Source organism: Geodermatophilus poikilotrophus (assembly GCF_900111455.1).
In the GTDB taxonomy this organism is placed as follows: Bacteria; Actinomycetota; Actinomycetes; order Mycobacteriales; family Geodermatophilaceae; genus Geodermatophilus; species Geodermatophilus poikilotrophus.
Genome location: NZ_FOIE01000001.1, coordinates 230,686 through 287,714, shown reverse-complemented (window position 1 = coordinate 287,714; position 57,029 = coordinate 230,686). Strand labels below are relative to the sequence as shown.

54 protein-coding genes (2 of these 54 only partly in view) are annotated in these 57,029 nt (G+C 75.2%); 24 read left to right on the top strand and 30 right to left on the bottom strand.

Features of this window, described 5'->3' with window-relative positions; all coding sequences use genetic code 11:
* Together BMW27_RS01285 and BMW27_RS01280 are read left to right on the top strand one after the other, a co-directional pair.
* Positions 1-2,784, top strand: partial view of a DEAD/DEAH box helicase gene (locus tag BMW27_RS01285; RefSeq protein WP_091437925.1) — the 3' portion only. It extends 63 nt beyond the left edge of the window; the window shows 2,784 of its 2,847 coding nt (coding positions 64-2,847); its start codon lies beyond the left edge, outside the window; it ends in the stop codon at positions 2,782-2,784.
* A 27-nt stretch (positions 2,785-2,811) separates the two neighbouring features.
* A complete protein-coding gene (locus BMW27_RS01280; protein WP_091437923.1) occupies positions 2,812-3,378 on the top strand; it encodes a DUF4333 domain-containing protein in 567 nt (188 codons plus the stop codon).
* 3 nt (positions 3,379-3,381) lie between these two features.
* Here the strand turns inward: BMW27_RS01280 and BMW27_RS01275 are convergent, their stop codons facing one another.
* Positions 3,382-4,299 (bottom strand): 5'-3' exonuclease, encoded by a 918-nt coding sequence (locus BMW27_RS01275; RefSeq protein ID WP_091437919.1) that lies wholly within the window; start codon positions 4,297-4,299, stop codon positions 3,382-3,384.
* Between the two features lie 67 nt (positions 4,300-4,366).
* Between BMW27_RS01275 and BMW27_RS01270 the strand changes: the two genes are divergently transcribed.
* The 3 genes from BMW27_RS01270 to BMW27_RS01260 are packed head-to-tail and all read left to right on the top strand — an operon-like array spanning position 4,367 to position 7,131.
* Positions 4,367-5,509, top strand: a complete 1,143-nt coding sequence (locus tag BMW27_RS01270) for a M24 family metallopeptidase (RefSeq protein WP_245743243.1) — start codon at positions 4,367-4,369, stop codon at positions 5,507-5,509.
* Positions 5,484-5,969 carry an Lrp/AsnC family transcriptional regulator gene (locus tag BMW27_RS01265; RefSeq protein ID WP_091437912.1) on the top strand — a complete coding sequence of 162 codons (486 nt, stop codon included), beginning with the start codon at positions 5,484-5,486 and terminating at the stop codon, positions 5,967-5,969. Before BMW27_RS01270 ends, BMW27_RS01265 begins: the two co-directional genes overlap by 26 nt.
* Before the next feature lie 40 nt (positions 5,970-6,009).
* Positions 6,010-7,131 (top strand): Rv2578c family radical SAM protein, encoded by a 1,122-nt coding sequence (locus tag BMW27_RS01260; RefSeq protein WP_245743242.1) that lies wholly within the window; start codon positions 6,010-6,012, stop codon positions 7,129-7,131.
* Between the two features lie 609 nt (positions 7,132-7,740).
* Here the strand turns inward: BMW27_RS01260 and BMW27_RS01255 are convergent.
* Positions 7,741-8,601, bottom strand: coding sequence for a hypothetical protein (locus BMW27_RS01255; protein ID WP_091437909.1), 861 nt, complete (start codon positions 8,599-8,601; stop codon positions 7,741-7,743).
* 148 nt (positions 8,602-8,749) lie between these two features.
* Here BMW27_RS01255 and BMW27_RS01250 point away from each other — a divergent pair, with 148 nt between their 5' ends.
* Both BMW27_RS01250 and BMW27_RS01245 read left to right on the top strand, forming a co-directional pair.
* The gene (locus tag BMW27_RS01250; protein WP_245743241.1) at positions 8,750-9,898 is read left to right on the top strand and encodes a carboxylate-amine ligase; all 1,149 of its coding nucleotides are present in this window, start codon (positions 8,750-8,752) and stop codon (positions 9,896-9,898) included.
* A gap of 33 nt (positions 9,899-9,931) precedes the next feature.
* On the top strand, positions 9,932-10,792 hold the full coding sequence (locus tag BMW27_RS01245; RefSeq protein ID WP_091437905.1) for a lysophospholipid acyltransferase family protein: 861 nt from the start codon (positions 9,932-9,934) through the stop codon (positions 10,790-10,792).
* A gap of 80 nt (positions 10,793-10,872) precedes the next feature.
* On the opposite strand, the gene BMW27_RS01240 is transcribed toward BMW27_RS01245, so the two are convergent.
* The gene (locus BMW27_RS01240; RefSeq protein WP_091437902.1) at positions 10,873-11,403 is read right to left on the bottom strand and encodes a GNAT family N-acetyltransferase; all 531 of its coding nucleotides are present in this window, start codon (positions 11,401-11,403) and stop codon (positions 10,873-10,875) included.
* Between the two features lie 124 nt (positions 11,404-11,527).
* On the opposite strand from BMW27_RS01240, the gene BMW27_RS01235 reads away from it, so the two are divergent.
* The 4 genes from BMW27_RS01235 to BMW27_RS01220 all read left to right on the top strand — a co-directional run bounded on the left by BMW27_RS01235 (position 11,528) and on the right by BMW27_RS01220 (position 16,282).
* The gene (locus BMW27_RS01235; RefSeq protein WP_091437900.1) at positions 11,528-13,069 is read left to right on the top strand and encodes an amidohydrolase; all 1,542 of its coding nucleotides are present in this window, start codon (positions 11,528-11,530) and stop codon (positions 13,067-13,069) included.
* 249 nt (positions 13,070-13,318) lie between these two features.
* On the top strand, positions 13,319-14,929 hold the full coding sequence (gene lnt, locus BMW27_RS01230) for an apolipoprotein N-acyltransferase (protein WP_091439691.1): 1,611 nt from the start codon (positions 13,319-13,321) through the stop codon (positions 14,927-14,929).
* Positions 14,926-15,717, top strand: coding sequence for a polyprenol monophosphomannose synthase (locus tag BMW27_RS01225; protein ID WP_091437898.1), 792 nt, complete (start codon positions 14,926-14,928; stop codon positions 15,715-15,717). Before lnt ends, BMW27_RS01225 begins: the two co-directional genes overlap by 4 nt.
* Before the next feature lie 43 nt (positions 15,718-15,760).
* On the top strand, positions 15,761-16,282 hold the full coding sequence (locus tag BMW27_RS01220) for an FxsA family protein (RefSeq protein ID WP_091437896.1): 522 nt from the start codon (positions 15,761-15,763) through the stop codon (positions 16,280-16,282).
* A 183-nt stretch (positions 16,283-16,465) separates the two neighbouring features.
* Here BMW27_RS01220 and BMW27_RS01215 read toward each other — a convergent pair whose 3' ends face one another.
* The 4 genes from BMW27_RS01215 to BMW27_RS01200 form a co-directional block, all read right to left on the bottom strand.
* On the bottom strand, positions 16,466-16,810 hold the full coding sequence (locus BMW27_RS01215; protein ID WP_091437893.1) for an RNA polymerase-binding protein RbpA: 345 nt from the start codon (positions 16,808-16,810) through the stop codon (positions 16,466-16,468).
* 249 nt (positions 16,811-17,059) lie between these two features.
* Positions 17,060-17,782 carry a thymidine kinase gene (locus BMW27_RS01210; protein ID WP_091437891.1) on the bottom strand — a complete coding sequence of 241 codons (723 nt, stop codon included), beginning with the start codon at positions 17,780-17,782 and terminating at the stop codon, positions 17,060-17,062.
* Complete coding sequence (locus BMW27_RS01205; protein WP_091437888.1) at positions 17,779-19,131, bottom strand: MFS transporter; 1,353 nt, start codon at positions 19,129-19,131, stop codon at positions 17,779-17,781. Before BMW27_RS01205 ends, BMW27_RS01210 begins: the two co-directional genes overlap by 4 nt.
* A gap of 139 nt (positions 19,132-19,270) precedes the next feature.
* Complete coding sequence (locus BMW27_RS01200; RefSeq protein ID WP_091437885.1) at positions 19,271-20,047, bottom strand: glycerophosphodiester phosphodiesterase family protein; 777 nt, start codon at positions 20,045-20,047, stop codon at positions 19,271-19,273.
* A 153-nt stretch (positions 20,048-20,200) separates the two neighbouring features.
* Here BMW27_RS01200 and BMW27_RS01195 point away from each other — a divergent pair, with 153 nt between their 5' ends.
* Positions 20,201-20,623: a hypothetical protein gene (locus BMW27_RS01195; RefSeq protein ID WP_245743240.1), complete on the top strand. Its 423-nt coding sequence runs from the start codon at positions 20,201-20,203 to the stop codon at positions 20,621-20,623.
* Positions 20,624-20,641: 18 nt separating this feature from the next.
* Here the strand turns inward: BMW27_RS01195 and BMW27_RS01190 are convergent, their stop codons facing one another.
* Entirely contained in the window at positions 20,642-20,887 is a 246-nt protein-coding gene (locus tag BMW27_RS01190) for a hypothetical protein (RefSeq protein WP_012948777.1), read from the bottom strand.
* Positions 20,888-21,393: 506 nt separating this feature from the next.
* Positions 21,394-21,636 (bottom strand): PIN domain-containing protein, encoded by a 243-nt coding sequence (locus BMW27_RS01185; protein ID WP_175486265.1) that lies wholly within the window; start codon positions 21,634-21,636, stop codon positions 21,394-21,396.
* A gap of 132 nt (positions 21,637-21,768) precedes the next feature.
* Between BMW27_RS01185 and BMW27_RS01180 the strand changes: the two genes are divergently transcribed.
* Positions 21,769-22,134 carry a VOC family protein gene (locus BMW27_RS01180; RefSeq protein ID WP_245743239.1) on the top strand — a complete coding sequence of 122 codons (366 nt, stop codon included), beginning with the start codon at positions 21,769-21,771 and terminating at the stop codon, positions 22,132-22,134.
* 346 nt (positions 22,135-22,480) lie between these two features.
* Positions 22,481-23,185 (top strand): M50 family metallopeptidase, encoded by a 705-nt coding sequence (locus BMW27_RS01175; protein WP_091437874.1) that lies wholly within the window; start codon positions 22,481-22,483, stop codon positions 23,183-23,185.
* A 66-nt stretch (positions 23,186-23,251) separates the two neighbouring features.
* Here the strand turns inward: BMW27_RS01175 and BMW27_RS01170 are convergent, their stop codons facing one another.
* Entirely contained in the window at positions 23,252-25,615 is a 2,364-nt protein-coding gene (locus BMW27_RS01170; RefSeq protein WP_091437872.1) for a glycoside hydrolase family 65 protein, read from the bottom strand.
* Positions 25,616-25,688: 73 nt separating this feature from the next.
* A complete protein-coding gene (locus BMW27_RS01165; RefSeq protein WP_091437869.1) occupies positions 25,689-26,420 on the bottom strand; it encodes a beta-phosphoglucomutase family hydrolase in 732 nt (243 codons plus the stop codon).
* A gap of 182 nt (positions 26,421-26,602) precedes the next feature.
* Here BMW27_RS01165 and BMW27_RS01160 point away from each other — a divergent pair, with 182 nt between their 5' ends.
* The gene (locus BMW27_RS01160) at positions 26,603-27,148 is read left to right on the top strand and encodes a YbhB/YbcL family Raf kinase inhibitor-like protein (protein ID WP_091437867.1); all 546 of its coding nucleotides are present in this window, start codon (positions 26,603-26,605) and stop codon (positions 27,146-27,148) included.
* A gap of 111 nt (positions 27,149-27,259) precedes the next feature.
* Positions 27,260-28,165: a class A beta-lactamase-related serine hydrolase gene (locus BMW27_RS01155; RefSeq protein WP_245743238.1), complete on the top strand. Its 906-nt coding sequence runs from the start codon at positions 27,260-27,262 to the stop codon at positions 28,163-28,165.
* Between the two features lie 2 nt (positions 28,166-28,167).
* Here BMW27_RS01155 and BMW27_RS01150 read toward each other — a convergent pair whose 3' ends face one another.
* Entirely contained in the window at positions 28,168-28,974 is an 807-nt protein-coding gene (locus BMW27_RS01150) for a GNAT family N-acetyltransferase (RefSeq protein ID WP_091437861.1), read from the bottom strand.
* A 122-nt stretch (positions 28,975-29,096) separates the two neighbouring features.
* Between BMW27_RS01150 and coaA the strand changes: the two genes are divergently transcribed.
* A complete protein-coding gene (gene coaA, locus BMW27_RS01145; protein ID WP_091437858.1) occupies positions 29,097-30,059 on the top strand; it encodes a type I pantothenate kinase in 963 nt (320 codons plus the stop codon).
* A gap of 539 nt (positions 30,060-30,598) precedes the next feature.
* Here coaA and gcvP read toward each other — a convergent pair.
* From gcvP to BMW27_RS01085, 12 genes are all read right to left on the bottom strand, one after another.
* On the bottom strand, positions 30,599-33,595 hold the full coding sequence (gene gcvP / locus BMW27_RS01140) for an aminomethyl-transferring glycine dehydrogenase (RefSeq protein ID WP_091437854.1): 2,997 nt from the start codon (positions 33,593-33,595) through the stop codon (positions 30,599-30,601).
* A gap of 158 nt (positions 33,596-33,753) precedes the next feature.
* Positions 33,754-34,326, bottom strand: a complete 573-nt coding sequence (locus BMW27_RS01135; protein ID WP_091437851.1) for a MerR family transcriptional regulator — start codon at positions 34,324-34,326, stop codon at positions 33,754-33,756.
* A gap of 399 nt (positions 34,327-34,725) precedes the next feature.
* Positions 34,726-35,217, bottom strand: a complete 492-nt coding sequence (locus BMW27_RS01130; protein ID WP_012948790.1) for a bifunctional nuclease family protein — start codon at positions 35,215-35,217, stop codon at positions 34,726-34,728.
* Between the two features lie 122 nt (positions 35,218-35,339).
* Positions 35,340-36,065: a transcriptional regulator FtsR gene (gene ftsR / locus BMW27_RS01125; RefSeq protein WP_245743237.1), complete on the bottom strand. Its 726-nt coding sequence runs from the start codon at positions 36,063-36,065 to the stop codon at positions 35,340-35,342.
* A 52-nt stretch (positions 36,066-36,117) separates the two neighbouring features.
* On the bottom strand, positions 36,118-36,630 hold the full coding sequence (gene odhI, locus BMW27_RS01120; protein ID WP_012948792.1) for an oxoglutarate dehydrogenase inhibitor Odhl: 513 nt from the start codon (positions 36,628-36,630) through the stop codon (positions 36,118-36,120).
* Positions 36,631-36,884: 254 nt separating this feature from the next.
* A complete protein-coding gene (gcvH, locus tag BMW27_RS01115) occupies positions 36,885-37,289 on the bottom strand; it encodes a glycine cleavage system protein GcvH (RefSeq protein ID WP_091437848.1) in 405 nt (134 codons plus the stop codon).
* A 40-nt stretch (positions 37,290-37,329) separates the two neighbouring features.
* Positions 37,330-38,274 carry a DUF881 domain-containing protein gene (locus tag BMW27_RS01110; protein WP_091437845.1) on the bottom strand — a complete coding sequence of 315 codons (945 nt, stop codon included), beginning with the start codon at positions 38,272-38,274 and terminating at the stop codon, positions 37,330-37,332.
* Positions 38,271-38,603: a small basic family protein gene (locus tag BMW27_RS01105; protein ID WP_072913992.1), complete on the bottom strand. Its 333-nt coding sequence runs from the start codon at positions 38,601-38,603 to the stop codon at positions 38,271-38,273. Before BMW27_RS01105 ends, BMW27_RS01110 begins: the two co-directional genes overlap by 4 nt.
* Positions 38,604-38,605: 2 nt before the next feature.
* A complete protein-coding gene (locus BMW27_RS01100; RefSeq protein ID WP_091437842.1) occupies positions 38,606-39,526 on the bottom strand; it encodes a DUF881 domain-containing protein in 921 nt (306 codons plus the stop codon).
* Complete coding sequence (clsA, locus tag BMW27_RS24230) at positions 39,523-40,194, bottom strand: cardiolipin synthase ClsA (RefSeq protein WP_091437838.1); 672 nt, start codon at positions 40,192-40,194, stop codon at positions 39,523-39,525. The genes BMW27_RS01100 and clsA overlap by 4 nt, the downstream gene beginning before the upstream one ends.
* A gap of 281 nt (positions 40,195-40,475) precedes the next feature.
* Positions 40,476-42,566, bottom strand: a complete 2,091-nt coding sequence (locus tag BMW27_RS01090; protein ID WP_091437832.1) for an elongation factor G-like protein EF-G2 — start codon at positions 42,564-42,566, stop codon at positions 40,476-40,478.
* 5 nt (positions 42,567-42,571) lie between these two features.
* Positions 42,572-42,772 (bottom strand): DUF1918 domain-containing protein, encoded by a 201-nt coding sequence (locus tag BMW27_RS01085; RefSeq protein WP_091437828.1) that lies wholly within the window; start codon positions 42,770-42,772, stop codon positions 42,572-42,574.
* A gap of 124 nt (positions 42,773-42,896) precedes the next feature.
* On the opposite strand from BMW27_RS01085, the gene BMW27_RS01080 reads away from it, so the two are divergent.
* Positions 42,897-43,100: a hypothetical protein gene (locus BMW27_RS01080; RefSeq protein ID WP_091437825.1), complete on the top strand. Its 204-nt coding sequence runs from the start codon at positions 42,897-42,899 to the stop codon at positions 43,098-43,100.
* A 104-nt stretch (positions 43,101-43,204) separates the two neighbouring features.
* Here the strand turns inward: BMW27_RS01080 and cydC are convergent, their stop codons facing one another.
* Genes cydC through BMW27_RS01060 form a run of 4 tightly spaced genes read right to left on the bottom strand, consistent with a single transcriptional unit; the run spans position 43,205 to position 49,042 of the window.
* Positions 43,205-44,896: a thiol reductant ABC exporter subunit CydC gene (gene cydC, locus BMW27_RS01075; RefSeq protein ID WP_091437822.1), complete on the bottom strand. Its 1,692-nt coding sequence runs from the start codon at positions 44,894-44,896 to the stop codon at positions 43,205-43,207.
* Complete coding sequence (gene cydD, locus BMW27_RS01070) at positions 44,893-46,581, bottom strand: thiol reductant ABC exporter subunit CydD (protein WP_091437819.1); 1,689 nt, start codon at positions 46,579-46,581, stop codon at positions 44,893-44,895. Before cydD ends, cydC begins: the two co-directional genes overlap by 4 nt.
* Positions 46,581-47,615 carry a cytochrome d ubiquinol oxidase subunit II gene (cydB, locus tag BMW27_RS01065; protein ID WP_091437815.1) on the bottom strand — a complete coding sequence of 345 codons (1,035 nt, stop codon included), beginning with the start codon at positions 47,613-47,615 and terminating at the stop codon, positions 46,581-46,583. Before cydB ends, cydD begins: the two co-directional genes overlap by 1 nt.
* 2 nt (positions 47,616-47,617) lie before the next feature.
* Complete coding sequence (locus BMW27_RS01060) at positions 47,618-49,042, bottom strand: cytochrome ubiquinol oxidase subunit I (protein WP_091437812.1); 1,425 nt, start codon at positions 49,040-49,042, stop codon at positions 47,618-47,620.
* Positions 49,043-49,764: 722 nt separating this feature from the next.
* Here BMW27_RS01060 and BMW27_RS01055 point away from each other — a divergent pair.
* Positions 49,765-50,025, top strand: a complete 261-nt coding sequence (locus BMW27_RS01055) for a hypothetical protein (protein ID WP_091437807.1) — start codon at positions 49,765-49,767, stop codon at positions 50,023-50,025.
* A gap of 65 nt (positions 50,026-50,090) precedes the next feature.
* Here the strand turns inward: BMW27_RS01055 and BMW27_RS01050 are convergent, their stop codons facing one another.
* Positions 50,091-50,330: a hypothetical protein gene (locus tag BMW27_RS01050; protein ID WP_091437803.1), complete on the bottom strand. Its 240-nt coding sequence runs from the start codon at positions 50,328-50,330 to the stop codon at positions 50,091-50,093.
* A 185-nt stretch (positions 50,331-50,515) separates the two neighbouring features.
* Entirely contained in the window at positions 50,516-51,244 is a 729-nt protein-coding gene (locus BMW27_RS01045; RefSeq protein WP_091437798.1) for a GntR family transcriptional regulator, read from the bottom strand.
* A 223-nt stretch (positions 51,245-51,467) separates the two neighbouring features.
* Between BMW27_RS01045 and iolC the strand changes: the two genes are divergently transcribed.
* The 5 genes in view from iolC to BMW27_RS01020 are tightly spaced (at most 31 nt apart) and all read left to right on the top strand, a layout consistent with a single transcriptional unit that may run on beyond the window.
* Complete coding sequence (iolC, locus tag BMW27_RS01040) at positions 51,468-52,430, top strand: 5-dehydro-2-deoxygluconokinase (protein ID WP_217638002.1); 963 nt, start codon at positions 51,468-51,470, stop codon at positions 52,428-52,430.
* The gene (locus BMW27_RS01035; RefSeq protein ID WP_217638001.1) at positions 52,423-53,361 is read left to right on the top strand and encodes a class I fructose-bisphosphate aldolase; all 939 of its coding nucleotides are present in this window, start codon (positions 52,423-52,425) and stop codon (positions 53,359-53,361) included. The genes iolC and BMW27_RS01035 overlap by 8 nt, the downstream gene beginning before the upstream one ends.
* 14 nt (positions 53,362-53,375) lie before the next feature.
* Positions 53,376-54,287: a 5-deoxy-glucuronate isomerase gene (iolB, locus tag BMW27_RS01030; protein WP_091437794.1), complete on the top strand. Its 912-nt coding sequence runs from the start codon at positions 53,376-53,378 to the stop codon at positions 54,285-54,287.
* Positions 54,284-56,233: a 3D-(3,5/4)-trihydroxycyclohexane-1,2-dione acylhydrolase (decyclizing) gene (iolD, locus tag BMW27_RS01025; protein ID WP_091437791.1), complete on the top strand. Its 1,950-nt coding sequence runs from the start codon at positions 54,284-54,286 to the stop codon at positions 56,231-56,233. Before iolB ends, iolD begins: the two co-directional genes overlap by 4 nt.
* 31 nt (positions 56,234-56,264) lie before the next feature.
* Positions 56,265-57,029 carry the 5' portion of a TIM barrel protein gene (locus BMW27_RS01020; protein WP_091437789.1) on the top strand. It continues 228 nt past the right edge of the window, so only the first 765 of its 993 coding nucleotides appear in the window; its start codon is at positions 56,265-56,267; its stop codon lies beyond the right edge, outside the window.

Genomic DNA, 57,029 nt, shown 5'->3' with positions numbered 1-57,029 from the left:
GACTTCACCGCGGAGCTCGGCTTCTCCCTCGACCCCTTCCAGGTCCAGGCCTGCGAGGCGCTCGACGAGGGGTCCGGCGTCCTGGTCTGCGCGCCGACCGGCGCAGGCAAGACGGTGGTCGGGGAGTTCGCCGTCCACAAGGCGCTGACCGAGGGGCGCAAGGCCTTCTACACGACGCCGATCAAGGCGCTGTCGAACCAGAAGTACAACGACCTCGCCGAGCGCTACGGCGAGGGGAAGGTCGGCCTGCTCACCGGGGACAACGCCATCAACGGCGACGCCCCCGTGGTGGTGATGACCACCGAGGTGCTGCGCAACATGCTCTACGCCGAGTCCCCGGCGATCGACGGGCTCGGCTACGTCGTCATGGACGAGGTGCACTACCTCGCCGACCGCTTCCGCGGCGCGGTGTGGGAGGAGGTGATCATCCACCTCCCGCAGTCGGTGACCCTGGTGTCACTGTCGGCGACGGTGAGCAACGCCGAGGAGTTCGCCGACTGGCTGGTCACCGTCCGCGGCCACACCGAGGTCGTCGTCAGCGAGGTCCGGCCGATCCCGCTGTGGCAGCACATGCTGGTCGGCAACCGGGTGTTCGACCTGTTCAGCCTGCGCCCGGCCGCGCACGCCGCCGAGCAGGGCGACGACCCGCGCGGGCAGTCCACCCGAGAGCGCGGCGCCAGCGTCGTCGACCCCGAGCTGGTCCGCTACGTGCGGGAGCACGAGCGGCGGATGGACACCTGGGGGGGTGGCAACGGCGGCTCGCGCCGGGAGCGGGACTGGCACAAGCCGCGCTACCGGCCGCCGGCTCGTCCCGACGTCATCGAGCGGCTGGACCGCTCGGGCCTGCTGCCGGCGATCACCTTCGTGTTCAGCCGCAACGGCTGCGACGCGGCGGTCGACCAGTGCCTGCGGGCCGGGCTGCGGCTCACCGACGAGCACGAGCGCTCGGAGATCGCCGCCATCGTCGACGAGAGGACCGGCTCGCTGCCGGAGGAGGACCTGCACGTACTCGGCTTCTGGGAGTGGCGCGAGGGGCTGCTGGCCGGGCTGGCCGCACACCACGCCGGCCTGGTCCCGGCGTTCAAGGAGACCGTGGAGGAGTGCTTCGTCCGCGGTCTGGTCAAGGCCGTGTTCGCCACCGAGACCCTCGCCCTGGGCATCAACATGCCGGCGCGCACGGTCGTCCTCGAGCGGCTGGTCAAGTGGAACGGCGAGGCGCACGTCGACGTGTCGCCGGGCGAGTACACCCAGCTCACCGGACGGGCCGGGCGGCGCGGCATCGACGTCGAGGGGCACGCCGTCGTCGTGTGGGCGCCGGGCATGGACCCCTCGGTCGTCGCCGGGCTGGCCAGCACCCGCACCTACCCGCTGAAGTCCTCCTTCCGGCCCAGCTACAACATGGCCGTGAACCTGGTCAGCTCCTTCGGGCGCGCCAACGCCCGCGAGCTGCTGGCCTCCTCCTTCGCCCAGTTCCAGGCCGACCGCTCGGTGGTCGGGCTGGCCCGCGCCGCCGCCCGCCACGAGCGGGACGCCGAGCGCTGGGCCGCGGAGATGCACTCCGAGAGCGGCGACGTCGCCGGGTACGCGCGGCTGCGCCAGGACATCGCCGAGCGGGAGAAGGAGCTCTCCCGCGACTCGGCGGCCAAGCGCCGGATCGAGGCCTCCGACGCGCTGGCGGCGCTGCGGCCGGGCGACGTCATCCGCGTGCCGTCGGGACGGCGGCAGGGGCTGGCCGTCGTCCTCGACCCCGGGGTGACCGACCTGACCGAGCCGCGCCCCCTGGTGCTCACCGAGGACAAGTGGGCCGGGCGCCTCGGCACCGTGGACTTCCCGACGCCGGTCACCGCGCTGGCCCGGGTCCGGGTCCCCAGGAACTTCAACCACCGCAGCCCGCACGCCCGGCGGGACCTGGCCGCCACGCTGCGCAACGCGCGCGTGGAGAACGACCTGGGCGCGCGGCGGGTCAGGCAGCGTTCCGCGGCCGCCGACGACCCGGTGCTGCACGACCTGCGGCGGGCGCTGCGGGCCCACCCCGTGCACGCCCTGCCCGACCGCGAGGAGCGCGTGCGGGCGGCCGAGCGCTGGCTGCGGGCCACCCGGGAGGCCGAGGCCACCCACCGGCGGATGGCCGAGCGCACCGGCTCGCTGACCCGCCAGTTCGACCGCACCTGCGACGTCCTCGAGGAGCTGGGCTACCTGGTGCCCGACCCGGCGGCCCCGCCGGTGACCGCGGGGGAGGACCCGGTGGACCACGAGGTCGCCCCCGTCGTCACCGACGACGGCCGGCGGCTGGCCCGCATCTGGTCGGAGGCCGACCTGCTCGTCGCCGAGTGCCTGCGCTCGGGCGTGTGGCGCGGGCTGACCCCGGCCGAGCTCGCCGCCGCGGTGTCCACGCTGGTGTTCGAGGCCCGGCGGGAGATGCCCGGCCAGCCGGCGGTGCCCGCCGGCAAGGTGGCGGCGGCGATCGCCGAGATGCGGCGGATCCGCGCGCGGCTGCAGGACGTCGAGCTCGACCACGGTGTGCCGGCCGGCCGCGACCTGGACCTCGGCTTCGCCTGGGCGGCCTACCGCTGGGCCGACGGGCAGAGCCTCGACCGGGTCCTGGCCGGGGCCGAGCAGGCCGGCACCGAGCTCTCCGGCGGGGACTTCGTCCGCTGGGCGCGCCAGCTGCTGGACCTGCTCGACCAGCTCGCCAAGGTCGCCGACGGTCAGCTGGCCACCACGGCCCGGGCGACGGTGGACCGGGTGCGGCGCGGCGTGGTCGCCGTGGCGGTCGGCGGCTGAGCCGCAGGTGGGGCAGGATCTCCGACGATGACCAACCCCCCGCACGGCGATCCGCCGCCGGGTGAGCCCCGTCGGCCGCAGCCGCAGCAGCCGTGGCCGCAGCAGCCCGGTCCCTGGGGCCCGCCGGCGCCCGGTCCGTACGGCGGGCAGCCGCCGCAGGGCCAGCCGCCGTACTGGGTGGGCCAGCCGCAGCCCGGCCAGCCGCAGCACGGGCAGCCCCCGTACGGCCAGCCGCAGCACGGGCAGCCCCCGTACGGCCAGCCGCCGTACGGGCCGCCGGCGCCGCAGCGGCGTTCCCGGAGGGCACTGGTGGCCGGCATCGTCGTGCCGGCCGTCCTGCTGCTCGTCGCCGTGGTGCTCGCCCGCGTCTTCGCCGACACCGTGCTCGACACCGGGCGGGTCGAGGACGACGTCGCCGCGCAGTTCGAGGAGATCGAGGGCGTGGCGATCGACCTGACCTGCGACGACGAGATGCAGGTCGAGCAGGGCGCCGACTACGAGTGCACCGGCACCACGGCCGACGGCGAGGAGGTCACCCTGCGCATCGTCATCACCGACGAGACCGACGCCTCCTACACCTGGGAAGAGGTCTAGAGCTCAGCCGAGCACGTCCTCCGGCCAGCCGAGCGCGGCGCCCAGCCGCCGCAGCGAGGACTCGATGCCGTGCGCGGCGGCCAGCGCCGCCAGCGCGTCGGGATCGGCCGGCCGGCGGGGGAGCGCACCCTCCACGGCCGGCAGGTCGATGTGGCGGGCGACGGCGACGACCACCGGGGCGGCGTCGAGGTAGTCCGCGCCGGCGTGCAGCTTCCTGAGGACGGCGGCGGTGAGCGGCGGCTTCGGGACGACGGTGCGCGCGGCGGCCTCCCGGATGCCGGCCAGGTCGCCGAACTCGGTGATCAGCGCCGCCGCGGTCTTCGCGCCGATGCCGGCCACCCCGGGCAGCCCGTCGCTGGGGTCGCCGCGCAGCACGGCGAAGTCGGCGTAGGCCCGCCCCGGGATGCCGTACTTCGCGGTCACCGCCGCCTCGTCGACCAGCTCGAGGTCGGTGATGCCGCGTGCGGTGTAGAGCACCCGGACGCCGCGCTCGTCGTCGACCAGCTGGAACAGGTCTCGGTCGCCGGTGACGACGTCGACCGGGCCGCGCGCGCGGGTGGCCAGCGTGCCGATGACGTCGTCGGCCTCGTAGCCGGGCGCGCCGACCCGCGCCAGCCCCGCCGCGGCGAGCACCTCGACCAGCACCGGCACCTGCGGGCCCAGCTCGTCGGGGGTCTCCTCCCCGCCGTCGGGGGACAACCGGTGCGCCTTGTAGGACGGCAGCGCCTCGACGCGGAAGGCCGGGCGCCAGTCGTCGTCCCAGCAGGCGACCAGCCGGTCGGGCGCGTGGGCGGTGACCAGCCGCGCGGTCATGTCCAGGAAGCCGCGGACCGCGTTGACCGGGCGCCCGTCCGGCGAGGTGACGCTGGTCGGCACCCCGTAGAACGCCCGGAAGTAGAGGGAGGCGGCGTCCAGCAGCATCGTCGTCACGACTCGGGACGGTAACGGCCGGGGGTGACCGGCGTATCCGCTGGTTAGGCTGCGAGTCGTGCCCTCTCCGACCGCATCCGGGCTGGTGACCCCCGACCGCGTGCACGCCGCGCGAGACCTCGCCGCGGCGACCGGGGTCGACCTGCTCGTCGTCACGCCGGGCCCGGACCTGCGCTACCTGTGCGGCTACGACGCCCACGCGATGGAGCGGCTCACCGCGCTGGTGGTGCCGCGGCGGGGGGAGCCGTTCCTGGTCGTCCCCCGGCTGGAGGCGCCGATGGTCGACGCCGGCCCGGCCGGCGGCCTCGGCCTGGAGGTGCTGGCCTGGGACGAGACCGACGACCCGTTCGCGCTGCTGGCGCAGGCGGCGACCGGCCGGCTGGGCGCCGCGCCGGCGCGGGTCGCGGTCGGCGACCGCACCTGGGCGCTGCACGCGCTCGGCGTCGCCGGCGCGCTGCCGGGGGCGGCCCTGGAGCTGGCGAGCCCGGTCGTCGACCGGCTGCGGATGGTGAAGACCCCGGCCGAGGTCGCCGAGCTCGCCGCCGCCGGTGCGGCCATCGACCGGGTGCACGCCCGGATGGGGGAGTGGCTGCGGGTCGGCCGCACCGAGGCCGAGGTGGGCGCCGACATCGCCGCGGCGATCCTCGCCGAGGGCCACGTGTCGGTGGACTTCACCATCGTCGGGTCCGGGCCCAACGGCGCCAGCCCGCACCACGAGCTGTCCGACCGGGTGGTGGAGGACGGCGACGTCGTGGTCGTCGACATCGGCGGCGAGACGGCCACCGGCTACCGGTCGGACTGCACCCGCACCTACGCGGTCGGCCGCGCGCCGGGACCCGAGGTCGCCGAGTGGTACGCCGTCCTGCAGGAGGCGCAGCGCGCCTCGACCGCCGCCGTCCGGCCCGGGGTGACCGCCGAGCAGGTGGACGCCGCCGCCCGGGACGTCATCACGGCGGCCGGGTGGGGCGGGTACTTCATCCACCGCACCGGGCACGGGATCGGCCTGGACACCCACGAGGCGCCCTACATCGTCGCGGGCAACGACCTGCCGCTGGAGCCGGGGATGGCGTTCTCCGTCGAGCCGGGCATCTACCTGCCCGGCCGCTGCGGCGCCCGCATCGAGGACATCGTCGTCTGCACCGACGACGGCGTCACCGCGCTCAACGAGGGCCCCCGTGAGCTCGTCGTCCTCGCCGGCTGATCCCGGCGGCGGGCCGCTCACCTCCGGCGACGTCGACCGGGCGCTGCTCGCCGCGCTGGCCCGCGACGGCCGCGCCAGCTACACCGAGCTCGCCGAGAAGGTGGGCCTGTCGGTGTCGGCGGTGCACCAGCGGGTGCGCCGGCTCGAGCAGCGCGGGCTGATCACCGGGTACCACGCCAGGCTCGACGCCGCGTTGCTCGGCCTGGGGTTCACGGCGTTCGTCGCGATCACGCCGACCGACGCCGCCTCGCCCGACGAGGCGCCGTCCCTGCTGGCGCACCTGCCCGAGATCGAGGCCTGCCACTCGGTGGCCGGGGTGGAGAGCTACCTGCTCAAGGTGCGGACGTCGTCCCCCGACGCGCTCGAGGCACTGCTGCGCACCATCCGGCAGACCGCCAGCGTCACCACGCGGACGACGGTGGTGCTCTCCACCTTCTACGAGGACCGCCCGCCGCTGTAGCCGGTCCGCGCGTTGGACAGCTGCTCGAACGTGTGTTCGGATGACCGCCATGCGGTGGGACGCCCAGCGGCTGGACGCCGACGAGCCGGCGACGCTGCCGGGCGTGCCGACGGTGCGCGGCCTGCTGCGCAGCGTGCAGGTGGCGGAGTTCCCCGGGCTGACCTTCCACGAGGTGCGCAGCAAGAGCGCGCTCAACGAGGTCCCCGGCGACTCACCCATGCCGTTCCGCTGGACGATCAACCCCTATCGGGGCTGCTCCCACTCCTGTGTGTACTGCTACGCCCGGAGCACGCACCAGTGGCTGGAGCTGGACACCGGCCGGGACTTCGACAGCCAGGTCGTCGTGAAGACCAACCTCGTCGACGTCCTGCGCCGCGAGCTGGCCCGTCCCTCGTGGAAGCGCGAGCACGTGGCGCTGGGCACCAACACCGACCCCTACCAGCGGGCCGAGGGGCGCTACCGGCTGATGCCCGGCGTGGTCTCGGCGCTGGCCGGTTCCGGCACGCCGTTCTCGATCCTGACGAAGGGCACGCTGCTGCGGCGGGACCTGCCGCTGCTGGCGTCCGCCGCCCGCGACGTCCCGATCGGACTGGGCGTCTCCCTGGCGGTCTGGGACGACGACCTGCACGCCTCGCTCGAACCCGGGGTGCCCAGCCCGCGTGCCCGCCTGGAGCTGGTGCGGGCGATCGCCGACGCCGGCCTGTCCTGCGGGGTGTTCCTGGCCCCGGTGCTGCCCGGTCTCACCGACCGCCTGGCCGACCTGGACGCCGCGCTGCGGGCGATCGCGGAGGCGGGTGCCAGCGGCGTCACCGTCGTCCCGCTGCACCTGCGCCCCGGTGCTCGCGAGTGGTTCTCCGCCTGGCTGGTCCGCGAGCACCCGCAGCTGGTGCCGCGTTACCAGCAGCTCTACCGCCGCGGCGCGGTGGTGGCTCCGGAGTACCGCAGCTGGCTGGCCGGGCGGGTCGCCCCGCTGCTGGCGAGGTACGGACTGGGCCGGCAGGCCGGGGGAGCGGCCCGGGGTGTGGACGCGCCGGCCGGCATCCCCGGGGACGGGGACAACCGGTTCCCGGCCGGCAGCCTCCCGGCGACCCGGCAGGGCGCCCGGCCGGCCCCGGGACGCCCCGGTGCGGCACCGGCAGCTGAGCAGCTCACGCTGCTCTGACGCCGAGTTCCCCGACGCGCGCCGAGGGCTCGGTTGCGCGGTCATCAACCGTTATCCCCAACTGACCAATCACAGAGCCGACAGGGGCCGAGCAGCGACCGATGGACGAAGGCCCGCGAAGCGTGGCGCTCCACCGCTCGTGCGCCCAGTGGCGCGTGCGGGCACTCCAGGACGCCTGCCCGCGCGCCCGGCGCCGGGCAGGCGCAGCACCACGGTGCACCATTCGAGGGCAGCGGCCAGGTGGGGACGTCCGGGCGCCGATGTCGGGGTGACCGGGCAGGCGTGGGATGTGTGCCGGCCGCACGCGCCCTCGCGTCGTCCCGGCCGCCCGTCCCCGTGGTCACGGCTGAGCGGCGGTGGGTCGTGGGAGGCGCGTCCGGCCTCCGTACGGCGATCGTGCAGGCCCCGTGGCGGACGGGCCGGAGCCGGTGCGGTGACGAGCCGCCCAGCGAGCGGTGCGTGCTGCTCCACCGGGACGTTCAGCGGCAGTCCACCGGGTCCCCGCACCCCGTACTCCCGTTATCCCCAACAAAGGCGCTGACACCCAGAGAAAAGCACAAGCCGGTGACCGGGGGAGGGGACCGGACCTCGCGCCGCCGGGAGCCGGCGTCAGGAGCGGCGCCCGCCGGCGGCCTCGCGAGCGGCACGGGCGGCACTGCGCTTGGCGCGCACGGCACCGCGCGGCGCGACCGGCTCGGCGCCCCCGGCGAGCGCCAGGCGGCGGTAGGAGTCGTAGGAGAGGGTCAGGTACTGCACGGACAGCGCCTCGGCCCAGTCCTGCCGTGACGGTGGCGCGGTCATGCACAGGTGCTGCGCCGTCCGCACGGCGTGCTTGGCGAAGGTCACCTGCAGCGCCTGGGTGGACAGCTGCGCCCCGACCGCCGAGGCCAGGCCGGGGCCGCGGCGCAAGGCCGGCAGCACCCAGGGGCTGTCGGCGAGCGCCGGGAACCGGGCCCGGCAGGACTCCCAGGCGTGCCACGCGGTGAGCGCGCCGGGCACCGACCACTCGCCGTCGTCGGTGCGGACGACGACCCGGCGTGCCGTCGGGTGGACCTGGTCGCGTCGCAGCGACCGGAACTGGCCGACCGTTCCGGGCCAGCCCAGGGCGAGCGCGCACCACGCCACGGTGCGCAGGTGCTCGGGGTCCTCGGTCCTGATCTGGGAGAGTGGCCGCAGCTCCAGGGTCTGCGGATCGGGCTCCGGCGTGCGCACCACCGGCAGCGCGATGCCGCCGTAGCGGGCCACCTTGCTGTAGAGCGCGACGGTGGCCGGTTTCCAGCCGCGGGCCGCGGCGATGGGGTCCATGCCCTCCTCGACGAGGGAGTCCGGTCCCATGCCGACCTCGAGCGCGGCGTCGACCAGGCGGCGCCACTGGGCCTCGTAGCCCGGCGGTACGGGCAGGCGCTGCCAGGCCCGCTCAGCGGGCGGAGTCGGCATCGCCGGCAGCGGCGGTTCCCAGCGGTTCGACATGACACCACTCTACCGTTATGCCCAACAATTGATCAACTCACTCGGTGGTCCCGCCAGCAAACCCCGGACGGCGCCTCCGGCGCCGATGCACCAACCGCCCTGCCGGCTCGGCGAGCGGCGGCACGGGGCGGCGGTGATGCTGGTCGCCGTGCGCACGGTGGGTGTCGAGGAGGAGCTGCTGGTCGTCGACCCCTCCGGGCGGCCGGTGCCGCTGGGGCCGGCCGCGCTCGAGGTGGCGGCCCGTCGCGGCGAGGGGGAGACGGTCGAGGAGCACGACCGGGCCGGGCGCGGGGACGACGAGGCCGGCGGCGGGGACCCGGTCGGCCGGCTGGTGCCCGAGCTCAAGACCCAGCAGCTGGAGTACGGCACCCGCGTCTGCTCGGGCCTGGACGACGTGACCGCCGACCTGCGGCACTGGCGGGGGCGGGCGGACGCCGCGGCCCGCGACGTCGGTGCCCGGGTGGCCGCGCTGGCCAGCTCGCCGGTGCGGGTCGAGCCGCAGTCCACCCCGGGCGAGCGCTACACCGAGATGGCCGAGACCTTCGGCCTCACCGCGGCCGAGCAGCTGACCTGCGGGTGCCACGTGCACGTCGCCGTGGAGGACGACGAGGAGGGCGTCGCCGTCCTCAACCGCATCCGCGTGTGGCTGCCGGTGCTGACCGCGCTGACCGCCAACTCGCCGTTCTGGCTGGGCCGGGACAGCGGGCACGCCAGCTACCGCGCCCAGGCCTGGAACCGCTGGCCGTCGTCCGGGCCGAACGAGCTGTTCGCCGACGCTGCCGCCTACCACCGGCTGGTCGGGGAGCTGCTCGCGACGGAGACGATCGTCGACACCGGGATGGTCTACTTCGACGCGCGCCTGTCCGAGCGCTGGCCCACCGTCGAGGTCCGGGTGGCCGACGTCGCGCTGCGCGCCGAGGACGCCGTCACGCTGGCCGGGCTGGTCCGCGGGCTGGTGGAGACCGCGGCCGGGCAGTGGCGGGATGGGGCGGGGGCGCCTGCCGTCCGCAGCGAGGTGGTGCGGATGGCCGCCTGGCGGGCCAGCCGCTCGGGTCTGACCGGGGACCTCGTGCACCCCGCCACCGGGCGCCCCGCGCCGGCCGGTGCGGTCGTGAGGGCGCTGCTGGAGCACGTGCGGCCCGCGCTGGCCGCCACCGGGGACGAGCAGCGGGTCGCCGACGGCGTCGCCGCGGTCCTCGACCGCGGCACCGGGGCGGACCTGCAGCGCCGGGTGTTCGCGGCCACCGGTGACCTCACCGCGGTGGTGCGTGCGGCGGTCGAGGCCTCGCACACCTGAGCGGCGCCCAGGGACGGCGGTTATCGTCCCGCCATGTACACCGCCAGCTGGGGTGACGTCGTCCGCCGGGACCTCTTCGGCCCGCGCCCGGATCCCCGCGACCGTCCGTACCGGTTCGTCATCCGGCTGGCGCTGGTGGTGTTCCGGCTGTTCCGCTTCCGCTTCGACGTCCGCGGTGCCGAGCACGTGCCGACGTCCGGCGGCGCGGTGGTCTGCAGCAACCACGTCAGCTACCTCGACTTCACCTTCCTCGGCCTGGCGGCGCTGCCGCAGCACCGGCTGGTGCGGTTCATGGCCAAGGCCTCGGTGTTCCACCACCGCTTCTCCGGGCCGTTCATGCGGGCGATGCACCACATCCCGGTCGACCGGAAGGCCGGAGCGGCCGCGTTCGACCTCGCCGTGCGCGCGCTCAAGGACGGCGAGGTGGTGGGCGTCTTCCCCGAGGCGACGATCAGCAGCAGCTTCCGGGTCAAGGAGGTCAAGGCCGGCGCCGCGCGGATGGCGATCGACGCGGGCGTCCCGGTGATCCCCGCGGCGGTGTGGGGGGGTCAGCGGCTGTTCACCAAGCACCACCCGATCGAGTTCCGGCGCGGTGTCGCGGTCACCGTCGTCCTCGGCGACCCGATCCGCCCCGAGCCCGGCGAGGAACCGCGCCGGCTGCTGCAGCGCATCCGCACCGCCATGGAGGAGCTGCTCGACGAGGCGCAGCGCACCTACCCCCAGTCTCCGGCCGGGCCCGAGGACCTGTGGTGGCAGCCGGCGCACCTGGGCGGCACCGCGCCGACGCCGGAGGAGGCCGTGCGGCTGGACCACTCGGACGTGCGCGGCACGCGGAAGAAGGCCGGCCCCCTGGCCACGGCGCGCCGGCTGCTGCGCCGCCGCCGGTCCCGCTGAGTCCCTGCGCGAGCTCCGGGGCCGGCCCCGTCCGGAGGCTCGCCGCGCGCCGGCGAGCGGTGGGGGGGGCGGGTCCTCCCTCAGTCGACGACCGCGGGCGCCATGAGCCGGAAGGCGTCGAGCTCCACGTCGTACCAGCGCCGCATCCGGCCCAGCGGGGTCATCCCCAGCCGGGTGCAGACCGCCACCGACGCGGCGTTGCCCGGCCGGACGACGGCGTAGACCTCCGGCAGTCCCGCCTCGAACCCCCGGGTGATCACCGCCCGCGCCGACTCGGTGGCGTACCCGCGGCCCCAGTTGTCCGGGTGCAGGTGCCAGCCGACCTCGACCTCGCCCACGCCGTCGGGCAGGGGCTTGAGGAGCACCGTGCCGGCCACGGCTCCGGTGTCGGCGCGCTCGAGCGCCCAGATGCCGAACCGGCCGTCGGCCTCGGCCACGGCGCGCCAGCGCGCGACCAGCTCGACCGGGGTCACCGACGGCGTCCCGCCCAGCCAGCGGGTGACCTCGGGGCGGCCGTAGAGGTCCACCAGGCGCGCCAGGTCGTCGCGGCACGTCGTCCACGGGCGCAGCCGCAACCGGGCGGTGCGCAGCTCGCCGCCGTCGGCCGTCACGCCGTCCTGCCTACCGCCGGACGCTCTCCCCGGCCACCGGGCGCGGACCCCCGGACGTGGAGCGGCCGGGCGCCGTGGTGTCCTTCCGGGGCGCGGACCGCGCACGACGGAGGGGACGAGAGACGTGACGGAACGGGACGGAGGCGGCAGCAGCCTGCTGGTCACCGACGTGACGGTGGGCGACCGCGCCGGCCGGGCGGTGCTGGTGGCGGGCGGCCGGATCGCCTGGCTCGGGGACGCCGCGGACGCGCCCGTCGCCGCGCGGCTGCTCGCGGGGGAGGGCGCCCTGCTCACCCCGGCCTTCGTCGACGCGCACGTGCACGCCACGGCAGCCGGTCTGGCGATGACCGGTCTCGATCTCCACTCCAGCGTCAGCCTCCGGGACGCCGTCGCGGCGCTGCGCACCCACACCTCGGCGACACCCGAGGGCGTCCTGCTCGGCACCGGGTGGGACGAGACCGGCTGGCCGGAGGGGCGTGGGCCGACCCGGCACGACGTGGACGCCGTGGTCGGTGACCGACCGGCCTACCTGGCGCGGGTCGACGTCCACTCCGCCACCGTCTCGACCGCGCTGCTGGAGCGGGTGCCGGGCATCGCCGCGCTGCCCGGCTTCCACCCCGACGGGCAGCTGCGCCTGGACGCCCACCACGCCGCCCGGCGGGCGGCCTACGGCGCGGTGGACGCCGTGCAGCGCGGCGCGGCGCAGCGGGCCACCCGCGCCGCTGCTGCCGCGCTGGGCATCGGCAGCCTGCACGAGATGGCCGGGCCCGAGGTCTCGGGGTCCGACGACCTGGCCGGCCTGCTGGCGATCGCCGCCGCGGAGCCCGGGCCGCGGGTGCTCGGCTACTGGGGGGAGCTCGCCGAGCGCGGCGGGCTGGAGGTGGTGCGCGACCTCCGCCTGGCCGGCGCCGGGGGTGACCTGTTCTGCGACGGCGCCCTCGGCTCGCACACCGCCGCGCTGAGCCGTCCTTACAGTGACCGACCCGAGACCGCCGGGCACCTGCGCTTCGACACGTCGTCGCTCGTCGAGCACGTGCGGGCCTGCACCCGTGCCGGCGTGCAGGCCGGCTTCCACGTCATCGGGGACGCCGCCGTGGAACAGGTGCTCACCGCGGTCGGCACCGTGGTCGAGGAGCTGGGCCGGGCCGCGGTGCGGGCCTGCCGGCACCGCCTCGAGCACGTCGAGATGGTGGCTGCCGCGGCGGTGGACCGGTTGGCCGAGTGGGGCATGGTGGCCAGCGTGCAGCCGGCCTTCGACGCGGCGTGGGGTGGGGACGCCGGGATGTACGCCGAGCGGCTCGGGGTCGACCGGGCGATGGACACCAACCCCTTCGCCGACCTGCTCGACGCCGGTGTCCCGCTCGCCCTCGGCAGCGACGCCCCGGTCACCCCGATGGACCCGTGGGGCGGGGTGCACGCGGCGGTCGACCACCGGACGCCGGCGTCGGGGCTGCGCCCCTACGACGCCTTCGACGCCGCCACGCACGGCGGCTGGCACGCCGCCCGCGCCGAGCACCCGCAGGGGCCGCTGGCCGTCGGCGCGCCGGCCGACCTGGCGCTGTGGGCGACGACGGAGACGCTGTCCGCGGTCCTCGCCGGACGGGCCCGGCCCGCCTGCCGCCTCCTGCTTGTCGACGGCGCCGCGGTCGCCGGCCCCGCGACCTAGGGGACCTCCGGGTCGCGGCCCGCCGCGGACCGCGGCGCCACCCTCCTTGCAGTGCCTGCAGTTCCACCCGGGGTGCGCCGCCCGGGCGCCGATCCGGGGTCCGGCACGGACGGGTGACACCCGACGTGGTCGACCGCCGGTCGGTCCCGGGATGGGATGCTGGGTCGCGGACCACGGGTGCGGACGCCGGTGGTCACGGGGAAGGCAGCGACCGGGGACGCCGGCCGCACGGGTGCACGGGAGGCGCGGGTGCCGTCAGCGATCCCGACCGGCACCCTCGAGCGGCCCGCCGGGTCCTCGGCCGCGGCACCCGCGGCGGTGTCCCGGTGGCGGCTGGGGCGGCAAGCGGCGTGGCGCACGCTGCTGGCCGCCGTCGCCGGACTGCTCCTGCTGCTGGCCTTCCCCGGCTCCTCGCTGCCCTGGCTGGCGCCGCTCGGCCCGGCCGCCCTGGCGCTCGCCGTCTCCGGGCAGCGCGCCCGCTCGGGGGCCTGGCTGGGGCTGGTCTGCGGGCTCGCCTTCTTCGTGCCGCTGCTGTCGTGGAGCGGCATCTTCGTCGGCGCGCTGCCGTGGCTGGCCCTCGCCGGCGCGCAGGCCGCGTACGTCGCCCTGCTCGGCGCGGCGAGCGCCGCCACGTCCCGGCTGCCGCTGTGGCCGCTGTGGGCGGCGGCACTCTGGGTGGGCCAGGAGGCGCTGCGCGGCCGGTTCCCGTTCGGCGGTTTCCCCTGGGGCCGGCTGGGCCTGAGCCAGACCGAGGGCCCGTTCCTCGCGTTCGCCGCCTACGGCGGGGTGCCGCTGGTCGGCTTCGCCGTCGCGCTCACCGGCACGCTGCTGGCCGCCGCCGTGCTGCAGCTGGTCCGGGGAGGACGGCGCGCCGCGGCGCTCGCCGCGCTGGGGGCGGTGGCCGTCCCGGCGCTCGGCGGCCTGGCCTGGTTGCCGCTGCCGGGCTCCTCGCTCGCCGCCGGCGGCCCGACCCGCACGGTGGCGGTGGTGCAGGGGGACGTCCCGCAGCCGGGCCTGGAGTTCAACGAACGCCGGCGGGCGGTGCTCGACAACCACGTCACCCAGACGATCGGCCTGGCCGAGGCCGTCGCGGCGGGGGAGCAGCCGCAGCCGGACCTCGTCGTCTGGCCCGAGAACAGCTCCGACATCGACCCCTACCGCAACGCCGACGCCGCCCGGCAGATCAGCCGCGCGGCCGACGCGATCGGCGCGCCGATCCTGGTGGGCGCCGTCGTCAGCGGCCCGGGGCAGTTCGTCAGCAACACCGCGATCGTGTGGGACCCGCGGACCGGGCCCGGCGACACCTACGTCAAGCGCCACCCGGTGCCCTTCGCCGAGTACATCCCCTTCCGCGACTTCTTCCGCCTGTTCAGCGAGCACGTCGACCGGGTCAGCCGGGACTTCGCCGCCGGCGACGAGGTCGGCCTGCTCGACGTGGGCGGAGCGCGGGTCGCCGACGTCATCTGCTTCGAGGTGGTCTACGACGGCCTGGTGCACGACGCCGTCAGCGCCGGCGCCGGGATGGTCGTCGTCCAGACCAACAACGCCACCTTCGGCTACAGCGCCGAGAGCGAGCAGCAGGTCGCCGCGGCCCGGGTGCGGGCGGTGGAGTTCGGGCGCTCGGTCGCCCTGGCCTCCACCAGCGGCATCTCCGCGGTCATCGCACCCGACGGCTCCCTGGCCGCCGCCTCGGGGCTGTTCGAGCCCACCGTCTTCGTCGAGCAGATCGCGCAGCGGGACTCCAGCACCCTGGCCGAGCGGCTGGGCGCCGGGCCGGAGTGGCTGCTGGGCGCCCTGGGCGCCGGCGCGCTGCTGGCCGTGGCCGTGCCCGGCCTGCGCCGCCGCGGAGCGGCGGGGTGAACGGCCGGCGGGTGCTGGTCGTCGTCCCCACCTACGACGAGGTGGAGAACATCGAGCCCATCCTGGAGCGGCTGCACGCCAGCGTCCCGGAGGCGCACGCGCTCGTGGTGGACGACGGCTCACCCGACGGCACCGGTGAGCTGGCGGAGAAGCTGGCCGCCCTGGACCCGCGGGTGCACGTGCTGCGGCGGACCACCAAGGCCGGTCTGGGCCCGGCCTACGTCGCCGGGTTCCGGTGGGGGCGGGCGCGCGGCTACGACGTCCTGGTCGAGATGGACGCCGACGGCTCGCACCACCCCGAGCAGCTGCCCGCCCTGCTGGCCGCCCTGGACCACGCGGACCTCGCGCTGGGCTCCCGGTACGTGCCCGGCGGCCGGGTGGAGGACTGGCCGCGGCACCGGCTGCTGCTCTCGCGGGCCGGCAACCTGTGGACCCGCTGGGCGCTGCGGCTGCCCCTGGCCGACGCCACCGGCGGCTTCCGCGCGGTGCACGGCGAGCTCGTCGACCGGCTGCCCTTCGACGACGTCGCCAGCCAGGGGTACTGCTTCCAGGTCGACTGGGTGTGGCGGGCGGTCCGGTCGGGCGCCCGTGTGGTCGAGGTGCCGATCACCTTCACCGAGCGCACCTCCGGCCGGAGCAAGATGAGCCGTTCGATCGTTCAAGAGGCGTTGGTACGGGTCACCTGGTGGGGCCTGCAGGACCGGCTGGCCGATCGGCTGCCGGGCCGGGTCCGCCGCCCCGTGCCGGGACGAGCCCGCGACGGCAGGCGGTCGACCGGGGTCCGGTAGGCGGACCCGGGGCCGCCGGCGCGTGCGGGCGTGAGGGAGAGCCGTGGGACACCGCGTGCGCGTGCTGGCCGGTCTGTGGGCGATGGCCGAGGTCGTCGTCCTCGTGCTGGTCGCCGCCTGGATCGGCGTCGGCTGGACGCTGCTGGCCACCCTGGCGACCACCGCCCTGGGCTGGGCCCTGCTGGCCCGCCAGGGCGCTCGGGCGCTCGGCGAGCTGCGGGAGCGGGCGCGGGAGCGGCGGCCGTCCGGGCGGGCGGTGGGGGACGCCGGGCTGATCGCCGTCGGCGGCGTGCTGATGGTGCTGCCCGGCTTCCTGGGCGACGTCGTCGGGTTGCTGTGCCTGCTGCCGCCGACCCGCTTCCTCGTGCGCGGGCTGCTGGGCCGGGCCGTGGTCTCCCGGCTGCCGGTCGGGCTGCGCGGGCCGGTGCGGGTGCGCAGTGCCCGCGCGGAGGGGCCCCTCGGCGGCCCGTCCGGTTCGGGTGCGCACGCGTCCGGGTTCGGGCGGCCGCTGGTCATCGAGGGCGAGGTCGTGCGGGAGGAGCCGGTCCGCGACGAGCGCCCCTGACGCGCCCCCGAGGACGCCCTGCCGTCGCGCCGCCGGCGCGCTGCCGTTGTCGCCAACAGGAACCCCGTGATCAACAGCCGGGGACGCTGCACCGGTCGAGGCCGGGACCGCTCGCACGGGCCCGGAACGCGGAACGGCCCCGGTGGGGAGTCCCACCGGGGCCGTTCGCGGTCGTGCAGGTGTTCAGCTGGCGCGGGTCCGCCGGCCGCGGAGCACCTCGAGGCGCTCGGCCAGGACCTCCTCGAGGTCCTCCACCGAGCGGCGCTCGAGCAGCATGTCCCAGTGCGTGCGCGGGGGCTTGACCTTCTTGGGTGCGGGCTCGATGCCACCGACCAGCTTGGCGGCCGCTCCGTCGAACTTGCACTCCCAGGTGTCGGGGAGCTCCGCGTCGTCCGCGAAGGGCACGGTGAACAGGTGACCCGACGGGCACCGGTACTCCGCGTACTGCCGCTCGATGGGGGCGGTGTTCCGCTCGGTCTCGTAGCTCACGCTGCCCAGTCGGCTGCCCCGCAGGGAACGCTCGCCCATGGCACACCGTCCTCTCGTGCTGGTGGTGTCGGTCCGGACTCGCCGTCGCACAGGGCAGTACCCCGTGGACGGCGGGATCAAGAGGACCAACGACAGAGTTCGCGGAGAGATTCCGCGGAATCGGTCCCGAATCATCGCATGGAGTGGTATTGCGACGCTCGACCACCCCCCGGACGAGGGAGCTCCGGCCTCCTCCGGGCACCCTGACGGCCGTGGAGGCGCACGGGCTCTCCGGACCTCCGCGGGACCTCAGCAGAGCGCGAGCTGCCCCGGGCCGGCCGCGGTCGGGCCCAGCTGCCCCAGCACGTGGTGGCGGCGGCAGAGCACCTGGTAGTGCACGTCGGCGTCGGGGGCCGGCGTGGGCGCGGTGTCGGCGACGACGACGGTCTCGCCCTCGCGGACCATCCCGCCGTCCACCACCCGGGCGTTGAGGAGACCGGGCAGGCCGCACCAGCACAGCACCTCGACCTGGATGCGCTGCACGTCGTCGGCGACCTCGAGCAGCCGCTGGGTGCCCGGGAACAGCCGGGTGCGGAAGTCGGTGGTCAGCCCGAAGGCGTAGACGTCGACGTGGGACTCGTCGACCAGCTCGGCGAGCTGGTCGACCTGGTCCGCGGTGAGGAACTGGGCCTCGTCGACGATCAGGTAGTCCACCCGGTGCCCGGCGGCCCAGTGGTCGCGCACCAGCAGCCGCAGGTCGGTGCCGGCGTCCACCTCGAGTGCCTCGCGGCACAGCCCGACCCGGGAGCTGATCTGCGGCCCGGCCGAGCGGTCGCCCTGGGTCAGCAGCAGCCCCCGCCGTCCCTGCCGGCTGTGGTTGTGGTCGACCTGCAGGGCCAGCGTGGACTTCCCGCAGTCCATCGGCCCGTGGAAGAAGCGCAGGTGCGCCGGCGCGGGGTGGCGGCGGCGGTCGCCGGCGGCGGGGACGACGGACAGCAGGGTGGCGCCGTCGGCAGGGGCGCGGGGGGTCACAGACGCTCCGGAGGGGTGTTGCCGGCCGCGACGACCGCGCGGCGGATGGGCAGCGCGGCCAGCGCGACGAAGCCGGCCACGAAGAACACGACGAGGCTGACGATGGCCAGCCGGTAGGAGCCGGTCAGCTGGTAGGTCAGCCCGAAGGCCAGCGGGCCCAGCCAGCTGGTGCCGCGGTCGCTGATCTCGTAGAAGCCGTAGTACTCGGCCTCCTTGCCGGCCGGGATGAGCTGGCTGAACAGCGACCGGGACAGCGCCTGGGTGCCGCCCTGCACCAGCCCGATGACGGCGGCCAGCGCGTAGAACTGCCCGACCGCGCCGGCCTCGAGGAAGAAGGCCGCGAGCAGGACGCCGATCCACGCCACCAGGGCACCCAGGACGACCCGCTTGGCGCCGTACCGGCCGGCCAGCCGCCCCAGGCCCAGCGCGCCGGCGATCGCCACCACCTGGACCATCAGGATCGCGCCGGTCAGCACCGACTGCTCCAGGCCCAGCTCCTCCGTGGCGTAGGTGGCCGACAGCGAGATGACGGTCTGCACGCCGTCGTTGAACAGCAGGTACGCGCCGAGGAACCACAGCGTCAGCGGGAAGGCCCGCATCTCGCGCATCGTCGTCACCAGCTGGCGGAACCCGCTGCGCGGCCGGTCGGCCGCCTCCCGCACCGGCCGGTTGCGCAGCCGGGAGACGCTGAAGACGGTGAACGCGCCCCACCACAGGCCCGTCGTGGCCAGGCAGATCCGCACCGCCTCGCCGGTGGTCAGCCCCAGGGACGGCGCCCCGAGCACCAGGCCCAGGTGGACGGCGAGCAGCAACGCCCCGCCGATGTAGCCGAACGCCCAGCCGCGGCTGGAGACGGCATCGCGCTCGTCGGGGCCGGCCAGGTCCGGCAGCCACGAGTAGTAGACGACCGTGGCCGCGCCGAAGCTGATGTTGGCCAGGATGAACAACACCGCGCCGAGCAGGTAGCGGCCGTCGGCGACGAAGTACAGGGCCGTGGTGGCGAGGGCCCCGAGCGCCGCGAACCCGGCGAGCATCTCCCGCTTGCGACCCGTCCGGTCGGCCACGGCGCCGGTCAGCGGCAGCACGAGGACCTGCAGGAGCACCGACGCCGACAGCACGTAGGAGAACCAGCTGCCCGGCGGGATGGACAGCCCGAGGAAGCCCAGCCGGCCGTCGGGCCCGGCCGCCTCCTCGGCGACCGACGTGAGGTACGGCCCGAGGAAGACCGTGGTGATGCTGGTGTTGAACACCGACATCGCCCAGTCGTAGGAGTACCAGCCGAAGCGCTCGCGCCGCAGCGCGACGTCGGCGGGGGAACTGGTCGGCCCGGTGGTCGCGGCGGTCGTCACGGCCGCAGGGTGTCAGCCCGGGTGGGGGCCGTCCAGCAGGCGCTGGTCGCGCCGGGATGTCGCCGGGGAACGCCGCCGGAGGAGGCCGCGGTCACCGGTCGCGTCGGCCCGACGACGCCCGGGTCGTCCGCCGCGGCGGTCACCGCGCGCCCCACTGGCCGCGCCGCTCGAGGAGGTCGCGGAGCATCGCCGGCCGGTCGGTCATGACCCCGTCCACCCCCAGGTCGAGCACGGCCGTCGCCTCCTCCTCCGTGTCCACCGTCCAGACGTGCACCTGCAGCCCCCGGGCGTGCGCCGCGGCGACGAAGCGCTCGTCGACCAGCGCCCGGCCGCCCAGCTGGAGGGGCACCTGCGCGCAGCCGGCCGGGATGCGCACCAGGCCGGCGGCCCGGGGGGAGTAGGAGGACAACCGCAGCGCCGCGACGCCGCGCGGGCCGAGCGAGGTGCACACCTCCGGACCGAACACGCGGCGGGCCGCGGCGACCCGGGCGTCGGAGAAGGAGCCCAGGCAGATGCGGTCGGCGGCCCCCAGCCGCCGGATGGTCCGGGCCAGGGGACCCACCACACCGGGCGCCTTGATGTCGAGGTTGACGCGCACGTCGGGCCAGGCGCCGAGCAGGTCCTCGAGCCGGAGGACGGGCTCGCGTCCGCCGATGCGGGCGACGGCCAGCTCCGACCACGGCAGCTGGTCGACCCGACCGGTGCGGTCGGTGACGCGGTCGAGGGTCGCGTCGTGGAAGACGATCGGCACCCCGTCGGCGCTCACCCGGACGTCGGTCTCCAGGTAGCGGTACCCCATGGCCACGCAGGCCTCGAAGGCCGGCATGGTGTTCTCCAGGTGCTCGATCGCCCCGCCCCGGTGGGCCATCGCGATGGGCGTCGGCCCGTCGAGGAACCTGTACCGGACCGGGGCCACGCCGACACGCTAACGCCGCTGGTCCACGCGCTGGTCGGGGCCTCGTCCGCCCCGTCGCACCGGACCGGTCCGTCCGGCCCGTGCCGACCGGTCGACGAGGTGCGTCCGGCGTGTTCTGCGGTTCTGTCGGTACCGGCGTCTACGGTGCCCAGCGTGGCAGAGCGAGACACCGTCCGGACGATCCCCGAGGAGGCAACCACCGAGACCGGGCTGCCCAGCCCCCGCAGGGGGAGCGGCGCCGAGCGTCGCTGCGGCTGGTGCCGCCGTGTGCTCCCCCAGCAGGGGTCGGTCGGCCGGCCGCGCCAGTACTGCGGGCAGGCCTGCCGGCAGCGGGCCTACGAGCAACGCTCGGCGACGGCGAAGGCAGGCCTGTCCGGTGACGTCGTGCTGGTCACCCGCGCCGAGCTCGACGGTCTGCAGGACCGGCTGTACCAACTGCGCTGCGCCATCGAGGACGTCGAGACGCTCCTCGGCGAGCGGCACACCAAGGCCGAGCTCGAGCGCTCCCTGCAGGACCTGGTGCGGTCGACCGGCCGGCTCGACAAGCTCTGGGTCTCCGAGCGCGCCGCCGGCTGACCGCACCAGCGTCAGGCGTCAGCCGTCGTCGGAGTCGTCGTTGCCGTTGCCCTGCTCGACACCGTCCTGCGGGTCGGACAGGTCCGGCACGTTGTCCTGCGACGGGTCGGACTCGTCGTCGGTCTCGACGTTCGGCGGCACGTTCTCGTCGGTGGTCCCGTCGTTCGCGTCCTGCCCGGATGCCTGACAGGCGGTCATCGTCGCGCCGCCTCCGAAGAGCGCCAAGGCGGTCACGAGTGCGGCGATCGGGCGTCGGAGTTGCATGTCTCGACCCTAGGCAGCGCCCGTGCAGCGCGCCCGTCGAGGGCAGTCACCCATCCGTCATTGCGTCACAGTGACGTAATGACGGATGGGTGGATGGCCGGGGACAGGTGGGCAGGACGCGGTCGCGGGGGACCAGGTAGGTGCCGGCCGCGGAGCCGCATCTCCGGCGATCCGCTGAGACCACGGTCGCGGCTCCTGGCTCGCCACTGGACGTGCGCCAAGACCCGCGACGACCGGCGGAGCTGATCACCAGGGTGACGCGATCGACCCGCGAGACCCGGAGCACGTCGGGGATCCGGCGATCGACACCCGCGTCGACGGCGGGCCGGCAACGGGCGCAGGGCGGCCGGTCGACGAGCCGGCGTGCTGGACGGCCCGTCGAGACGTCGCCGGATGGGTGGTGTCGACAACGCCGAGGCGGCCGGCCAGAGCACCGGATCCGGCGGCGCAACCAGCCCCTCTCGAGTCCTCGACGCCGCGCCGATAATGCACATTATGTCAACTAGTCAAGGCAGGAGGCCTCCCCGATCGATCAGGACGACGACCGCCTGGTCTCGCGGGAGTGCACCGGCTGCGGCACCGTCCTCCACGGTGACCGGCAGCTCGTCGGAACCCTGGCGTTCGGATTCCTCGGCGAGCTCTCCGGTGATCGTCAGCTTGCCCCGCCCATGCTGCCGACACACGACCGGCGCCGCCGATCGGCGATGGCCGCGCGCACCGTCGGCCGGTCGGTCGATCGACTCTTCCATCACGTGACGTCGCTGCGCCCGATCCGCCGCCGAGCCGGCGCCACACCGTCCCGGCGCACTGCGGAGCAGCGACCGATGAGTCCGCCGGTGCCGGGGGGTCCACCCAACGACGTCCCCACCGAGAGGAATCCCGTGCCCAGCACCGTCACCCCGATGATCATCACGCACGACCTCGAGCGCCTGGCGCGCTTCTACGCCGGCGTCACCGGGGCCACGGAGGCCAGCCGTACACCCGACGGCGGTCCGACGTTCTACCTCGGCCTCCGGATCGGCGACTCCGAATTGGGCATCGTCGCCGACGACAGTGTCGAGGGGGCTCCGGCGGGGCGCGTCCTGCTGAGCGTCGAGGTGCCCGACGTCGACGCCGCCCTGTCCCGGGTCGCGTCGCTCGGCGGCCAGGCGCCGGCTCCTGCCAACGACATGCCCTGGGGCCAGCGCGTCGCCCACGTGAAGGACCCGGATGGCAACGCCGTGAACCTGACGACGACGTCCGCCTGAGGTCTGCCGCGACTCCCCCGTCGAGTCCTCCCCCGTCCCAGGACAGGAAGTCTCTCCCCTGCTGACCGTCGTCGGTGTCAGCGCTGCCGTCGCTGCGTCCACACCGTTGCCGGACATCGTTGCCGGACACCGTCTGAGTTTCCGGCCGGTGCGGCGGGTCCACGTGTCGCTGTTCAGTTGTTTGTTCCGTAGTTTTGAGAGTATGCTGGGGATAACGGATGTAGTCCTCGCGGCGGTCCGGACCGACCTACACCGCTGCCACCTCATCCACATCGGCGAGCACTCCGTCGCTCGTGACCGTGTCGGCCGAGCCGGGTTCCCAGCTGCGTGCGGTTGACTCCGCACCGTGGACGTCGTCGAGGAGTTCTGGGCCCGCGTGACCACTCCGCTCCCCCAGCTGCCGACGACGGTCCTGGTGGGCGCACTCCTGGCGGCCGCTGTCGTCGTCCTCTCCCCCGCCCTGTGGCGGCCGGCCCGGACCGTCGTGACCATCGCCCACGAGGGCGCGCACGGGCTGGTCGCCCTGGCCGCCGGCCGTCGGCTGGCCGGCATCCGGCTGCACTCGGACACCTCGGGGCTGACCGTGTCGGCGGGGCGACCCACCGGTTTCGGGATGGTGCTCACCTGCGCGGCGGGCTACACCGGCCCGGCGCTGTTCGGTCTTGGGGCAGCGGCCCTGCTGGCCGCCGGCCACGCCGTGGGGCTGCTGTGGGCGCTGCTGGGCCTGCTGGCGGCGCTGCTGGTGCAGATCCGCAACTGGTACGGGCTGTGGGCGGTGCTGGTCACCGGCGCCGTCGTGCTGGCCGTGACCGGGTGGCTGCCGCCGGCCGGGCAGGCGGCGTTCGCGGCCGCCGGGACGTGGTTCCTGCTGCTGGCCGCGCCGAAGACGGTCCTGGAGCTGCAGCGGGCCCGCCGCCGCCGGGCCGCGCCGCACTCCGACGCCGACCAGCTGGCCGGCCTCACCCGCCTGCCGGCGGTGCTGTGGGTCGGGGTCTTCCTGCTGGTCGACGTGGGCGCGCTGCTCCTCGGCGGCTGGTGGCTGCTCGGCTAGTTCCTCCCGGCCCTCCCGCAGGTCCCGCCGCGAGCTTGCGAGCGGTGGGGGCAGGAGAGCCCTCTTTCAGCGCCGGCCGCGCCGCCGGGGGGCCACGCCGTGCGGCTGCTGCACCGGCGCCACCTCCGGTGCGGGCGGGATGTCGGCGGTCACCTCGTCCTCGGTCACGGTGAGCCTGCGCCCGTGGTGGTGCACGTCGAGCGGCTCGCCCTCGGTGAGCCGGTAGGTGGCCTCCGTCGGCGACACGGTCACCACCAGCGCCCGGCCCTGGTAGTTCAGCCGGAACCGCAGCCGGGTGATCCGCTCCGGCAGACGGGGGGCGAACTGCAGCCGCCCGTCGTGGTCGCGCATGCCGCCGAACCCGGCGACCGCCACCGTCCAGCCGCCGGCCAGCGAGGCGATGTGCAGGCCGTGCCCGGAGTTGCCGTGCAGGTTCTGCAGGTCGGTCAGGGTGGCCTCGCCCCAGTAGTCGTACGCCAGCGCCAGGTGGCCGGTCTCGGCAGCCACCACGCCCTGCTGGGTGGCCGACAGCGAGGAGTCGCGCACCGTCCGCGCCTCGTAGTAGGCGAAGTCGGCGCACTTCTCCTCCGGGGTGAAGGCGTCGCCGCGCAGGTGCAACGCCATCACGAGGTCCGCCTGCTTGATCACCTGCTTGCGGTAGATGTCGAAGTACGGGTAGTGCAGCAGGAGCGGGTAGCAGTCCGGCGGGGTGGCCTCGAAGTCCCACTCCTCGTGGTGGGTGAAGGCGTCGGACTGCATGTGCACGCCGCGCCGGGTGTCGTAGGGCACCGCCATCAGCGCGGCCGCGCGGTCCCAGCGGGTGGTCTCGTCCTCGGTGACACCCAGCCGGCCGGCGACGTCGGGCTGGCGCTGCACCGCCGCGATCGCCTCGCGCATGTTCCGCTGCGCCATGAGGTTCGTGTAGACGTTGTTGTCCACGACGGCGGTGTACTCGTCGGGGCCGGTGACGCCGTCGATGCGGAAGCCGTGCTCGTCGTCGAAGTGCCCCAGCGAGGCCCACAGCCGGGCGGTCTCGATCAGCAGCTCGGCGCCGTGGTCGCGGTCGAACTCCTCGTCGGCGGTGGCGTGGTGGTACCGGACGACGGCGTCGGCGATGTCGGCGTTGATGTGGAAGGCCGCCGTCCCCGCCGGCCAGTAGCCCGAGGTCTCCTCCCCGCGGATCGTGCGCCACGGGAAGGTCGCGCCCGCCAGCCCGAGCTCCCGGGCCCGGTCACGGGCCAGGTCGAGGGTGGAGTGCCGCCAGCGCAGCGCGTCGCGCGCCGCGGCCGGGGCGATGTAGGTGAGCACGGGGAGCACGTAGGTCTCGGTGTCCCAGAAGGTGTGCCCGTCGTAGCCGGGACCGGTCAGCCCCTTGGCCGGGATGGGCTGGCGCTCGGCCCGCAGCCCGGCCTGCAGCAGGTGGAAGACGCCGACCCGCACCGCCTGCTGCAGCTCGTCGTCCCCCTCGATCTCGACGTCGGCGTGCTGCCAGTGCTCGTCGAGCACCTCGCGCTGCTCGCGCAGCAGCCGCTCGAAGCCGGCGAGCTTGGCGGTGGCCAGCGCCCCCTCCACCTGGTCGCGCAGCGCCGCCGCCGACCGCCGGGAGGACCAGCCGTAGGAGAGGAACTTGATCAGCTTGACCGACGAGCCCTGCGGCAGCCGGGCGGCGAGGGCGAAGCGGGCCAGGTCCTCCCCGGCCTCGATGTCGGCCGTCGAGGTGTCGGGCACCTCCACCACGTGGTCCATCCCGGCGGCCATCCGCAGCCGGCTGCGCTTGGTGCGGTGCACCAGCACCGCCCGCTGACCGCGGGCCACGGCCATCTCGTTGACCAGCGGGCGGGCCAGCGCCGCGGCCGCGCGCGGGTCGTCGGCCTCCGAGCCGCTGTCCACCGGCTCGTTGGCCAGCAGGTCCGACTGCAGCGCGATGTAGAGGTCCCCCTGCCCGTCGGTGCACTCCACGGTGTACTCGATGGCGGCGATCGAGCGGCGGCGCAGCGAGACCATCCGGGTGCTCGTCACGGTCACCACCCGCCCGTTCGGCGAGCGCCACTCGGTGCTGCGGCGCAGCAGGCCGCGGCGCAGGTCCAGCGTGCGCCGGTGCTCGATGATCTCGCCGTAGTCCAGGTCCAGCGGGGTGTCGCCGACCAGCAGCCGGATCAGCTTGCCGTCGGTCACGTTGACCACGGTCTGCCCCTGCTCCGGGAAGCCGTACCCGGCCTCGGCGTAGGGCAGCGGCCGCTCCTCGAAGAAGCCGTTGAGGTAGGTGCCCGGGACGACGACCGGCTCGCCCTCCTCGAACGACCCCCGCATGCCGATGTGCCCGTTGGACAGCGCGAACACCGACTCGTGGACGGCGAGGGACGCGTGGTCCAGGCCCGTCTCGGTCAGCGCCCACGGCTCGATCGGGAAGTGTGGCCGCCCCTCGGTCACGGTGACCCCTCGCCGGCGCTCGTCGGCCCCGCGCCGGGCCGCCCCGCGAGCACGGGGGACCTCGCCGGCTCGGTCACCTCGAGCCGTCCAGCAGCTCGGCCAGGTCCTGGACGACGACGTCCGCGCCGGACGCCGCGAGGGCCTCGGCCTGCCCGACCCGGTCGACGCCGACGACGTAGCCGAACGCGCCCGCCCGGCCGGCGGCCACCCCGGCCAGCGCGTCCTCGAAGACGACGGCCTCCGCCGGCTGCACCCCCAGGGCCCGGGCGCCGGCCAGGAAGGTGTCCGGGGCGGGCTTGCCGCGCAGCCCCTGGGCCGCCGCGACCTCGCCGTCCACCCGGGTGTCGACCAGGTCGGCGAAGCCGCCGGCCGCGATCACCTCGGCGCCGTTGCGCGACGCGGTGACCACCGCGGTGGCCAGGCCGGCTTCCCTGGCCGCCCGCAGGTAGCGGATCGAGCCGGGGTAGACCTCGACGCCGTGCTCGGCGAGCTCGGCGTGCACCAGCTGGTTCTTGCGCAGGCCCACCCCGTGCACCGTGGCGGCGTCCGGCGGGTCGTCCGGCGTCCCCTCGGGCAGCACGATGCCGCGGCTGGCCAGGAAATCGCGCACCCCGTCGAGGCGCGGCTTGCCGTCGACGTAGCGGTTGTAGTCCTGCTGGGTGAACTCCCCGGCCGCGGGGTCGCTGCGGCGCAGGAACTCGTCGAACGTGCGCTTCCAGGCGGCCATGTGGACGGTCGCCGTCCGGGTGAGGACGCCGTCCAGGTCGAACAGGCAGGCACGTATCGAGCCGGGGAGACCGAGCACGACACGACGCTACCGGCGTCCGCGCGCCCCCGCCGGGCCGGAAACCCGCTGTTCACCGCGGGGTGGCCCCGTCCCGGGCCCCCGCCCTGAGCCTGCGGGGGGCGGGGAGGACGGGGTCCTTCTAGGGTCGGCGCGGGACGCCCGTCCCCGCCCACCCGCGAGGTTCGAGGAGAACAGCGCCCATGGCCGAGCGCCCGACGCCCCCCAGCCCCTACGACTTCCTGCCGCAGGTCCCGGGCTTCGCGGTGACCAGCACCGACGTCAGCGACGGCGAGCCGCTGTCCTCGCCGCAGGTGAGCGGGGTCATGGGCGCCGGCGGCGAGGACCGTTCGCCGCAGCTGTCCTGGTCGGGCTTCCCCGAGGGCACCCGGAGCTTCGCGATCACCGTCTTCGACCCCGACGCCCCCACCCACAGCGGCTTCTGGCACTGGGCGGTGGCCAACATCCCGGTCTCGGTCACCGAGCTGCCCGCTGGAGCCGGCGACCAGCAGGGGTCCGGGCTGCCCGAGGGCGCCGTCCAGCTGCGCAACGACGCCGGCTTCCCCGGTTACGTCGGTGCCGCACCCCCGGCCGGCCACGGACCGCACCGCTACTACGTCACGGTGCACGCCGTCGACGTCGAGCGGCTCGACGTCACCCCGGACGCCTCCCCCGCGCTCCTCGGCTTCAACCTCTTCGGCCACACCCTCGGCCGCGCGGTGCTCGTGGGGACCTACGCGCAGGACTGAACGGCCCGGTCTCGTACCGCACCGCGACGTCACGGACGCGGTGCGCGCACGACACACCCCCGCTGCTTGAACGTTCAGCTGGCTGTCATCTGGTAGGGGAACCATGACGGTGTGGACACGGCTCGGGCGCAGCGGACCTGGTCCCGTCGCGTCCACCGGGGTGTGCCGCCGGCCCTGGTGGCGGTCGTCCTGCTCGCGCTGCTGCTCGCCGAGGTCGTGACCCCGCGGCGGGCGGCGGCGGAGCACGACGTCGCTCCCGCCGAGATCGTCCCGGCCGTGATGGCGGCCCACGGGGACGTCGGCACGTTCGCCGTGGTCGTCGCCCGCCAGGAGGAGCGCCTGACCGGCGGGTCCATCCGCGCCGCCGAGGCCCACAGCGCCCGGGTCCAGGCCCGCACGGCGGGCAGCGAACTGGCCGACCGGCCCTTCCCCACCGCCTCGCTGGTCAAGCTCTTCCTCGCCGAGGACGTCCTGCACCGGGCGCGCACCGGAGCCCTCGCCCTGACCCCCGAGGACCGCGCGCAGCTGGAGGTGATGATCCGCAGCTCCAACGACCCCGCGGCCTCCGACGTCTGGGTGCGGTTCGGCGGAGCGCAGGCGGTGCGCGACGTCGCCACCCGCTACGGCCTGACCGGCACCGCACCGCCCCTCCGGTGGGGGCAGTGGGGCGAGACGACGACGACCGCCGCCGACCTGGCCCGGTTCCTCGCCCGCCTGCCGGTCATCGCCCACCCGGACGACGCCGCCGCGCTGCAGGGCTGGATGGGCACCGCGACCCCGGTCGCCTCCGACGGCTTCGACCAGCAGTACGGCGTGTTCGGGACGCTGCCCGGGGCCGCGGTCAAGCAGGGCTGGATGTGCTGCCTCAGCGGCCAGCGGCACCTGCACTCGGTGGGGATCGCCGGCGGTCGGGTGGTGGTGCTGCTCAGCGAGGTGCCCCGGTCGGTGGGCTGGGACGCGGCCAGGGCGGCGCTGGACGAGGCCGCCGCTGCGGTGCCGCCGCCGACGGGCTCCTGAGCTCAGACCCCGTCGGCGAGGTCGGCCACGCCCACGGTCGCCAGGCGGGCGAAGCCGGTCCGTTCGTAGACCCGCGCGACGTCGTCGTCCCCGGCCACCAGGAACACCAGCTCGGCGGTCTCCCGGGCGTGCGCGGTGAGCGCCGAGGCCAGCCCCGCGCCGAGCCCTCGCCCCCGTAGCCGGGGCAGGGTGGCCACGCCGGCGATCTCGGAGACCTCCGCGCCGTCGACGTCCACCGGGTGGTGGGTGCCGACCGCGACCGGCTCGCCGTCCTCGACCGCGACCATCATGACCGTGCGGCCGGTCGCGATCCGCTCGCGCAGCACCGCGGTGCGCGGGGAGCCGAGGGCCGCGCCGACCGAGGGGCCGCCCGCCTCCGAGCGCGGCCCCGGGTGAGCGAAGGCGATCGACGCCAGCCGCTCGTAGCGCGGCAGCTCGGGGTCCTCGGCGCCCACCAGGTACAGCCGCACGCCGGAGGGCAGCAGCAGCTCCACCGGATCCGCGGCGACCAGCAGGGGCGAGGAGTCCACGGCCAGCCCGGCGGCGCGCACGGCCGCCTCGACCGTCGGCGCGTCCTCGCACACCCACTCGAGCGCCACCGGCAGGCCCGCGGCCCGCTGCAGCGCGGCGGCCGCGCGGACGTCGTCGGCGCTCACCGTCTCCCCCGGTCGCGGCCGCGCCGGGTAGGGCCACATGGGGCTGCCGACCGGCACGTCGAGACCGCCGGCGGTCTCGATGCGCGCGTCCGGGAGCGGTGCCGCGGCGAAGTACCGCTCGACGCGTTCGAGCAGCCCGGGGGGCAGGGACACACCGGCACCCTAGACGGAGGGTGCGACGGCGTCCGCCGATGGCCGCTCGAGCGCCCGGGAGCCACCCGGGCGGGTGAGGCACCGGGGGCGGACGGCACGATGGAGGCCGTGACAGGAGTGGGATGGGCGGCGTGACGGCGGCGGCACGACCCCAGGTGTCGCCCTACGCGGTCTTCGACCGCGCCTCGTGGCGCGCGCTCGCGGCGGGCACGTCGCTGCCCCTGGACGCGACGCAGCTGGAGTCGCTGGCCAGCCTCGGTGACCGGATCGACCTCGACGAGGTGACGACGGTCTACCTGCCGCTGGCCGGGCTGCTGCGGCTGCACGTGGAGGCCAGCCGCCGGTTGTGGGCGGCCCGCAGCGAGTTCCTGGGCGACTCGACGGCCAAGGTGCCCTACGTGATCGCGGTGGCCGGCAGCGTCGCCGTCGGCAAGAGCACCACCGCCCGGCTGCTGCAGACGCTGCTGGCGGCCGGCCCGGGCAGCCCCCGGGTCGACCTGGTGACCACCGACGGGTTCCTGCTGCCCAACGCCGAGCTGGCGGCCCGCGGGCTGCTCGGGCGCAAGGGCTTCCCGGAGAGCTACGACCGGCGGGCGCTGCTGCGCTTCCTCGCCGACGTGAAGTCCGGCCGCGGCGAGGTCAGCGCCCCGCTGTACGACCACCTGTCCTACGACGTCGTCCCCGATGCCCGGCAGGTGGTCGACCGGCCGGACATCCTCGTGCTGGAGGGGCTCAACGTGCTGCAGGCCGGGCGCCCGGCCGACGGCCGCGCCCCCGAGGTGTTCCTGTCCGACTTCTTCGACTTCTCGGTCTACGTCGACGCTGCGGAGTCCGACATCCGGCAGTGGTACGTCGAGCGCTTCCTCGCGCTGCGGCGGACGGCGTTCGCCGACACCAGTGCCTACTTCCACCGCTTCGCCGGCCTGACCGACGAGCAGGCCCGCGAGACGGCTCTCGGCATCTGGGCGGCCGTCAACGGCCCCAACCTGCGCGACAACATCGCCCCGACCCGCTCCCGCGCCCGGTTGGTGCTGCAGAAGGCCGCCGACCACGAGGTGCGCCGGGTCCTGCTGCGGAAGATCTGAGCCGACGCGCGAGTCGGGGCCATCGCCGTGGTCCTTGGTCGTTTCGCTTATCGGTGTCGTGCGGCCGTTGGGGATAACGGTTGATCGGCGAGCGACTCGCCGCGCACCGACCGTGGTGCTGGCCGTCGGCGCTCGCGGCGGCGCGTCGCCGCGTCCGGTGCGACGGGGCCGTGGCCAGGACGGGCGCCGGCGACACCGAGGCTGCAGCGTCGGGCGCCGCAGCGCCATCGGGTCGGCCCCGGCGCGCTCGGGGTGCGCCCGGCATCGCCGCCGGCGACGGCCGTGGCGCCCCCATGTCGACGTCGAGGACCGGGGAGGCGGGCCCCTTCCCCACCGTCACCGGTCGTCGCCGGTGCTGCCGGTGCGGCGTTTAGTTGAGGATAACGGGAGTACGGCAGACGCGCGGATGCTGTGGCGCCGGCGTCGACCGGCGCCACAGCCTGCTGACCGTCACGGCCGGAGCCCGGCCCGACTCCGCTTCAAAGTCCACTGCCCGGTCGGGGAGCTCGCGGCGATACCCCTGGCGGGGCCGACCACCGTCAGGCCGGCGCGCCGGCGGGGACCGCGTCGGCCGCCGTCCCCAGGTCGTCGGGAGCGCCCTCGGCGCGGTCCGGGACGCGGGCCACGGGCCCCGGGGCCGGCTCGGGCTCGGCGAAGGCCTCCGGCGACGGGCAGGAGCAGACCAGGTTGCGGTCGCCGTAGGCCTGGTCGATCCGGCGCACCGGTGCGAGGTAGCCCCGGCCGCGCAGCGCCGGCACCGGGTAGACGGCGACCTCGCGCGGATAGGGCCGGTCCCACTCCCCCGCCACCATGGCGAGGGTGTGCGGGGCGTTGCGCAGCGGGTTGTCGGTCCGGTCGTACTCCCCCGTGGCCACCTTCTCGATCTCCGCACGGATGGCGACCATCGCGTCGACGAAGCGGTCCAGCTCGCCCTTGTCCTCGCTCTCGGTCGGCTCGACCATCAGCGTGCCGGCGACCGGGAAGCTCATCGTCGGGGCGTGGAAACCGAAGTCGACCAGCCGCTTGGCGATGTCGTCGTTGGTGATCCCGGTGGTCTTGGTCAGCGGCCGGATGTCGAGGATGCACTCGTGCGCGACGAGCCCGTCGGCGCCGGTGTAGAGCACCGGGTAGTGCTCGCGCAGCCGCGTGGCGACGTAGTTGGCGGCGAGGATGGCCTGCTCGGTGGCCCGCAGCAGCCCGTCGGGACCCATCAGCCGCACGTAGGCCCAGGAGATCGGCAGGATGCCCGCCGACCCCCACGGCGCGGCCGCGACCGCCGGGCCCTGCGTCCCGGTGTCGACGAGCGGGTGGCCGGGGAGGAAGGGCACCAGGTGCTCCCGGACGCCGATCGGCCCGACACCGGGGCCCCCGCCGCCGTGCGGGATGCAGAAGGTCTTGTGCAGGTTCAGGTGGCTGACGTCGGAGCCGAACCGGCCGGGCTTGGCCAGGCCGACCATCGCGTTGAGGTTGGCGCCGTCGACGTAGACCTGGCCGCCGGCGTCGTGCACGGCGCCGCAGATCTCCTGGATGTCGGCCTCGAACACCCCGTGCGTCGACGGGTAGGTGATCATGATGGCGGCCAGCCGCTCGGCGTGCTGGTCGACCTTGGCGTGCAGGTCGGCGACGTCGACGTTGCCGGCCTCGTCGCAGGCCACCACGACCACCCGCATCCCGGCCATCACCGCGCTGGCGGCGTTGGTGCCGTGCGCCGAGGACGGGATGAGGCAGACGTCGCGGTGCGCCTCGCCGCGGGAGCGGTGGTAGCCGCGGATGGCCAGCAGCCCGGCGAACTCCCCCTGCGAGCCGGCGTTGGGCTGCACGCTCACCGCGGCGTACCCGGTGACCTCGGCCAGCGCGGTGCACAGCTCGTCGATCAGCTGCCGGTAGCCGCGGGCCTGCTCGGCCGGGGCGAACGGGTGCAGCTGGGCGAACTCCGGCCAGGTGATCGCGGCCATCTCCACCGCGGAGTTCAGCTTCATCGTGCAGGAGCCGAGCGGGATCATCGTGCGGTCCAGCGCCAGGTCCTTGTCCGCGAGCGAGCGCAGGTAGCGCAGCAGCGCGGTCTCCGACCGGTGCGCGGAGAAGACCGGGTGGGTCAGGAACGGGGTGCGGCGGCGCAGCTCGGCCGGCAGCGCGTCGGCACCGCCGTCGTCCGGCGTCGCGTCGTCCGCCGGGACGCCGAAGGCCTTCGCGACCCCGCGGAGCGTGTCGACCGTCGTCGTCTCGTCGCAGGCGACGCCGACGGTGTCGGCGTCGACCAGCCGCAGGTTGATGCGCTGCTGCGCGGCCGCGGCGACCACCTCGGCGGCCCGGCCGGGCACCCGGGCGTGCACGGTGTCGAAGAACCGGTCGTGGACGACGTCCACTCCGCCCGCGCGCAGCCAGCCGGCCAGGGCCTGCGCGCTGCGGTGCACGCGGGCGGCGATCGCGGTCAGCCCCTCCGCGCCGTGGTAGACGGCGTAGGCGCCGGCCATGACGGCGAGCAGCACCTGCGCGGTGCAGATGTTGCTGGTCGCCTTCTCCCGGCGGATGTGCTGCTCGCGGGTCTGCAGCGCCAGCCGGTAGGCGACGTCGCCGTCGGCGTCGACCGAGACGCCGACCAGCCGGCCGGGCAGCTGCCGGGCCAGCCCCTCGCGCACCGACAGGTAGCCGGCGTGCGGGCCGCCGTACCCCATGGGGACGCCGAACCGCTGGGAGCTGCCGCAGGCGACGTCGGCGCCCCACGCCCCCGGCGACTCCAGCAGCGTCAGCGCCAGCAGGTCGGCGGCGACGACGACCGCGGCGCCGGCCTCGTGCGCGGCCGCGGCGAGCGCCCGGTGGTCGCGGACGGCGCCGCTGGCCCCGGGGTAGGACAGCAGCACGCCGAACGCCCCGGCCTCGGGCAGGTCGGTGGGCCAGCCGGCGGAGAGGTCGGCGACGTGCAGGGCGATGCCGAGCGGCTCGGCGCGGGTGCGCAGGACGGCGAGGGTCTGCGGCAGCGTGTCCTCGTCGACGACGAAGACCGCCTCGGGCCGGGCCCGGCCGGCCCGGCGGACCAGTGTCATCGCCTCGGCGGCGGCGGTCGCCTCGTCGAGCATCGAGGCGCCGGCGACCGGCAGGCCGGTGAGGTCGGCGACCACCGTCTGGAAGTTGATCAGCGCCTCCAGCCGGCCCTGGCTGATCTCGGGCTGGTAGGGCGTGTAGGCGGTGTACCAGGCGGGGTTCTCCAGGATGGTCCGCTGGATGACCGCGGGGGTGACCGTGCCGGAGTAGCCGAGCCCGATCATCGAGGTGAAGACGTCGTTGGCCTCGGCGCGCTCGCGCAGCAGCCGCAGCACGGTGGCCTCGTCGGCGGCCGGCGGCAGGTCCAGCGGCGTCCGGTCGCGGACCCCCTCGGGCACGCAGGCGTCGACCAGGGACTCCAGCGTCGGGTGACCGACGGCGGCGAGCATCGCCTGCGTCTCGTCGCCTCGCGGGCCGATGTGCCGGGCGGCGAAGGACCCCGCAGGGTCCAGCGCGGCGAGTGCGGGCAGGGGCTCAGGGGCACGGTCCGCCATTACCACGACGCTACCAGCGGCTGAGCGGACGGCGGCGGGTGCGCGGACGAGGCGACCGACGTCAGGCGCGGTCCGACGAGGTGGGGCGGGGGAACTCGGCCCGGCAGGGTGACGGCACGTGGCCGCGGTGTCGGCCTGAGGCCGACGGTGTCACCGCCTCACACCGCGGCGCGGCGGCGGCGGCGCAGGGAGAGCTCGTCGTCGGTGGTGTGCAGCGGGGCCCCGTCGATGCGCTCGGCCGGCAGCTCGGCCAGTTCGCCGGAGAGCTCGCGCAGCGCGCCGGAGACGGCGATGCCGAAGACGCCCTGACCACCGGCGAGCAGGTCCACGACCTCCTCGGCGGAGGTGCACTCGTACACCGTGGCGCCGTCGGAGAAGAGCGTGACGTTGGCGAGGTCCTTGATCCCGCGGTTGCGCAGGTGGTCGACGGCCTTGCGGATGTTCTGCAGCGAGACGCCGGTGTCGAGCAGCCGCTTGACGACCTTGAGCACCAGGATGTCGCGGAAGGAGTACAGCCGCTGGGTGCCCGAGCCGGTGGCGCTGCGCACCGACGGTGCGACCAGGCCGGTACGGGCCCAGTAGTCCAGCTGCCTGTAGGTGATGCCGGCAGCGGCACACGCCGTCGGGCCGCGGTACCCGACGAGGTCGCTGTCGACCTCGTCGTAGGACGGCGCGCCCACGGCAGCGTCGCTGAAGAGCTGACCCTGGGAGCCCTTGCTCTGGTCGCTCACGTCAGCGTCCTCCTCTGCTCCCGCAGCCGACGCCGCGGTCCCCGCGGTGGGCACCGGGTTCGTGTCGCTGCAGGCGGGCTGCTGCGTCGCGTGCCAGTACTTCCACCGCTGTTGTTCGCCGACCGTAAGCCGGGCCCTGGGGTGGGTCAACTGAGGAGGGCGGCGTGTCGCGGCACTCACCCATCAGAGGGGTATCGGCGCACCTCGCCCCGCCCTTGACCTGGAACCCGCCTCCGACCGCGACGACCCGCCGCACCCGCCTCTGCCGTCACAGCAGTTCCACGTGCCACACACCCGCCGGCCCGTGCCCCGGCGTCCCGCTCGTGGCGACGAGGTGGAACGGCCACCCTCGAGGACCCACCGGGCCCGCGCCCACCGCCCCCGGGCGGTGGTCCTCCTTCAGGCGGGGCCGCCGCCCGAGCCGGAACCGGCGCCGAAGTCCTCCGGGGAGATCTGGTCGAGGAACTCGCGGAACTTCTCGACCTCGTCCTCCTGCTCGTCGGGGATCTCGATGCCGACCTCGTCGAGCAGGTCCTCGGCGCCGAAGATCGGCGCACCGGTGCGGACGGCGAGGGCGACGGCGTCCGACGGGCGGGCGCTGACGACCCGGTCGTCGCCGAACACCAGCTCGGCGATGTAGATGCCGTCGCGCATCTCGGTGATGTTGACCGCCTCGAGCTCCGCGCCGAGCGCGCGGACCACCTCGCGCAGCAGGTCGTGGGTCATCGGCCGGGCCGGGCGCACCCCCTGCTGCTCGAAGGCGATCGCGGCCGCCTCGACCGCACCGATCCAGATGGGCAGGTACCGCTCCCCCTGCGTCTCCTTGAGCAGGAGGATCGGCTGGTTCCCGGGCAGCTCGACCCGGACGCCGACGACTCTGAGTTCCTGCACGGTGGGGCTCCCTCAGCTGCGGCCCGGGAACGGGCGGTGGATCGGTAGGGGCGGCTGGTGGACGACGGCTCGGCGCCGGGGCCGCGGACTCGGAGCCCGGCTCCGACCACGGTACGCCCGAGTCAGGGGCGCAGCAGGTCCCGGAGGCGTGCCTCCAGCAGGGCTCCGTGCAGCTGGGCGGAGAGCCCCGCGAGCTCCCGCAGCTTCTCCGTCGCCCGGTTGCGGGCCTCCTCCGAGCGCGCCCGCAGCACCGGCGCGACCAGCTGCTCGACCAGCCCGGCCTCCCGCTCGGCGCCGTTCTGGTAGACGCGCAGGTGCCGCGGCTCGATGCCGTGCCGGGCGAGCCCGGCGGCGGCCCGCGCGATCGGCAGGTCGGCCGCGGGGTGCCGCCCGTCGGCGTCGGGGGTGAGCAGCCCGAACTGCACGCAGGCGGCCAGCTGCCCGGGCTCGAGCCCCGACGCCCGCGCGAACTGCTCGCCGGTCAGGCTGCCGGTGTCGGCGTCCTCCTCCGGCGGCGGTGCCGCCGGAGGCGTGCTGCCGGGCAGGGGCTCGCCGCGGTCGAGCGCCGCGAGGTGGTCCTTGATGACCCGCAGCGGCAGGTACTGGTCGCGCTGGGCGCCCAGCACGTACCGCAGCCGGGCCACGTCGGCCGAGGAGAACTTCCGGTACCCCGACGGCGTGCGCTGGGGGTGCACGAGGTCCTCGGACTCCAGGTACCGGATCTTGCTGATCGTGACGTCCGGGAAGTCCTCGCGCAGCACGGTCAGCACCTCGCCGATCGTGAGGCGCGGCGCGTGCCGCTCGTCGCGCTCCTCGGGCTCGTCGGCGCGCGAGGGCACCGCGCTCACGCCGCCGTCCGTGCTGCCGGCACCGTCCCCGACCCCCGGGCCGCCCGTCGGGTCACGCGCCGGCGGGCTCGCCCGTGCGCGGGCCGGTCAGGTACACGAGGCGGAACTTGCCGATCTGCACCTCGTCACCCCCGGCCAGCGTCGCGACGTCGACCGGCTCGCGGTTGACGTAGGTGCCGTTGAGGCTGCCGACGTCGTGCACCGAGAAGCCGCCGCCCTCGCGGTGGAACTCCACGTGCCGGCGGCTGACGGTCACGTCGTCGAGGAAGATGTCGCTGTCGGGGTGCCGGCCGGCGGTGGTGACGTCCTGGTCGAGCAGGAAGCGGCTACCGGCGTTGGGGCCGCGCTTGACGACCAGCAGGGCCGAGCCCGCGGGCAGCGACTCCACCGCGCCGGCGTGGGCGTCGGCCTCGGTGACCTCGGGGGTCTCGGCGGAGTCCTCGCCACCCACCTTGGGGATGACGCTGGTGGACTCCCCGATCCGCTCCTGGGACAGCGCCGCGCCGCACTGCGCGCAGAAGCGACTGCCCTCGGGGTTGTTGTGGCCACAACGAGTGCAGTGCACGTCTGTCTCCTCCGGTGCAGGGGTGGCTCCGCCGCGGGCCTGGGGTCTGGCCGTGGGCGGCCGGCGGACGGCGGGCCGGACGGCCCGTCGTGGGTCGGTCGCCGCGTCGTGCACGGCGGGCCGTGGGTCATGGAACCAGCGGCCGACCCGAGGGTCAACCGAACGTACAGGGTGAGGCTCGGCGCCCACCCAGGGGGCCGCGCGGCTCCCCCACGGGGGGAGCATAGTGACCCCCGCCGGGGGCCCGGGGCAGGTCAGGTCGCGTCGACCAGGGCCTGGTACGCGGCGGCGTCCAGCAGCGCCCCGGTGGGGTCGTCGCCGTCCCCGGCGACGGTGATCTCGACCAGCCAGCCCTCCCCGTAGGGGTCGGCGTTGATGGTCTCCGGCGCGTCGGTGAGGGCCTCGTTGGCCGCGGTCACGACGCCGGCCACCGGTGCGTAGACGTCGGAGACCGACTTGGTCGACTCCACCTCGCCGATGGCGGTGCCGAGCGCGACCTCGGTGCCGACCTCGGGCAGCTGCACGAAGACGATGTCGCCCAGCGCGTCCTGGGCGTGGTCGGTGATGCCGACCCGCACGACGGCGCCCTCGCCCCCACCCGGCTGCAGCAGGGCCCACTCGTGCTGCTCGGTGTAGCGGCGGTCGTCGGGCGTGGTCATGCAGCGGCTCCTCGTCGGAGGGGGTGGGGCCGGCGCGGCGTCAGTTGCCGTCGTCGGTGTCGGGTTGAGCGTATTGAGGCCGGTCCAGCTGCCGCAACGCGTCCACCAGGACGCTCGGGGACTGCTCGATGTCGACGGTGCCGCCCTGCCGGCCGACCCGGTCGACGACGCCGCCGGGGATGTTCATCGCCGTCTGCAGGTCCTGCGGTGAGCCGATGACCCGGATCTCGTACGGGCTCTGCACCGCGGTGCCGTCGATCCGCAGCTGCCCCGGCTCGCCGGTGACCGCCGTGGAGACCCCGACGCGGACGCCGTCGATCTGCATCGTCTCCGCTCCCGCGCCGCGCAGCTCCTGGACGGCGTCGAGCAGGTCGGCGACCCGCACCCGGCCCTCCGGGTCGCGGACGGTCATGAGCAGGCCGGGGCCCTGGGCGGCGACGGTGCCGTTGAGGATGCCGAGCGCCTCGGCCCGCTCTCGCGCCTCCTGCAGCGCGGCCTCGGACTGGCTGTCGGAGCTGTTCAGCTCCCGCAGGGCCGCGCGCTGGTCGGCGATCTGCTCGCGCAGCCGGTCCTCACGGGCGTCGAGGTCGTCGAGGATGCGGACCAGGTCCTCCTCGCGGAGGGTCGAGTAGTCCTCCCCCGTCCCCGTGGTGCGCACCTGGACGGCGAAGGCGAAGCCGAGCAGCAGGGTGAGGACGCCGATCAGCGCCGCGGCCAGCGGGTCGCGCCCGCGCCGCCGCGGCGCAGCCGCCGCCGGGGCCGGCGGCTCCGACGCCGGCGGGTCGGCGTCCGCGCCGGCTCCGGGGGCACCGCGGTCAGGGGCACCGCGGTCAGGGGCATCGCGGTCGAGCGCGTCGCGGTCCGGCGCGTCGCGGTCCGGCGCGTCGCGGTCCGGCGCGTCGAGGTCGGGCGCGTCGTCGCCGGGGTGGACGTCGTCCTCCGGCCGCTCACCGGGCCCGGGCGCCGGGCGCTGCGGCCCGCTCATGCCCGGAACACGTGCCGGCGGATGGCCGCGGCGTTGCCGAAGATGCGGATGCCCAGGACCACGACCACGGCCGTGGACAGCTGCGCGCCCACGCCGAGCTGGTCGCCGAGGAACACCACCAGCGCGGCCACCACCACGTTGGACACGAACGAGATGACGAACACCTTGGCGTCGAAGATCCCGTCGAGCCGGGCGCGGAAGCCGCCGAAGACGGCGTCGAGGGCGGCGACCACGGCGATCGGCAGGTAGGGCTGCAGCCACAGCGGCACGGTGGGGTCGAACACCAGCCCGAGCAGGATGCCGGCGGCCAGGCCGAGGATCGGGATCACGGTCAGCCCCCCGGCGCGGTCTCGGGAGCCGGTGCAGGCGGCACCGCGGACACCGGGACGGCGGATCGGAGCTCGGGGAGGCTCCCGGCGGGAAGGGACAGCTCGTCCTCCTGGGCGAACTCGAAGCGCAGTCCGTAGGTGTCGGAGATGACGGCGAGGGCGTTGACCTCGGGGCTGGCCAGGAACCGGCCGCGCAGCGACCCCGGGTCACCGACCGCGCTGACCAGATAGGGGTTGGTGACCGGCCGGAAGTCGACGAGGACCGCCTCGCCGGCGAAGCGGATCGCCGTCGTCGGGCCCAGCCGCTGGCCGTTGATGCTCACCGCCTCGGCGCCGGACGCCCACAGCGCGTTGACCACCAGCTGCAGGTCTCCGTCGCGGACCTGGCCGCGGGGGTCGGCCTCCGCCGTCCCGCCGACCGGATCGGCGTCGGCGTCGGGTCCGGCGTCGGCGAGGGTGACCAGCAGGCCGGGGCCGCTGACCGGGACCACCGCGGCGGCGAGCTCCGCGCCGGCCAGCCGGTCGAGTGCCCGCTGCCCGACGGCGGTGGCGGCCAGCGCGTCGTCCCGGGCGCCGGTGACCTGCCCGCGCAGCGTCTCCAGGTCCGCGGCGAGCCGGTCGGTGGTCGCCGACTCCCCCTCGATCTCGGCGACCAGCGCCATGCGCACCTCCTCGCGGCCCTGGGCGCCGGCTGCGGCCTGGTCGTAGGTGACCGCGGCCAGCACACCGGCGACGGCCAGGACCGCGGCGACGGCGAGCTGTCCCTGGCGCCGCCGGGACCGCGGGACCTCCTCCCCCGCGGCGCGCGCCGCGCGGGCCCGCGCGGCCTGGGCGTAGGCCGGGTCGAGGGTCTCGGCGAGCACCTGGTCGAGCAGCGAGGCGCCCAGCGAGCGCGGCCCGCCGCCGCGCTGCAGGGTGGTCACGGCGGGCTCCCGCCGGCCCGCTCGGCGCGGACCAGCCCGACGACCTGGACGACGTAGAGGACGCCGGCGAGGAGGTAGAGGGCGCTGCCCCAGACGGTCAGCGCCCACGCGACGGGCGCCACGACGGCCGCGACCGGCCCGTCGCCGTCGGCCAGGAGCAGCAGCGGGAAGGCGTAGAGCAGGATGAAGGTCGCCGCCTTGCCCAGGTAGTGCACCTGCAGCGGCGGGTAGCCGTGGGCGCGCAGCACCAGCAGCGCCAGACCCAGCACCAGCTCGCGCCCCACCAGGGCGGCGACCAGCCACAGCGGGACGACGTCGCGCAGCACGAAGGCGATCAGCGTGGCGACGATGTACAGGCGGTCGGCGGCCGGGTCGAGCAGGGCTCCCAGCCGGCTGGACTGCCCGAGGCTGCGCGCCAGCTTGCCGTCGGCCCAGTCGGTGGCCCCGGCGACCATGAGCACGACCACGGCCCAGCCGTCGGCCTCCGGCCCCAGCAGCAGCCACAGGAACAGCGGGACCCCGAGCAGCCGCACCACCGACAGCCCGTTCGGCAGCGTCCACACCCGGTCGGGCAGCAGGTTGCGGTCGGCCACGGTGCCGGAGCCCCCCACCCCGCCGGCCCCCGGCCGGGCCGAGGCGTCGGCCGACGGCCCGTTGGACGACGTCACGACACCTCCGCACCCCTGGTCACCGGCCCCCGAGGCTAGTGTCCCGCGCCGACGCTCCCCGGGGCGGCGCACCGGGAGCCCGACCCGTACCCGCCGGGAGGCGTCCCGGGGCCTGCGCGAGCCCCCGGAGGGCGGCGCCCGGCAGGCCCCGCCGCGGCCCCGTCCCCGGGGTGCCGCCGGCCCGTCCCGGGGCTCGGCGCGAGCCAGGTGAGGTCCTGCAACGGCCACCCGCCAGGGCCCGCGCCGGGCCTGCGAGGCGTGGAGAGGAGGGTGGTCCTCCCTCAGGCGGGGACGGCGGTCAGCGACGCGGGCGCCGGCTCGTGGCCCAGCGGGCGGCGGGAGAAGCTGCCGGTGCCGTGGGAGACCGAGCGCAGCGCCCCGGCGTAGCCGAGCAGCTCGACCTCGGGGACCTCGGCGCGCACCGTCGTCCGGTCGCGCTCGGGGTCGGCGTCGCTGCCGGTGACCCGCGCCCGCCGTCCGGACAGGTCGCTCATCACCGCACCGACGTACTCCCCCGGCACCGCCACCTGCACCTCGCACCACGGCTCCAGCACCCGGGTGCCGGCGGCCGCGGCCGCCTCGCGCAGCGCCAGCGCGCCGGCGGCCTGGAAGGCGGCGTCGGAGGAGTCCACCGAGTGCGCCTTGCCGTCGACGAGGGTCACGTGCACGTCGACGATCGGCCGGTCGCCGGCGATCCCGCGCTCGGCCTGGGCCCGGATGCCCTTCTCCACGCTGCCGTGGAACTGGCTGGGCACGGTGCCGCCGACGATGCGCTGCTCGAAGACGATGCCCGAACCGGGCGGGCCGGGCTCGGCCTCGACAACGACGACGGCGTACTGGCCGTGCCCACCGGACTGCTTGACGTGCCGGCCGGTGACCCGCACCGCCCCGGCGAGGGTCTCCACCATGGGCACCCGAACCGGCACCGTGGCGACCGCGACGCCGTGCCGGGTGCGCAGCCGTTCCAGCAGCACCTCGGCGTGCGCGTCGCCGACGCACCACAGCAGCAGCTGACCGGTGTCGGCACGCCGTTCCAGGCGGACGGTCGGGTCCTCGGCGACCAGCCGGGACAGCGCCGTGGCCAGCCGGTCCTCGTCGGCCCGGGACGCCGCCTCCACGGCGACCGGGAGCTGCGGGGTGGGCAGGTCCCAGGGCGGCACCAGCCGCGGGTCGTCGGGCGAGGAGAGGGTGTCGCCGGTCTCGGCGCTGGTGAGCCGGGCGACCGCGCAGATGTCCCCGGCCGGGCAGGCGGCGACCGGGCGCAGCGTCGCCCCCAGCGGGCAGGAGATCGCGCCGATCCGCTCGTCGGCGTCGTGGTCGGGGTGGCCGCGGTCGGCCAGGCCGTGCCCGGAGACGTGCACCGGGGTGTCCGGGCGCAGGGTGCCGGAGAAGACCCGCACCAGCGAGACGCGGCCGAGGTAGGGGTCGGTCGTCGTCTTGATGACCTCGGCGACCAGCGGGCCGTCGGGGTCGCACGACAGCGGGGACGCCGGGGAGCCGTCGGGGCGGGTGACCGGCGGGCAGCCGTGCTCCACCGGGCAGGGGAACGCCGAGACGAGCAGGTCGAGCAGCTCGGCGACGCCGACGCCGGTCAGCGGGGACACGCACAGGACCGGGTGGAAGTGGCCGCGGGCCACCGCGGTCTCCAGGTCCGCGACCAGGTCGGCGACGGAGAGCTCCTCGCCGCCGAGGTAGCGGTCCATGAGGGTCTCGTCCTCGCTCTCGCCGATGATCCCCTCGATCAGCTCGGCGCGGAGCTGCTCGGCGTCCTGCTCGCCCGCTCCCCCCAGCTCGGCGTCCGGGTGCGGCTCCAGCAGGGAGACCAGCCCGGTGACCGCGCCGTCCGGTCCGCGCTGCAGCAGGTGCAGCGGGAGGACGCCGTCCCCGAGCATCGTGCGGCAGGAGCGGACGGCGTCGTCGACGTCGGCGCGGGGGCGGTCCAGTTGGGTGACCACGACGGCGCGCGGCATGCCGACCGCCGCGCACTCCTCCCACAGCTGGACGGTGGTGGCGTCGACGCCGCCGACGGCGGAGACGACGAACAGCGCGGCGTCGGCCGCGCGCAGCCCGGCCCGCAGCTCGCCGACGAAGTCCGGCGAGCCGGGGGTGTCCAGCAGGGTGATGCGGTGCCCGGCGTGCTCGACGGTGGCCACGCCCAGCGACACCGAGCGCTGCTGGCGGGCCTCCACCTCCTCGCTGTCCAGGCAGGTGGTGCCGTCCTCGACCCGCCCGGCCCGGGGGAGCGCGCCGGTGGCGACCAGCAGCGCCTCGGCGAGGGTGGTCTTGCCCGCGGCCGCGTGGCCCACCAGGGCCACGTTGCGTACCTTCTCGGCCGACCGCGGGCCCGGTGCGGCGACGGTCTCCTTGCCCACGCCGCTCAGCCGTTCGCCGGCTCGGGGACGACGGCGCAGGTGCCCGCGGCCGGGTGGAAGACGCCGGTGTGCCCGTCGGGGTCCCACCGGACGACGTACGGCGGCCCTCCGCTCTCTCCCCTGACCTCGAGCACCCTGCCGGTGCGCTCGGCTTCTCCCTGGTGGGTGGACCGGACGACGATCCGGTCCCCGACGCGTGCTTGCACGACGACCTCCTGGCGGCTGCCCCCGTCTGTGTGCTGTGGGTCACAGCCTGCCTCCGGGGCCCGGACCGATCAAGGGACCCGGGCCCGTCGCCTCTCCCGTCCGGCCGGAGCCCATGCTGGTGTCGTGACGAGCTCCCAGCACGCGGCCGGCCGGGACCAGGAGAGCGGGCTCGCGCACGCCGTCCCCCGCGAGGCCGCCGACGGGCCGCCGCCGTGGGTGGCCGTCTGCGGGACCCCGGTCGCCGTCGTCCAGGGCAGCTGGTCGGGGCGGCGCGGGCTGGGGTCGGCGTCGCCCTGTCGGGAGTGCGCCCGCCGCGCGCCGGCCTGACTCCTCCCCTCGCCGTCGCGGTCCCTCGTCCGGCCGGTCGCCGTCCAGTTAGGGATAACGGTAGTCCGAAGCGCCGGCCGAGGTCGCGCGATCGGCGGGGCGGGTCAGCAGGCGGGTGCCCCGAGGGAGCGCGCCGCCGGGACCGGCCGGGGCACGGGCGCCGTGGCGGTCGCCGCGCCCCCCGCCGGCGCGGCGAGCTCCACCACCCGCCAGCGCCGGTCGAGGTCGGCCGTCTGGTGGGTGACGAGCACGACCGTGCGGTCGTCGGCGGCCAGCAGGTCGAGCAGCCGGGCCGTGGTGGCGCCGTCGAGGTGGGCGGTCGGCTCGTCGAGCAGCAGGACCGGCGCCGGGCTCAGCAGGGCGCGTGCGACGCCGACCCGGGCCCGCTCCCCCGCCGAGAGGCGCTCGCCGGACTCCCCGACCCAGCCGTCCAGGCCGACGGTCCCCAGCAGGCCGGTCAGGCCGACGTCGGCCAGCACGGCGCGCAGCTCCGCCTCGCTCGCGTCGTCGCGGGCGAGGCGGAGGTTCCCGGCGAGCGTGCCGCCGAGCAGCTGCGGGGTCTGCGGCGCCCAGGCCGAGCGCGCGCGGACGTCGGCGAGGGTGAGCCGGCGCAGGTCCACGCCCCCGAGCGTGACCCGGCCGCGGTCCGGGTCCAGGGCACGCAGCAGCAGCGCGAGGACGCTGCTCTTGCCGGCGCCGCTGGGTCCGGTGAGGGCGACCTTCTCCCCCTCCGCCACCGCGAGGTCGAGCTCCGCCGGCGCGGGCCGGCCCCCGGCGTGGACCAGCGTGACCGACTCCAGCCGCAGGGCCGAGCCGGTCGGCGGGGGCAGCGGCGCGGCGGGGTCGGTCACCGCCGGCCGCTGCTCCCCCAGCGCCCGGACGCGGCCGGCCGCCGCCCGGATGCCGCCGGCGGCGCTCCAGGCGGCGCCGAGGCCGCCCACGGCCTCGAAGGAGCCGAGCACCCCGAGGGCGGTCGCGGCCAGCAGCACCGGGTTCGTCGCGCCGGTGGCGACGTCCCACCCGACCAGCCACATGGCCGCTCCCACGCCGACCGCCGGCACCGCCTCGCGCAGCACGGTCGTGACGGCGAGCAGGCGCGCGGACGCCAGCTCGGCGGCCTCCTGGCGTCGCAGGGAGTCCTCCAGGACGGTCCGCGCCCGGGCGCCGCCGTCCCCGCCGGCGGCGTCGGCCAGCCCGCGCAGCAGGTCCAGCACGTCGCTGCCGAAGGCGGCGTCGGCCTCGCCCGCGGCCACCGCGGCGCGCCGTCCCGCCACCAGCCCGGCCGCCGGCACGAGCACCCCCAGCACCAGCAGCGCGCCCGCCAGGACGGCGGCCAGCGGCGGGGACACCAGCGCGGTCAGGGCCACCGCCGCACCGCCGGCGACCACGGCGACGGCGGTGGGCGCGACGAGCCGGAGGAACACCCCCTGCAGCTCGTCGACGTCGGCGCGGACCCGGGCCAGCAGGTCCCCGCCCCGGGCGCCGGTGAGCGCGGCGGGGGCCAGCGGGACGAGCCGGGCCAGCAGGTCGGCCCGCACCCGCGCGACCAGGCGCAGGGTCAGGTCGTGGGAGACCAGCCGCTCGGCGTAGCGCAGGGCGGCGCGGGAGATGCCGAACAACCGGACGCCGGTGATGAGCGGCATGAGCACCAGCAGCGTCGCGGGGCGCTGGGCCGCGCCGCTGATCAGCGCGCCGGAGGTCGCCAGCAGGGCCGCTCCGGTGAGCACGGTGAGGGCACCGAGCGCGACGGCCAGCGCCGTCCGCGCCGGCGGCAGCCGCCGGAGGACGTCCCTCACCGCACGGCCGCCGGACCGGGCACGGGGGCCGGTGCGGTGCGGCCGTCCTCGAGCGGGACGACCCGGTCGTGCAGGGCCAGCGGAGCCGCGCGGTGGGTGACGGTGAGGACGGTCCGCCCGCGCGCCAGGGCGTCGAGCGCGGCGAGCACCTCGGCCTCGCTGTCCGGGTCCAGCTGGGCGGTCGGCTCGTCCAGCAGCAGGACGGCGGCGTCCTTGACGAACGCGCGGGCCAGCGCGAGGCGCAGCCGCTCCCCGCCGGACAGCCGGGCGCCGTCCTCCCCCAGCGGCGTGTCCAGGCCCTGCGGCAGCCGCCGGACGACGTCGAGGAGGTGGGCCCGCGCCAGCGCCGTCTCCACCTCGGCGACGGTGGCGCCGGGCCGGCCCAGCCGCACGTTCTCGCAGACCGAGCCCGGGAGCAGCCAGGGCCGTTCCGGCACGTGGGCGACCCGCGCCCGCCAGGCGTCCGGGTCCAGGGCCGCGAGCGGGACGCCGTCGACGAGCACGGAGCCCTCGTCGGGGCCGGCGAAGCCGAGGAGCAGCCGCAGCACGCTGGACTTGCCCGCGCCGCTGGGCCCGACGAGCGCGGTCCGCGAGCCGGGCGGCAGGTCCAGGTCGACGCCGGTGAGCACCTCGTGGCCCTCGTGCCGCAGGGTCACCCCGCTGAGCCGGACGTGCGGGACGCCGGGGCCCACGGCGGCGGTGCCGCGGTCCGGTTCGGGCAGGTCGAGCAGGGCGAGGACCCGCTCGGCGGCGGGGCGGCCCTCCAGGGCGGCGTGCCGGTCGGCGCCCAGCGCGCGCAGCGGGGCGAAGAACTCGGGGGTCAGCAGGAGCACGAGCAGGGCGAGCTGCAGCTCGAGGTCGCCGGAGAAGAGGCGCACGCCCACGGTGACGGCGACCAGGGCGGTGCACAGCACCGCGCCGAACTCCAGCACGAAGCCGGACAGGAAGGCCGTGCGCAGCACCCGCATGGTGGCCGCGCGGTGCGCCTCCCCGACGTCGGCGAGCCAGCGCCGGCTCCGACCGGCCCGGCCGTAGGCGACGAGGGTGGGCAGCACCCGCACGGTGTCGACGAGCACGGCCCCGAGCTGCCCCAGCGTCGTCCACTGCTCGCGCGCCGAGCGCGCCGCCAGGGTGCCGACCAGCCAGAGGAAGAACACCAGCAGCGGCCCGGTGGCCAGCAGCAGCGCGCCGCTCGGCGGGTCCAGGACCAGCACGGTGCCGGCCAGCAGCGGCGGGAGCACCGCGGCCCACACCGCGCCGGGCAGCAGGCGCGCCACGAGGCCGTCGAGCTTGCCGACCCCCTCCGTGGCCGTCGTGACCAGCTCCCCGGCCTGCTCCCCCGCCATCAGCGCCGGGCCCAGCCGCAGGACCTTGCCCACCAGCTCGCTGCGGACCTCGTGCCGGGTCCGCGCCGACGTGCGTGCCGCCAGCAGCTCCCGCAGGGCCAGCAGGCCGGCCCGCGCCAGCCATGCGGCCAGGGCTTCGGCGAGGGCGCCGAGCAGGTCGCCGGGGGTGGCCCGCCCGGCGAACACCGCGCTGACGACGGCGGCGACCAGCGCCCACTGCACGACGAGCAGGACGGCGGTGAGCCCGGCCAGGGCGGCGCAGGCCAGCGCCAGCCGGCGGGGTCCGGGCCGGGCCAGCACCCGCGCCACGGGGCCGCGCGCCGCCGGGCGAGGGGCCATCAGTACCCCCGGTCGAGGGCACCCTCGTCGGGCCGCACGCGCTCCCGGAAGACGTAGTAGTTCCAGATCTGGTAGCCGATGATCAGCGGCAGGAAGATCGCGCCCACCCAGGTCATCAGCACCAGGGTGTAGTGCTGGCTGGCCGACTCCTGCAGCGTCAGGCTGAACGCCGGGTCCAGCGTGGAGGGCAGCACCACGCCGCGGGTGAACAGGGCGATGAACACCGTCACCGTGGCGAACAGGATCGTCAGGCCGCTCATCGTGAACGCGAGGGTGTCGCGGCGCAGCGTCAGCGCCAGCCAGATGCTGGCCAGCGTCAGGAACGCCGCCACCGGGAAGAGCCAGGGCAGCACGCCGAAGTCCTCGAACAGGCCCTCGGTCACGTAGCCCATCACGACGAAGGCCAGGATGGCCACGGTCGCCAGCGCCCCCCACCCGAGCGCCGCCCGGCGGGCCCGGGCGTGCAGCGGGGTGTCCTGGTGCAGCCGCAGCAGCAGGAAGTTCGCGCCGTGCAGCACGAACAGCAGCAGCGTGGCGCACCCGCCGACCAGCGCGAACGGCGAGAACAGGTCGGTGAACGGGCTGACCACCCGGGAGTCCTCGTCGACCGCCAGCCCTTCGATGATCTTGGCCATCACGACGCCCCAGAGGAACGAGGGGACGACGCTGCCGAGGAAGGACATCCAGTCCCAGAAGTCCCGCCACCGCTGCTGGTCGACCTGGTTGCGGTACTCGAAGGACACCCCGCGCAGCAGCAGGGCCAGCAGGATCGCCACGAAGACCGGGTACAGGCCGCTGAAGACCGCGCCGTACCAGATCGGGAAGGTGGAGAACATCAGGCCGGCCGCGGCGATGATCCACACCTCGTTGCCGTCCCAGAACGGGCCGATGGTGCCGGTCAGGGCCCGCTCCTCCGCCTCGTTCCGCGCCAGCGTGGGCCGCAGGATGTCCACGCCGAAGTCGAAGCCCTCGAGGAAGAAGTAGAGGGTGAACGTCAGCGCGATGAGCCAGAACCACAGCGTGACGAGGTCCACCGTCAGCCCTTCCGCTCGTAGCCCTGGAAGCCGGACCCCTCGTAGCTGGGCGCCGGCGCGGCGATCAGCTGCGCCTCGGGCGTGCGGTGGATGCCGGCCCGCGCGGTCACGGTGAGCAGGTAGACGTCGAGGCCGATGAGGGCGAGGTAGACGATCCACAGCCCCACCAGGCCGGTGAGCACCTCGCCGAAGGAGTTGGCGCTGACCCCTTCCTCGACGGTGAGCAGGCCGTAGACCATGAAGGGCTGGCGGCCCATCTCGGTGACCATCCACCCGGTGAAGTTCGCGATCCAGGGCAGCGGGATGAGCAGCACCAGGACGCGGAGGAACCAGCGGGTGCGGTCGAGCTCGCCTCGTCGTCGCCACCAGAGGAACAGGCCGAGGAACGCCGTGGCCAGCAGCAGCGAGCCGATGGCGACCATGATCCGGAAGGACCAGTACACCCAGGCCACCGGCGGGGTGTAGTCGCCCTCGCCGTAGGCCTCGTCGTACTGCTCCTCGATCTGGTTGATCCCGTCGTAGCGGCCCTCGAGGCTGTTGTAGGCGAGGATCGACCCGACGTAGGGGATCTCCAGGCTGACCGTGTTCTCCCGGGCCTCCTGGTCGATGAGCGCGACCAGCGACCACGGCGCCGGCGACTCCGAGGTCTCCCACTGCGCCTCCATGGCCGCGAACTTCATCGGCTGGTCCTCGCGGGCGACCTGGGCCTCGGTGTGGCCGCTGACCACGGAGAAGACCGTGCCCACCGCGGCGAAGACCAGCCCGATCCGCAGCGACCTCGCGAACACGTCGGTGTCCTGGCGGCGCAGCAGGTGGAAGGCGCTGATGCCGAGCACGAAGAAGCCGGCGATCACCCACGCGCTGCCCTGCACGTGGGCGAAGTACAGCCAGGCCTTGTAGTTGAAGACGACGGCGCCGAAGTCGGTGAGCCGCGCCTGCCCGTCCACGACCTCGTAGCCGACCGGGTGGTGCATCCAGGCGTTGGCCAGCACGATCCAGAAGGCGCTGATCTGGGTGCCGACGGCGACCAGCCAGATGGCCCCCAGCCGCATCCAGGGCTTGAGCCGGTCCTTGCCGAACCACCACAGCCCGATGAACGTGCTCTCGAGGAAGAAGGCCATCAGCACCTCGAGCGCGAGCGGGACGCCGAAGATGTTGCCGACGAAGTAGGAGTACTCGCTCCAGTTCATCCCGAACTGGAACTCCTGCACGATGCCGGTCACCACGCCGACGGCGAAGTTGATGAGGAAGAGGTGACCGAAGAAGTTGGTCATCTTCCCGTAGAGCTCGCGGCGGTCGCTGCGGACGAAGGCGAAGGTCTCCATCACCGCGATGAGGAAGGCCAGCCCGACGGTGAGCGAGACGAAGAAGAAGTGGAAGATGCTCGTCGAGGCGAACTGGAACCGGGAGAGCTCCACCACGTCCATGCGCACCTGCCCCAGGAACGGACACCGGTGACCGAGGGAGTGGCGCGTGGCTGGCGCGGGAGGTCACGGCTCCGGGCGGCACCAGCGTGGCACGCAGGTGGCCCCGCTGCAGGTCGCCCGGCCCCACGAGCGCTGGATGTTGTGGATAACGGTCGGACTACCGCGCCGGGGGGAGCGCGCCTGGCCGATCGGATCCGGGTCGGACGGAGCCGACTAGGGGAACCGGGTGCCCGGCCGGGTGAGCGACGCGATGAGCGCGCCTCCACCGGGGTCGAGGAGACCGGCCGGGCGAGGACGACGAGGTCCGGCCGCCCTTCCCTCACTCCCGCGCAGCCCCTCACGGCTCGGGGAGCCGACGCTCCTCCTGCACCGGGGACTCATCGGCCTGCGCCGCCGGCTGCCCACCGCCGTTCCGGAGCTGGTGCACGTCGCCGCCGAGCAACCGGTCCACGCCGGCGCGGGGGCCGGCCGACTCCCCGGGTACGGGTGCCGGCCCCGGCGCGGGCGGGGTGCTCGCGGCAACGACACGGTGGGGCGGGACGGCGTGCAGCTGCCGGCACACGGCTCGGCGGCGCCGACCGGCTGACAGCCGCTGATCGCGGGGGGCGGGTACGGCGGGGTTGCTCCGGTCGCACGAGCCGGTGTCCACTGGCGGCGGCTCGCTGCCGCGTCCTCCACGGGTCCTGTCCGGCGAGCTCCCCCGTGTGCTGAGGAGTCCCGACGTGGCGCGTCGACCGAGGGAGGGACTCCAGTCGGAGCTCCTCCACCTGCTGCAGCCGCTGGTGCGCCGGCGGGCCGAGCTGCTCAGCGAGCGGATCGCCCCCACGCTGGCCGACATCGGCGACGACATGGCCGGCCGGCCGGCGGACGAGGTCCTCGCCGCGCTCGACGCGGCCATCCGGAACGCCGGCGGGACCCCCGACACGGCGGCGCTGCAGGAGTTCGCCGCACGCATCGAGGCCGGCGAGAACCCCTTCAGCTGAGCACGACGGCCCCGTCCAGGGCCCCGCCCTGAGCTTGCGAAGGGCGAGGAGGACGGGGTCCTCCCTCAGGCGCGGAAGAGGTCGCGGCGAGCCTGGCGGACGAGGACGTCGGCGGCCTCGCTGTCGGCGACCCCGTGGCCGGCGATCAGGGCGGCGAGGTCGTCGCGCGCGCTGGCGGTGGCGTAGTCGGCGAGCTCGCGCTCGAGAGCGCGGCGGGCGCGGCGCTCGGCCCGGCGACGGCGCAGCGAGTCCACCCACCCCAGGTCGGGCGTGGTGGCGGCGATGGCGAAGGCGGTGCCCTGCATGACGATCTCCTCGGGTGTCGGTCGGTGTCCCGACATCCATGGTCGTCCTGACGACTTGGCATATCTCGCCCAGACACTGTGAGTGTCCCCACCGCGAGTGAGCAGATGTGGCCGACGCCACCAGCTGCCGGCGCTGCATGGTGAGGCAGGTCATGCCGAAGACCCAGACGCGCGGCCCGGGTGGGTCAGCGACCGACGAGCGTCGTCTCGAAGTCGTAGCGGGACGCGCGGTAGACGTGCCGGCCCAGCTCCACGGCCACACCCTGGTCGTCGAACGCGGTCCGCTGCATCGTCAGCAGGGCCGAACGCGGCGGCTCCTCCAGCAGCCGGGCCTCGTCCGTGCGGGCCTGCCGCGCGCCGATCCGCTGGTGGGCGACCCGCAGGTGCACCCCCTGGGACCGCAGGTACTGGTACAGCCCGCGCTCGGTGAGGTCCTGGACCGTCGGCTCGAACCGGCCCGGGAGGTGGTTGGTCAGCAGCGCCAGTGGCTCTCCGTGGGAGCGCCGCAGCCGGCGCACGACGACGATCTCGTCCCCCTCCGGCAGGTCGAGCTCCTCGGCGATGTCGGCCGGCGCCGGCACCCGCTCCAGCGACAGGACCTCGGTCGTCGGTGCCTCGCCGCCTCGCGCGAGGTCGTCGTAGAGGCTGGTGAGCTCGACCGACCGGCGCACGTGCGGCTGGATCACCTGGGTGCCGACCCCGCGCTTGCGGACCAGCAGCCCCTTGTCGACCAGCTCCTGCACCGCCCGGCGCACCGTCGGCCGCGACAGCCCGTAACGCTGGGCCAGCAGGATCTCGTTCTCCAAGCGGGACCCGGCCGGCAGCTCGCCGCCGGCGATCGCCCCCTCGATCGCCTGGGCCAGCTGGAAGTACAGCGGCGTGGGGCTGGAGCGGTCGATGTCGAACGTCAGCACAGGGCCTCCTCGGCTGCGGGCACCGCGCGGGCCTGACCGGGAACCCGGCCCCGCCGGTACATGATCGCACCTCAGGACGTCCTGTCGTCCTCATCACTTCGGGGCAACCGACCACCGGACGTCTTATTGCCTTTATGTCCTAACAAAGTCTTGACACGTCGGTGTGGCCCGGAGCACAGTCCCAGAGGCAGGCGGACGTCGACGGGCGAGGGGACGGAGCACCGTGACAGACAGCTTCGAGGTGGTCGTGATGGGCCGCAGTGGGGTGGACGTCTACCCCCTGCAGGTCGGGGTCGGCCTGGAGGACGTCGAGACGTTCGGGAAGTTCCTCGGTGGCAGTGCGGCGAACGTGGCGGTCGCCGCGGCCCGGCTCGGCCACGCCACCGCGCTCGTGACCGGGGTCGGGGACGACCCGTTCGGTCGGTTCGTCCGGCGGGCGCTCCGCGACCTCGGCGTCGACGACCGGCTCGTGGCGGTCGACCCGGCCCACCCCACGCCGGTCACCTTCTGCGAGATCTTCCCGCCCGACGAGTTCCCGCTGTACTTCTACCGCCGCCCCAAGGCCCCGGACCTCCAGCTGCGGCCGGAGGACCTGGACCTCGACGCGATCGGCGGCGCGGAGCTCTTCTGGGCGACGGTCACCGGCCTGTCCGAGGAGCCCAGCCGGTCGGCGCACCACGCGGCCTGGGAGGCGCGGGGACGGCGCCGGCACACCGTGCTCGACCTGGACTACCGGCCGATGTTCTGGACCTCGCAGGAGGAGGCCACGGCGCAGGTGCGCGCGGCCCTCCCGCACGTGACCGTCGCCGTGGGCAACCGCGAGGAGTGCGAGGTCGCCGTCGGGGAGACCGAGCCGGACCGGGCGGCCGACGCCCTGCTCGCCGCCGGGGTCGAGCTGGCGATCGTGAAGCAGGGCCCGCGCGGCGTCCTCGGCAAGACCCGCAGCGAGCGGGTCGTCGTCCCGCCCACACCGGTCGAGGTGGTCAACGGGCTCGGGGCCGGTGACGCGTTCGGCGGCTCGCTGGTCCACGGCCTGCTCACCGGGCTCCCCCTCGAGCAGGTGCTGCGCAACGCCAACGCCGCCGGCGCCATCGTCGCCTCCCGGCTGGAGTGCTCCACCGCGATGCCCACCTCCGCCGAGATCGAGCAGCACGTCACCGCGTCCCTGGAGGGCACCCGTGTCTGACACCGTCCTGTCCCCCACCGAGGCCCCCGCACCCGCCACCCGCGGGTCCCGGCCGGTGTGCACCACCTACGCCGAGGTCACCGAGGTCCGCAGCCGGGACCCGCAGGCCATCCGCCGGGCGCTGGCCGCACGCCGCCGGCGGCCGGCCTTCCTCCCCGAGGACGGCCGACTCATGCTCGTGGCCGCCGACCACCCGGCCCGCGGCGCGCTGTCGGCCCAGGGGCGGCCGGCGGCGATGAACAGCCGCACCGACATGCTCGACCGGCTGCGGACGGCGCTGGCCCGCCCCGGCGTGGACGGCCTCCTGGCCACCGCCGACATCGCCGAGGACCTGCTGCTGCTCGGCGCGCTCGAGGACAAGGTCGTGGTCGCCTCCATGAACCGCGGCGGCCTGGCCGGAGCCAGCTTCGAGCTCGACGACCGGATGACCGGCTACGACGTCGCCGGCGTGGTGGAGGCCCGCTTCGACGCGGCGAAGATGCTCAACCGGATCGACCTCGACGACCCCGGCACGGTGCGGATGCTGGAGACCTCCGGCCGGGCGGTCACCGAGCTGGCCCGGGCCGGCGTGGTGGTGATGCTGGAGCCGTTCCTGTCCCGGCGGGTCGACGGCCGGGTCACCAACGACCTCAGCCCCGACGCGGTCATCAAGTCGGTGCACATCACCCAGGGGCTCGGGGCCACCTCGGCCTACACCTGGATGAAGCTCCCGGTCGTCGCCGAGATGGAGCGGGTCATGGACGCCACCACCCTGCCCACGCTGCTCCTCGGCGGGGACCCCTCCCGCCGGCCCGAGGAGACCTACGCCGCCTGGCGCGACGCCCTCGCGCTGCCGTCCGTGCGCGGCCTGGTCGTCGGCCGCACGCTGCTGTACCCGCCGGACGACGACGTCGCCTCCGCGGTCGACACCGCCGTCTCCCTCGTGCACTGAAGGGCCCTCCTCCGATGACCGCGACCACCGCGTCGCAGCACCTGCCTGCCGGCAGCGCAGCCTCCGGCCCGTACGCCCTCGAGGTGACCCCTGAGTCCGCCGGCTGGGGACACTCCAGCCTGCGGGTGCTGGAGCTGCCCGCCGGCGGCTCGCACACCCTGGACACCGGCGCGGACGAGGTCCTCGTCGTCCCGCTCTCGGGTGGGCTGGTCGTCGAGTGCGACGGCGAGGTGCTCACCCTCGCTGGGCGCAGCGGCGTGTTCGCCGGGCCGACCGACTTCGCCTACCTCCCGCTCGGCGTCACCGCCGAGCTCGCCAGCCGCAACGGCGGGCGGTTCGCGCTGTGCGGCGCGCGGGCCTCCCGTCGCCTGCCGGTGCGCTACGGCCCTGCGTCGGACGTCCCCGTCGAGCTGCGGGGCGCCGGCCGGTGCAGCCGGCAGGTGAACAACTTCGCCACCGCCGACGTGTTCGAGGCCGACGCGGTCATCGCCTGCGAGGTCATCACGCCCGGCGGCAACTGGTCCTCCTATCCCCCGCACAAGCACGACGAGACCTCCGAGGTGGAGAGCGAGCTCGAGGAGATCTACTACTTCGAGGTCGCCCCGGGCCCGCAGGGACAGCCCGGCCTGGCCTACCAGCGGGTCTACGGGACTGCCGAGCGGCCGATCGACGTGCTCGCCGAGGTCCGGGACCGCGACGTCGTGCTCATCCCGCACGGCTGGCACGGGCCGTCCATCGCCGCTCCGGGCCACGACCTCTACTACCTCAACGTCATGGCCGGCCCCGGCGACGAGCGCGCCTGGCGGATCGTCGACGACCCCGCGCACACCTGGATCCGCGGCACCTGGGCCGACGAGGACGTCGACCCCCGCCTCCCCCTGCACTCCCCCGCCGGCACCGACCAGAACGGAGCCCCCCGACCGTGAGCGACTATCCGCCACCGGCACGGACCGACACCGTGCGGCTGACCGTGTCCCAGGCCGTCGTGCGCTTCCTGGCGCAGCAGCACACCGAGCGCGACGGGCAGCGGCAGCGGCTGTTCGCCGGCTGCTTCGGCATCTTCGGGCACGGCAACGTCGCCGGGCTCGGCCAGGCCCTGCTGCAGGCCGAGATCGACGAGCCCGGCGCCCTCCCCTACGTGCTGGGCCGCAACGAGCAGGCCGTCGTGCACACCGCCGTCGCCTACGCCCGCGCCAAGGACCGGCTGCAGACCTGGGCGGTCTCCACCAGCGTGGGCCCCGGCTCGACCAACACGCTCACCGGCGCGGCGCTGGCCACGATCAACCGGCTGCCGGTGCTGCTGCTGCCGGCCGACACCTTCGCCACCCGCTCGGCCGGCCCGCTGCTGCAGGAGCTGGAACGGCCGGACAGCGGCGACGTCACCGTCAACGACGCCTTCCGGCCGGTGTCGCGCTACTTCGACCGCATCTGGCGGCCCGAGCAGCTGCCCGGCGCCCTGCTCGGCGCCATGCGGGTGCTCACCGACCCGGCCGAGACCGGCGCGGTCACCCTCTGCTTCCCGCAGGACGTGCAGGCCGAGGCGTTCGACTGGCCGGTCGAGCTGTTCGCCGAGCGCACCTGGCACGTGGGCCGGCCGCTGCCCGAGCCGGCCGCCCTGCAGCGCGCCGTCGAGGTGATCCGCTCGGCCCGGCGCCCGCTGGTCGTCGCCGGCGGCGGCGTCATCTACTCGCAGGCCACCGAGGCGCTGGACGCCTTCGTCTCGGCCACCGGCATCCCGGTCGGGCAGACCCAGGCCGGCAAGGGCGCGCTGCCCTACGACCACCCGCAGTCGGTGGGGGCGATCGGCTCCACCGGGACGACGGCGGCCAACGCCCTGGCCCGCGAGGCCGACGTCGTCATCGGGATCGGCACCCGCTACCAGGACTTCACCACCGCGTCGCACACCGCGTTCAACGACCCCGACGTGCGGTTCGTCAACGTCAACATCGGCTCGATGGACGCGGTCAAGCACGCCGGGGTGGGCGTGCAGGCCGACGCCCGCGAGACGCTGGCCGCGCTGACCGACGCGCTGGCCGGCTGGTCGGTCGACGACGCCTACCGGGAGCGCACCGCCGAGCTCGCCGCGCAGTGGGAGGCCACCGTCGAGGCCGCCTACCACCCCGGGACCCCGAGCGCCGGGGAGGGCGGCCGGCTGACCCAGAACGAGGTCATCGGCATGGTCAACGAGATCTCCGCGCCGCGGGACGTCGTCGTCTGCGCCGCCGGGTCGATGCCCGGTGACCTGCACAAGATGTGGCGGGTCCGCGACCGCAAGGGCTACCACGTCGAGTACGGCTACTCGACCATGGGGTACGAGATCCCCGGCGGCATCGGCATCCGGATGGCCAGCCCCGACCGGGACGTCTTCGTGATGATCGGCGACGGGTCCTACCTGATGATGCCGACGGAGCTGGTCACCGCGGTCCAGGAGGGCGTCAAGATCGTCGTCGTCCTGGTGCAGAACCACGGCTTCGCCTCGATCGGCGCGCTGTCGGAACAGCTGGGGTCGCAGCGGTTCGGCACCCGCTACCGCTACCGCTCGCAGTCCGGCCGGCTCGACGGCGACGTGCTGCCGGTGGACCTCGCCGCCAACGCCGCGAGCCTCGGCGTCGACGTCCTGGTCGCCCAGGACGGGTCGAGCTTCGAGGCGGCGCTGCGCAAGGCCAAGGCCAGCGACCGGACGACGGTCGTGCACGTCGAGACCGACCCGCTGATCGACGCCCCCTCCAGCGAGTCCTGGTGGGACGTGCCGGTCAGCGAGGTCTCCACGCTGTCCAGCACCCAGGAGGCCCGCGCGGTCTACGACCGCTGGAAGGCCGTGCAGCGGCCCGCCTACCTCGCGCCGTCCGAGCGCGACACCCCGCAGTCCTGATCCGCACGCCCGCCCACGGAGGAGACAACAGATGACCGCGCAGCACCCCGCGGCCCCCGCCCGGGCCGCCGCCGAGCCGGGCCGGGCCCGGATCCGCGTCGGGTCGGCCCCCGACTCGTGGGGCGTCTGGTTCCCCGACGACCCCGAACAGGTGCCGTGGCAGCGGTTCCTCGACGAGGTCAGCGCCTGCGGGTTCGAGTGGATCGAGCTGGGCCCCTACGGCTACCTGCCCACCGACCCGGCGCAGCTGTCCGACGAGCTCGCGGCGCGGGGGCTGCAGGTGTCGGCCGGCACCGTGTTCGAGCACCTGCACCGGCCAGACTCCTGGGACGCGGTGTGGGGCCAGGTGAAGGACGTCGCGGCGCTGACCCAGGCGATGGGCGGCACCCACGTGGTGGTCATCCCCGACACCTTCCGCGACCAGAAGACCGGTGCGGACGTCGAGTCCCGCGAGCTCACGGCCGACCAGTGGCAGGCGAAGACCACGGGTGTGGACCGGCTGGCCCGCGCGATCCGGGACGAGTACGGGCTCACCATCGCCTACCACCCGCACGCCGAGAGCCACGTCGGCTGGCAGCGTGACATCGAGCGGTTCCTCGCCGACACCGACCCGCAGTACGTGCCGCTGTGCCTGGACACCGGGCACGTCAGCTACTACCGCGGCGACAACCTGGAGCTGATCAACAAGTACCCGGAGCGGATCGGCTACCTGCACCTCAAGCAGGTCGACCCGGTCCTCATCGACCGCATCCTGGACGAGGACATCGTCTGGCCCGAGGCGGTGCGGATGGGCGCG

Coding starts and splice junctions, on each gene's coding strand:
- BMW27_RS01185 (WP_175486265.1), bottom strand. CDS start 21,636: ATGGAAGAGTCGATCGACCGACCGGCCGACGGTGCGCGCGGCCATCGC.
- gcvP (WP_091437854.1), bottom strand. CDS start 33,595: ATGGCGGACCGTGCCCCTGAGCCCCTGCCCGCACTCGCCGCGCTGGAC.
- BMW27_RS01160 (WP_091437867.1), top strand. CDS start 26,603: ATGGCCGAGCGCCCGACGCCCCCCAGCCCCTACGACTTCCTGCCGCAG.
- BMW27_RS01260 (WP_245743242.1), top strand. CDS start 6,010: ATGACCGCCATGCGGTGGGACGCCCAGCGGCTGGACGCCGACGAGCCG.
- cydD (WP_091437819.1), bottom strand. CDS start 46,581: ATGGCCCCTCGCCCGGCGGCGCGCGGCCCCGTGGCGCGGGTGCTGGCC.
- BMW27_RS01255 (WP_091437909.1), bottom strand. CDS start 8,601: ATGTCGAACCGCTGGGAACCGCCGCTGCCGGCGATGCCGACTCCGCCC.
- BMW27_RS01245 (WP_091437905.1), top strand. CDS start 9,932: ATGTACACCGCCAGCTGGGGTGACGTCGTCCGCCGGGACCTCTTCGGC.
- BMW27_RS01050 (WP_091437803.1), bottom strand. CDS start 50,330: ATGCAGGGCACCGCCTTCGCCATCGCCGCCACCACGCCCGACCTGGGG.
- iolB (WP_091437794.1), top strand. CDS start 53,376: ATGACCGCGACCACCGCGTCGCAGCACCTGCCTGCCGGCAGCGCAGCC.
- BMW27_RS01190 (WP_012948777.1), bottom strand. CDS start 20,887: ATGCAACTCCGACGCCCGATCGCCGCACTCGTGACCGCCTTGGCGCTC.
- BMW27_RS01280 (WP_091437923.1), top strand. CDS start 2,812: ATGACCAACCCCCCGCACGGCGATCCGCCGCCGGGTGAGCCCCGTCGG.
- BMW27_RS01060 (WP_091437812.1), bottom strand. CDS start 49,042: ATGGACGTGGTGGAGCTCTCCCGGTTCCAGTTCGCCTCGACGAGCATC.
- coaA (WP_091437858.1), top strand. CDS start 29,097: ATGGGCGGCGTGACGGCGGCGGCACGACCCCAGGTGTCGCCCTACGCG.
- BMW27_RS01110 (WP_091437845.1), bottom strand. CDS start 38,274: ATGAGCGGGCCGCAGCGCCCGGCGCCCGGGCCCGGTGAGCGGCCGGAG.
- gcvH (WP_091437848.1), bottom strand. CDS start 37,289: ATGACCACGCCCGACGACCGCCGCTACACCGAGCAGCACGAGTGGGCC.
- BMW27_RS01275 (WP_091437919.1), bottom strand. CDS start 4,299: ATGCTGCTGGACGCCGCCTCCCTCTACTTCCGGGCGTTCTACGGGGTG.
- BMW27_RS01215 (WP_091437893.1), bottom strand. CDS start 16,810: ATGGGCGAGCGTTCCCTGCGGGGCAGCCGACTGGGCAGCGTGAGCTAC.